The 47,560-nt window shown below is 49.1% G+C and carries 59 protein-coding genes and 1 tRNA gene; 14 read left to right on the forward strand and 46 right to left on the reverse strand.

From position 1 onward, the window contains the following. Positions 1-246 precede the first annotated feature (246 nt). Entirely contained in the window at positions 247-1,059 is an 813-nt protein-coding gene (locus ACN0S4_RS12470) for a hypothetical protein (RefSeq protein ID WP_417657994.1), read from the forward strand. 68 nt (positions 1,060-1,127) lie between these two features. Here ACN0S4_RS12470 and rplQ read toward each other — a convergent pair whose 3' ends face one another. The 17 genes from rplQ to rplN form a co-directional block, all read right to left on the reverse strand. Next, complete coding sequence (gene rplQ, locus ACN0S4_RS12475; protein WP_169931742.1) at positions 1,128-1,529, reverse strand: 50S ribosomal protein L17; 402 nt, start codon at positions 1,527-1,529, stop codon at positions 1,128-1,130. A 38-nt stretch (positions 1,530-1,567) separates the two neighbouring features. Further along, entirely contained in the window at positions 1,568-2,557 is a 990-nt protein-coding gene (locus ACN0S4_RS12480; RefSeq protein WP_417657995.1) for a DNA-directed RNA polymerase subunit alpha, read from the reverse strand. Positions 2,558-2,581: 24 nt separating this feature from the next. Beyond that, the gene (gene rpsD / locus ACN0S4_RS12485) at positions 2,582-3,202 is read right to left on the reverse strand and encodes a 30S ribosomal protein S4 (protein WP_169931740.1); all 621 of its coding nucleotides are present in this window, start codon (positions 3,200-3,202) and stop codon (positions 2,582-2,584) included. A 30-nt stretch (positions 3,203-3,232) separates the two neighbouring features. After that, positions 3,233-3,622 carry a 30S ribosomal protein S11 gene (gene rpsK / locus ACN0S4_RS12490; RefSeq protein WP_026861007.1) on the reverse strand — a complete coding sequence of 130 codons (390 nt, stop codon included), beginning with the start codon at positions 3,620-3,622 and terminating at the stop codon, positions 3,233-3,235. Positions 3,623-3,633: 11 nt separating this feature from the next. After that, positions 3,634-3,990 carry a 30S ribosomal protein S13 gene (gene rpsM, locus ACN0S4_RS12495; RefSeq protein ID WP_169931739.1) on the reverse strand — a complete coding sequence of 119 codons (357 nt, stop codon included), beginning with the start codon at positions 3,988-3,990 and terminating at the stop codon, positions 3,634-3,636. A gap of 130 nt (positions 3,991-4,120) precedes the next feature. Next, complete coding sequence (gene rpmJ, locus ACN0S4_RS12500) at positions 4,121-4,234, reverse strand: 50S ribosomal protein L36 (protein ID WP_055439830.1); 114 nt, start codon at positions 4,232-4,234, stop codon at positions 4,121-4,123. 25 nt (positions 4,235-4,259) lie between these two features. Continuing rightward, the gene (gene secY, locus ACN0S4_RS12505; RefSeq protein WP_169931738.1) at positions 4,260-5,588 is read right to left on the reverse strand and encodes a preprotein translocase subunit SecY; all 1,329 of its coding nucleotides are present in this window, start codon (positions 5,586-5,588) and stop codon (positions 4,260-4,262) included. Positions 5,589-5,593: 5 nt separating this feature from the next. Beyond that, on the reverse strand, positions 5,594-6,028 hold the full coding sequence (gene rplO / locus ACN0S4_RS12510; RefSeq protein ID WP_417657996.1) for a 50S ribosomal protein L15: 435 nt from the start codon (positions 6,026-6,028) through the stop codon (positions 5,594-5,596). 3 nt (positions 6,029-6,031) lie between these two features. Then, entirely contained in the window at positions 6,032-6,214 is a 183-nt protein-coding gene (gene rpmD / locus ACN0S4_RS12515; RefSeq protein ID WP_169931736.1) for a 50S ribosomal protein L30, read from the reverse strand. A gap of 6 nt (positions 6,215-6,220) precedes the next feature. Further along, a complete protein-coding gene (gene rpsE, locus ACN0S4_RS12520) occupies positions 6,221-6,727 on the reverse strand; it encodes a 30S ribosomal protein S5 (RefSeq protein WP_169931735.1) in 507 nt (168 codons plus the stop codon). Positions 6,728-6,736: 9 nt separating this feature from the next. Continuing rightward, positions 6,737-7,090: a 50S ribosomal protein L18 gene (gene rplR / locus ACN0S4_RS12525; RefSeq protein ID WP_417657997.1), complete on the reverse strand. Its 354-nt coding sequence runs from the start codon at positions 7,088-7,090 to the stop codon at positions 6,737-6,739. Between the two features lie 9 nt (positions 7,091-7,099). Next, positions 7,100-7,633 carry a 50S ribosomal protein L6 gene (rplF, locus tag ACN0S4_RS12530; RefSeq protein ID WP_169931733.1) on the reverse strand — a complete coding sequence of 178 codons (534 nt, stop codon included), beginning with the start codon at positions 7,631-7,633 and terminating at the stop codon, positions 7,100-7,102. Positions 7,634-7,647: 14 nt separating this feature from the next. Continuing rightward, positions 7,648-8,040, reverse strand: a complete 393-nt coding sequence (gene rpsH / locus ACN0S4_RS12535; protein WP_169931732.1) for a 30S ribosomal protein S8 — start codon at positions 8,038-8,040, stop codon at positions 7,648-7,650. A 26-nt stretch (positions 8,041-8,066) separates the two neighbouring features. Continuing rightward, entirely contained in the window at positions 8,067-8,372 is a 306-nt protein-coding gene (gene rpsN, locus ACN0S4_RS12540; protein ID WP_417657998.1) for a 30S ribosomal protein S14, read from the reverse strand. Positions 8,373-8,383: 11 nt separating this feature from the next. Continuing rightward, positions 8,384-8,923: a 50S ribosomal protein L5 gene (gene rplE, locus ACN0S4_RS12545; RefSeq protein WP_169931730.1), complete on the reverse strand. Its 540-nt coding sequence runs from the start codon at positions 8,921-8,923 to the stop codon at positions 8,384-8,386. A 20-nt stretch (positions 8,924-8,943) separates the two neighbouring features. After that, on the reverse strand, positions 8,944-9,258 hold the full coding sequence (rplX, locus tag ACN0S4_RS12550) for a 50S ribosomal protein L24 (protein ID WP_169931729.1): 315 nt from the start codon (positions 9,256-9,258) through the stop codon (positions 8,944-8,946). A 10-nt stretch (positions 9,259-9,268) separates the two neighbouring features. Further along, entirely contained in the window at positions 9,269-9,637 is a 369-nt protein-coding gene (gene rplN, locus ACN0S4_RS12555; RefSeq protein ID WP_169931728.1) for a 50S ribosomal protein L14, read from the reverse strand. Positions 9,638-10,034: 397 nt separating this feature from the next. Between rplN and ACN0S4_RS12560 the strand changes: the two genes are divergently transcribed. Genes ACN0S4_RS12560 through ACN0S4_RS12585 form a run of 6 tightly spaced genes read left to right on the forward strand, consistent with a single transcriptional unit; the run spans position 10,035 to position 15,841 of the window. Further along, positions 10,035-12,824, forward strand: a complete 2,790-nt coding sequence (locus ACN0S4_RS12560) for a monovalent cation/H+ antiporter subunit A (RefSeq protein ID WP_417657999.1) — start codon at positions 10,035-10,037, stop codon at positions 12,822-12,824. Then, positions 12,824-13,168 (forward strand): Na+/H+ antiporter subunit C, encoded by a 345-nt coding sequence (locus tag ACN0S4_RS12565; protein ID WP_169931726.1) that lies wholly within the window; start codon positions 12,824-12,826, stop codon positions 13,166-13,168. The genes ACN0S4_RS12560 and ACN0S4_RS12565 overlap by 1 nt, the downstream gene beginning before the upstream one ends. Next, on the forward strand, positions 13,168-14,688 hold the full coding sequence (locus tag ACN0S4_RS12570; protein ID WP_417658000.1) for a monovalent cation/H+ antiporter subunit D: 1,521 nt from the start codon (positions 13,168-13,170) through the stop codon (positions 14,686-14,688). Before ACN0S4_RS12565 ends, ACN0S4_RS12570 begins: the two co-directional genes overlap by 1 nt. Then, positions 14,681-15,169 carry a Na+/H+ antiporter subunit E gene (locus ACN0S4_RS12575; RefSeq protein WP_417658001.1) on the forward strand — a complete coding sequence of 163 codons (489 nt, stop codon included), beginning with the start codon at positions 14,681-14,683 and terminating at the stop codon, positions 15,167-15,169. Before ACN0S4_RS12570 ends, ACN0S4_RS12575 begins: the two co-directional genes overlap by 8 nt. Further along, entirely contained in the window at positions 15,163-15,432 is a 270-nt protein-coding gene (locus tag ACN0S4_RS12580; protein ID WP_417658002.1) for a K+/H+ antiporter subunit F, read from the forward strand. Before ACN0S4_RS12575 ends, ACN0S4_RS12580 begins: the two co-directional genes overlap by 7 nt. Positions 15,433-15,442: 10 nt before the next feature. After that, positions 15,443-15,841 (forward strand): Na+/H+ antiporter subunit G, encoded by a 399-nt coding sequence (locus ACN0S4_RS12585; protein WP_417658003.1) that lies wholly within the window; start codon positions 15,443-15,445, stop codon positions 15,839-15,841. 14 nt (positions 15,842-15,855) lie between these two features. Here the strand turns inward: ACN0S4_RS12585 and ACN0S4_RS12590 are convergent, their stop codons facing one another. From ACN0S4_RS12590 to queE, 14 genes are all read right to left on the reverse strand, one after another. Further along, positions 15,856-16,563 carry a hypothetical protein gene (locus tag ACN0S4_RS12590; protein WP_417658004.1) on the reverse strand — a complete coding sequence of 236 codons (708 nt, stop codon included), beginning with the start codon at positions 16,561-16,563 and terminating at the stop codon, positions 15,856-15,858. A 9-nt stretch (positions 16,564-16,572) separates the two neighbouring features. Then, positions 16,573-17,022 carry a hypothetical protein gene (locus tag ACN0S4_RS12595; RefSeq protein WP_417658005.1) on the reverse strand — a complete coding sequence of 150 codons (450 nt, stop codon included), beginning with the start codon at positions 17,020-17,022 and terminating at the stop codon, positions 16,573-16,575. Continuing rightward, on the reverse strand, positions 17,015-17,410 hold the full coding sequence (locus tag ACN0S4_RS12600) for a DUF192 domain-containing protein (protein ID WP_417658006.1): 396 nt from the start codon (positions 17,408-17,410) through the stop codon (positions 17,015-17,017). Before ACN0S4_RS12600 ends, ACN0S4_RS12595 begins: the two co-directional genes overlap by 8 nt. Before the next feature lie 2 nt (positions 17,411-17,412). Further along, entirely contained in the window at positions 17,413-18,228 is an 816-nt protein-coding gene (locus ACN0S4_RS12605) for a type II secretion system F family protein (protein ID WP_417658007.1), read from the reverse strand. Beyond that, a complete protein-coding gene (locus tag ACN0S4_RS12610) occupies positions 18,221-19,078 on the reverse strand; it encodes a type II secretion system F family protein (RefSeq protein ID WP_417658008.1) in 858 nt (285 codons plus the stop codon). The genes ACN0S4_RS12605 and ACN0S4_RS12610 overlap by 8 nt, the downstream gene beginning before the upstream one ends. Next, a complete protein-coding gene (locus ACN0S4_RS12615) occupies positions 19,075-20,262 on the reverse strand; it encodes a CpaF family protein (RefSeq protein WP_417658009.1) in 1,188 nt (395 codons plus the stop codon). Before ACN0S4_RS12615 ends, ACN0S4_RS12610 begins: the two co-directional genes overlap by 4 nt. Further along, on the reverse strand, positions 20,252-21,493 hold the full coding sequence (locus ACN0S4_RS12620) for a type II and III secretion system protein family protein (RefSeq protein ID WP_417658010.1): 1,242 nt from the start codon (positions 21,491-21,493) through the stop codon (positions 20,252-20,254). The genes ACN0S4_RS12615 and ACN0S4_RS12620 overlap by 11 nt, the downstream gene beginning before the upstream one ends. Next, a complete protein-coding gene (gene cpaB / locus ACN0S4_RS12625) occupies positions 21,490-22,233 on the reverse strand; it encodes a Flp pilus assembly protein CpaB (RefSeq protein ID WP_417658011.1) in 744 nt (247 codons plus the stop codon). The genes ACN0S4_RS12620 and cpaB overlap by 4 nt, the downstream gene beginning before the upstream one ends. Continuing rightward, positions 22,230-22,421 (reverse strand): hypothetical protein, encoded by a 192-nt coding sequence (locus tag ACN0S4_RS12630; RefSeq protein WP_417658012.1) that lies wholly within the window; start codon positions 22,419-22,421, stop codon positions 22,230-22,232. Before ACN0S4_RS12630 ends, cpaB begins: the two co-directional genes overlap by 4 nt. Next, on the reverse strand, positions 22,411-22,899 hold the full coding sequence (locus ACN0S4_RS12635) for a hypothetical protein (RefSeq protein ID WP_417658013.1): 489 nt from the start codon (positions 22,897-22,899) through the stop codon (positions 22,411-22,413). The genes ACN0S4_RS12630 and ACN0S4_RS12635 overlap by 11 nt, the downstream gene beginning before the upstream one ends. Beyond that, entirely contained in the window at positions 22,892-23,440 is a 549-nt protein-coding gene (locus tag ACN0S4_RS12640) for a hypothetical protein (RefSeq protein ID WP_417658014.1), read from the reverse strand. Before ACN0S4_RS12640 ends, ACN0S4_RS12635 begins: the two co-directional genes overlap by 8 nt. Next, positions 23,437-24,639: a hypothetical protein gene (locus tag ACN0S4_RS12645; protein WP_417658015.1), complete on the reverse strand. Its 1,203-nt coding sequence runs from the start codon at positions 24,637-24,639 to the stop codon at positions 23,437-23,439. The genes ACN0S4_RS12640 and ACN0S4_RS12645 overlap by 4 nt, the downstream gene beginning before the upstream one ends. Beyond that, positions 24,639-24,923: a Flp family type IVb pilin gene (locus tag ACN0S4_RS12650; RefSeq protein ID WP_417658016.1), complete on the reverse strand. Its 285-nt coding sequence runs from the start codon at positions 24,921-24,923 to the stop codon at positions 24,639-24,641. Before ACN0S4_RS12650 ends, ACN0S4_RS12645 begins: the two co-directional genes overlap by 1 nt. Positions 24,924-24,999: 76 nt before the next feature. Continuing rightward, on the reverse strand, positions 25,000-25,671 hold the full coding sequence (queE, locus tag ACN0S4_RS12655) for a 7-carboxy-7-deazaguanine synthase QueE (protein WP_417658038.1): 672 nt from the start codon (positions 25,669-25,671) through the stop codon (positions 25,000-25,002). 83 nt (positions 25,672-25,754) lie between these two features. Here queE and queC point away from each other — a divergent pair, with 83 nt between their 5' ends. Then, positions 25,755-26,411 carry a 7-cyano-7-deazaguanine synthase QueC gene (gene queC, locus ACN0S4_RS12660; RefSeq protein ID WP_417658017.1) on the forward strand — a complete coding sequence of 219 codons (657 nt, stop codon included), beginning with the start codon at positions 25,755-25,757 and terminating at the stop codon, positions 26,409-26,411. Positions 26,412-26,414: 3 nt separating this feature from the next. Here the strand turns inward: queC and nagZ are convergent, their stop codons facing one another. After that, complete coding sequence (gene nagZ / locus ACN0S4_RS12665; protein ID WP_417658018.1) at positions 26,415-27,428, reverse strand: beta-N-acetylhexosaminidase; 1,014 nt, start codon at positions 27,426-27,428, stop codon at positions 26,415-26,417. A gap of 150 nt (positions 27,429-27,578) precedes the next feature. Between nagZ and ACN0S4_RS12670 the strand changes: the two genes are divergently transcribed. Continuing rightward, entirely contained in the window at positions 27,579-28,901 is a 1,323-nt protein-coding gene (locus ACN0S4_RS12670; protein ID WP_417658019.1) for a S41 family peptidase, read from the forward strand. Here ACN0S4_RS12670 and ACN0S4_RS12675 read toward each other — a convergent pair. From ACN0S4_RS12675 to serB, 5 genes are read right to left on the reverse strand one after another with little or no spacing between them, the layout of a single operon-like run. After that, on the reverse strand, positions 28,898-29,650 hold the full coding sequence (locus tag ACN0S4_RS12675) for an ABC transporter ATP-binding protein (protein ID WP_417658020.1): 753 nt from the start codon (positions 29,648-29,650) through the stop codon (positions 28,898-28,900). The two genes, ACN0S4_RS12670 and ACN0S4_RS12675, sit on opposite strands and share 4 nt — an antisense overlap. Continuing rightward, positions 29,643-30,647: a FecCD family ABC transporter permease gene (locus tag ACN0S4_RS12680; RefSeq protein WP_417658021.1), complete on the reverse strand. Its 1,005-nt coding sequence runs from the start codon at positions 30,645-30,647 to the stop codon at positions 29,643-29,645. The genes ACN0S4_RS12675 and ACN0S4_RS12680 overlap by 8 nt, the downstream gene beginning before the upstream one ends. Further along, positions 30,640-31,407 (reverse strand): ABC transporter substrate-binding protein, encoded by a 768-nt coding sequence (locus tag ACN0S4_RS12685; protein ID WP_417658022.1) that lies wholly within the window; start codon positions 31,405-31,407, stop codon positions 30,640-30,642. The genes ACN0S4_RS12680 and ACN0S4_RS12685 overlap by 8 nt, the downstream gene beginning before the upstream one ends. Then, entirely contained in the window at positions 31,407-32,786 is a 1,380-nt protein-coding gene (radA, locus tag ACN0S4_RS12690) for a DNA repair protein RadA (RefSeq protein ID WP_417658023.1), read from the reverse strand. Before radA ends, ACN0S4_RS12685 begins: the two co-directional genes overlap by 1 nt. Next, the gene (serB, locus tag ACN0S4_RS12695; RefSeq protein ID WP_417658024.1) at positions 32,779-33,441 is read right to left on the reverse strand and encodes a phosphoserine phosphatase SerB; all 663 of its coding nucleotides are present in this window, start codon (positions 33,439-33,441) and stop codon (positions 32,779-32,781) included. Before serB ends, radA begins: the two co-directional genes overlap by 8 nt. Positions 33,442-33,494: 53 nt before the next feature. On the opposite strand from serB, the gene ACN0S4_RS12700 reads away from it, so the two are divergent. Further along, a complete protein-coding gene (locus ACN0S4_RS12700; protein WP_417658025.1) occupies positions 33,495-34,085 on the forward strand; it encodes an AhpA/YtjB family protein in 591 nt (196 codons plus the stop codon). Here ACN0S4_RS12700 and ACN0S4_RS12705 read toward each other — a convergent pair. Genes ACN0S4_RS12705 through ACN0S4_RS12730 form a run of 6 tightly spaced genes read right to left on the reverse strand, consistent with a single transcriptional unit; the run spans position 34,027 to position 40,243 of the window. Then, a complete protein-coding gene (locus tag ACN0S4_RS12705; RefSeq protein ID WP_417658026.1) occupies positions 34,027-34,797 on the reverse strand; it encodes a TatD family hydrolase in 771 nt (256 codons plus the stop codon). The genes ACN0S4_RS12700 and ACN0S4_RS12705 overlap by 59 nt on opposite strands. Positions 34,798-34,800: 3 nt before the next feature. Then, positions 34,801-36,390: a peptide chain release factor 3 gene (prfC, locus tag ACN0S4_RS12710; RefSeq protein ID WP_417658027.1), complete on the reverse strand. Its 1,590-nt coding sequence runs from the start codon at positions 36,388-36,390 to the stop codon at positions 34,801-34,803. 58 nt (positions 36,391-36,448) lie between these two features. Continuing rightward, complete coding sequence (locus tag ACN0S4_RS12715) at positions 36,449-37,672, reverse strand: phosphopentomutase (RefSeq protein ID WP_417658028.1); 1,224 nt, start codon at positions 37,670-37,672, stop codon at positions 36,449-36,451. Between the two features lie 8 nt (positions 37,673-37,680). Further along, positions 37,681-39,000 carry a thymidine phosphorylase gene (gene deoA, locus ACN0S4_RS12720; RefSeq protein ID WP_417658029.1) on the reverse strand — a complete coding sequence of 440 codons (1,320 nt, stop codon included), beginning with the start codon at positions 38,998-39,000 and terminating at the stop codon, positions 37,681-37,683. Then, positions 39,000-39,791 carry a deoxyribose-phosphate aldolase gene (deoC, locus tag ACN0S4_RS12725; RefSeq protein ID WP_417658030.1) on the reverse strand — a complete coding sequence of 264 codons (792 nt, stop codon included), beginning with the start codon at positions 39,789-39,791 and terminating at the stop codon, positions 39,000-39,002. Before deoC ends, deoA begins: the two co-directional genes overlap by 1 nt. A 5-nt stretch (positions 39,792-39,796) precedes the next feature. After that, positions 39,797-40,243, reverse strand: a complete 447-nt coding sequence (locus ACN0S4_RS12730; RefSeq protein ID WP_417658031.1) for a cytidine deaminase — start codon at positions 40,241-40,243, stop codon at positions 39,797-39,799. Positions 40,244-40,419: 176 nt separating this feature from the next. Here ACN0S4_RS12730 and ACN0S4_RS12735 point away from each other — a divergent pair, with 176 nt between their 5' ends. After that, positions 40,420-40,635: a DUF2892 domain-containing protein gene (locus ACN0S4_RS12735; RefSeq protein ID WP_417658032.1), complete on the forward strand. Its 216-nt coding sequence runs from the start codon at positions 40,420-40,422 to the stop codon at positions 40,633-40,635. Positions 40,636-40,649: 14 nt separating this feature from the next. Beyond that, positions 40,650-40,964, forward strand: a complete 315-nt coding sequence (locus ACN0S4_RS12740; protein WP_417658033.1) for an ArsR/SmtB family transcription factor — start codon at positions 40,650-40,652, stop codon at positions 40,962-40,964. A gap of 10 nt (positions 40,965-40,974) precedes the next feature. Here the strand turns inward: ACN0S4_RS12740 and rimI are convergent, their stop codons facing one another. From rimI to ACN0S4_RS12755, 3 genes are all read right to left on the reverse strand, one after another. Further along, positions 40,975-41,418 carry a ribosomal protein S18-alanine N-acetyltransferase gene (gene rimI, locus ACN0S4_RS12745; RefSeq protein WP_417658034.1) on the reverse strand — a complete coding sequence of 148 codons (444 nt, stop codon included), beginning with the start codon at positions 41,416-41,418 and terminating at the stop codon, positions 40,975-40,977. After that, positions 41,403-41,777 carry a hypothetical protein gene (locus ACN0S4_RS12750; RefSeq protein WP_417658035.1) on the reverse strand — a complete coding sequence of 125 codons (375 nt, stop codon included), beginning with the start codon at positions 41,775-41,777 and terminating at the stop codon, positions 41,403-41,405. The genes rimI and ACN0S4_RS12750 overlap by 16 nt, the downstream gene beginning before the upstream one ends. Before the next feature lie 53 nt (positions 41,778-41,830). Further along, positions 41,831-41,907, reverse strand: a tRNA-Trp gene (locus tag ACN0S4_RS12755). 165 nt (positions 41,908-42,072) lie between these two features. Here ACN0S4_RS12755 and ACN0S4_RS12760 point away from each other — a divergent pair. Together ACN0S4_RS12760 and ACN0S4_RS12765 are read left to right on the forward strand one after the other, a co-directional pair. After that, on the forward strand, positions 42,073-43,869 hold the full coding sequence (locus ACN0S4_RS12760) for an autotransporter assembly complex protein TamA (protein ID WP_417658036.1): 1,797 nt from the start codon (positions 42,073-42,075) through the stop codon (positions 43,867-43,869). Further along, a complete protein-coding gene (locus tag ACN0S4_RS12765) occupies positions 43,866-47,330 on the forward strand; it encodes a translocation/assembly module TamB domain-containing protein (RefSeq protein ID WP_417658037.1) in 3,465 nt (1,154 codons plus the stop codon). Before ACN0S4_RS12760 ends, ACN0S4_RS12765 begins: the two co-directional genes overlap by 4 nt. Positions 47,331-47,560: the final 230 nt, after the last annotated feature.

Raw genomic sequence — 47,560 nt, forward strand, 5'->3', positions numbered from 1 at the left:
TTTTCACTAACTTTTTCTCGTCGTGAACCTTGCAACCGCTGTAATTGAAATCAGGTCTCAACCACAACGGCCGCGAATTATAGAGCCTCTCACTTTCAGCGCAAGATCTTTTTGCGATGAAAGCGATCGTTTGCCTATTTTTTGTGCGAATTGAACGATCTTTATCTACCCATTGTCTATAAACGTTGTTAATGTACATTTCTTAGTCACTTAGAACGAAAATAAAGACAAATAAAAGGTAGGCCGATGAAGTTACTATCCCGAGCTATCATTCTTAGCTTGTTGATCAGCCCCGTTAGTCTGGCTGCACAGCAAACGCTAGTCGAACCGACAGATCCTGAGCTCTATCAACCGAGCGCTGAGATTATAAGGTTAGCGAAGACCTATGATCGGATGCTCGGTTATTACGCTAAGCGAAATTTTTCATCGACACGCAGTGTCAGAGTTCTCCTCAGTAACTACCCACAACATGTTGAACCTATTCTTTACGCCGCTTTTGAACGCGAACCTCATCTTTATAGACATATCATCCGAGCTGCGATTCACGCAGAGCCAGGCTTTACTCGTGACATTATGACAATGGCATTGAATATGGATATGGCTGATCCAGCCGAGATAGTGAAAATTGCTGTAGAAGCCGAGCCAAGTTATGCCGACGATATCGTATCGACCGCTGGCAAGAGTCATCCAGAGGAACTCGAAGATATCGTACGGGTTGCCGTGCAGATAGAGCCTCAGATGGCCGACAGCATCATGCGCTCAGCTAGCGATCAACAACCGGGTAAATTAGAGTCTATCGTTGCCGCTACATTGGAAGCAGTTCCCGCATTTGGTAACTACTTAGCGACATCATTAATGGATTTGATAGGTTTTGCTGGCACAGATGACGTGACTGATACCTCTCGCAGCGCTGAACAAATTCACCAACGAGAACGTGCAATGCAGGTTCTGCGCGGTGCGCGCCGGGCTGGCGTAGGTAACGACCAATTGCAAATTATTGCCGATAACTATGGCATTCAATTAAGTGAACTGAATTCTGTAGAACCAGCTAGCAACTAACAGCTACTCTACGCGCACAAAAAAAGGCCGGCTAATAGCCGGCCTTTTTCATTCTCGCGAACGAGAACTTATTCTTCTACTGTTACTTCTTCAGCTTCAGTAGCTTCAACTTCTGGACGGTCAACTAATTCAACGTATGCCATAGGCGCGTTATCACCCGCACGGAAGCCACACTTCAAAATACGAGTGTAACCACCAGCACGTTCTTGATAACGTGGACCTAAGGTGCTGAACAATTTACCAACCACTTCTTGGTCACGTGTACGAGCAAACGCCAAACGACGATTTGCTACGCTATCTTGCTTCGCTAAAGTGATGAGCGGCTCGATTACACGGCGCAGCTCTTTTGCTTTTGGCAATGTGGTTTTGATCACTTCGTGACGAACCAACGAGCTAGCCATGTTGCTGAACATCGCTTTACGGTGACTGCTGTTACGGTTGAGTTGACGACCACTCTTACGATGGCGCATACCTATACCCTTCTCAGTAATTCTCTGTAAAAGATAACTTAGTCCCGATCAACCAAGCTTGACGGTGGCCAGTTCTCGAGACGCATGCCTAATGACAAGCCACGAGACGCCAAAACGTCCTTGATTTCGGTGAGCGATTTTTTACCCAAGTTAGGAGTCTTCAATAACTCCACTTCGGTACGCTGCACTAAGTCACCAATGTACTGAATAGCTTCTGCTTTCAAACAGTTTGCAGAACGCACAGTTAATTCCAAATCGTCTACTGGACGCAGAAGGATCGGATCGAACTCCGGCTTCTCTTCTTTTGCTTCTGGCTCGCTCATGTCGCGTAATTCAACAAACGCTTCTAGCTGTTCAGCCAAAATAGTTGCTGCGCGGCGAATAGCTTCTTCAGGATCTAAAGTGCCATTCGTTTCCATGTCAATAATCAGCTTATCCAAGTCAGTACGTTGCTCAACACGCGCAGAATCTACGCTGTAAGCAATTCGCTCAACTGGGCTGAAAGAAGCATCGACCAATAATCGACCGATTGGACGCTCTTCATCGTCAGCGGACTGACGCGCCGAGGCTGGTACGTAACCGCGACCACGTTCTACACGAATCGACATTTCGATTTCCGTGTCACCTGTTAAGGTACAGATCATGTGATCAGGATTAACGATTTCAACATCACCGTCATGAATGATGTCGCCAGCCAAGACAGGGCCCGCTCCAGATTTCTTCAAGGTCAGAACAGATGCATCTTTGCCTTCCATGCGCACTGCTAAACCTTTCAGGTTCAACAGAATTTCGATGATATCTTCCTGAACACCCTCTTTACTGCTGTACTCATGCTGTACGCCAGTAATTTCGACTTCCGTCACTGCACAACCTGGCATCGACGATAGCAAAATACGACGTAGCGCATTGCCCAGCGTGTGACCAAAGCCACGCTCAAGAGGCTCCAACGTCACCTTTGCGTGAGTCGGGCTGATTTGTTCAATGTCGACTAACCTCGGTTTTAGGAATTCGGTAACAGAACCCTGCATTGTGTCCTCTCTTATGCTTAAGCTTTACTTAGAGTAAAGCTCTACGATCAACTGTTCGTTAATTTCCGCAGACAAATCTGAACGCTCTGGAAGACGTTTGAACTGACCTTCCAATTTGCTGTTGTCTACTTCCAACCACACTGGTTTTTCACGCTGGTCTGCGAGTTCCAATGCAGCTGCGATACGTGCTTGCTTTTTCGCTTTTTCGCGAACAGACACGACATCTTCTGGACGAACCTTGAACGATGGGATGTTAACAACAGTACCGTTAACAACAACACCTTTATGGCTCACCAGCTGACGCGCTTCCGCACGAGTAGACGCGAAGCCCATACGGTACACCACGTTGTCCAAGCGCGACTCAAGCAGTTGCAACAGGTTTTCACCGGTGTTGCCTTTTATACGAGCAGCTTCTTTATAGTAGTTACGGAATTGACGCTCCAAGATGCCGTACATACGACGAACTTTTTGCTTTTCACGTAACTGTAAACCGTAATCAGACAGACGGCCACGACGGGCGCCATGCTGACCAGGTGCGCTTTCGAGTTTACATTTCGTATCGATTGCGCGGACGCCGCTTTTCAGGAACAAATCTGTTCCTTCGCGACGACTCAGTTTGAGTTTAGGACCCAAATATCTTGCCATGATCTTTCTCCAACTATCGTATGGCGCCTATTAAACGCGACGTTTCTTAGGCGGACGACATCCGTTGTGAGGAATCGGTGTCACATCGGTAATGTTCGTGATGCGATAACCTACCGCGTTCAGTGCACGAATCGATGACTCGCGACCAGGACCTGGGCCCTTTACGAACACTTCAAGGTTTTTCAAACCGTATTCCTTTGCCATTTCACCAGCGCGCTCTGCTGCAACCTGTGCTGCGAACGGGGTTGATTTACGTGAACCACGGAAACCAGACCCACCTGCTGTCGCCCATGACAGGGCATTACCCTGACGATCGGTGATAGTCACAATGGTGTTATTAAAAGATGCATGGATATGAGCCATGCCGTCAGCGACTTGCTTTTTAACGCGCTTACGAGTACGAGTTGGTTGCTTAGCCATTTCTCAACTCCCTACTTCTTGATTGGTTTACGCGGACCTTTACGGGTGCGCGCATTAGTTTTAGTGCGCTGTCCACGTAGAGGCAAGCCACGACGATGACGGAGACCACGGAAACAACCGAGATCCATCAGACGTTTGATATTCATTGAAACTTCGCGACGAAGATCACCTTCAACAGCAAATTTACCTACTGCTTCACGAAGCAAGTCCAGTTTTTCTTCTGACAATGAGCCGATCTTTGTGTCCTCGGCGATACCGACTGCTTCTAAGATGTGCTTAGAGCGAGTACGGCCGATTCCGTAGATCGCAGTCAAGGCAATGACTGCATGCTTGTTGTCAGGAACGTTAATGCCAGCGATACGGGCCACTAACACGTCTCCTATAATTAATGGGTGACCAGTTGAAAAGCCCGTTAGGATACTCAACCGGTCGCCAGATTGCAAACATATCAAAAGCCGCAGCCAAAACTAATTCTTGGCCGCGGTCTTCTTCTTCGAATTAACCTTGCCGTTGCTTATGCTTTGGATCACTACAAATGACGCGCACAACACCGTTGCGCTTGATCACTTTGCAGTTACGGCAGATTTTCTTCACGGAAGCACGAACTTTCATTGCTACACTCCGTAATTATCCAATCTTAACGGCCGAAGCCCTTGAGATTAGCTTTCTTCAGGACCGAATCATACTGATGAGACATCAGATGGGTTTGGACCTGTGCCATAAAGTCCATGATGACCACAACGATAATCAGGAGTGACGTTCCACCGAAGTAGAATTGCACGTTCCAAATAATCATCATGAACTCAGGAACCAGACAGACTAAAGTAATGTATAAGGCGCCTGCAAGCGTCAAACGGGTCATTACTTTATCGATGTAACGCGAGGTTTGCTCACCTGGGCGAATACCCGGAATGAACGCACCTGACTTCTTCAAGTTATCCGCAGTCTCGCGTGGATTGAATACCAACGCGGTATAGAAGAAACAGAAGAAGATGATCGCGGCTGCATACAGCATGACATACAAAGGCTGACCCGGTGACAACGTCAACGACAGCTCTTGTAGGAAGTTTGCTACCATACCCTCACCTTGGCCGAACCAAGTTGCGATAGTGCCTGGGAACAAAATAATGCTCGATGCAAAGATTGGCGGAATAACACCAGCCATATTAACTTTCAATGGCAAGTGAGTGCTTTGCGCAGCGAAGACCTTACGGCCCTGCTGACGTTTTGCATAGTTCACCACAATACGACGTTGGCCGCGTTCTACGAACACAACAAACGCTGTTACCGCGATGACAATAACGCCAATCAATAACAACACCAACAAATGTAAATCACCTTGACGAGCTTGCTCTGCTGTCTGCCCAATGGCAGACGGGAGGCCCGCTACAATACCGGTGAATATAAGAATAGAGATACCGTTACCAATACCACGTTCGGTAATTTGCTCACCTAACCACATTAAGAACATGGTGCCGGTGACCAAACTTACGATAGCTGTGAAATAGAACGCTGGACCTGGGTCAATGACCAAGCCCGGCATCATATTTGGTAAGCCAGTCGCGATACCAATGGATTGGAACGTTGCGAGTATCAATGTACCCCAACGCGTGTATTGACTGATCTTACGTCGTCCAGACTCGCCTTCTTTCTTTAACTCAGCTAAGCGTGGGTGAACCACCGACGCTAGCTGCATAATGATTGAGGCGGAAATGTACGGCATAATTCCCAGTGCAAAAATTGATGCGCGTTCCAGAGCACCACCGCTGAACATGTTAAACATGGCAACGATAGTGTCTTTCTGCTGATCAAACAATTGCGCCAATACAGCGGCATCTATACCAGGAATCGGCACAAAGGAGCCCGCACGGAACACGATTAACGCGCCGAGTACAAACAGCAGTCGACGTCTTAGTTCCGAGGTGCCGCCTTGAGCTCTGTTAGATTCCAATCCTGGTTTAGCCATTTGCCCTATCCTTCGATTTTGCCGCCAGCAGCTTCAATAGCTTCTTTGGCGCCTTTAGTGACCTTGATGCCTTGCACAGTAACGGCACGCTTAATTTCGCCAGACTTGATGACTTTTACGTTCAACACGTCTTTACGAACCAAGCCTGCATCTTTCAATGCAGCTAACGTTACGGTGTCACCAGCAAGCTTTGCAATCTCAGCTAGGTTAACTTCAGCAGTGGTCATAGCCTTGCGTGAAGTAAAACCAAACTTAGGCAAGCGACGCTGAATTGGCATTTGACCGCCTTCAAATCCTGGCTTAACAGTACCACCAGAACGCGAAGTTTGACCTTTATGGCCACGACCAGCTGTTTTACCCAATCCTGAACCGATTCCTCGGCCCACACGTTTTTTACTAGTTTTAGCACCAGGTGCAGGGGAGATAGTATTTAGAAACATGTCTTAGTCCTCCACCTTTACCATGTAATAGACTTGGTTAACCATACCGCGCACAGCTGGGGTATCTTCCAGCTCTACCGTGTGATTAATACGGCGTAGACCAAGACCACGAAGGGTAGCTTTGTGTTTCGGCAAGCGACCGATTGAGCTACGCGTTTGTGTAACTTTGATTGTCTTATTCGCCATTGTTCACTACCCCAAAATCTCGTCAACGCGCAATCCACGCTTCGCCGCTACTTGCTCTGGCGATTTCATGTCATTAAGTGCCTTAATAGTGGCACGAACAACGTTGATTGGATTGGTTGAACCATATGCTTTTGACAGCACGTTGTGTACACCTGCGACTTCAAGTACTGCACGCATCGCACCACCGGCGATGATACCTGTACCTTCAGAAGCTGGCTGCATAAATACCTGTGAACCTGAATGACGGCCTTTAACAGGATGCTGTAGGGTGTCGCCTTTCAGCTGCACGGTTACCATGTTGCGACGCGCTTTTTCCATTGCTTTTTGAATAGCAGCTGGAACTTCGCGTGCTTTACCATAACCGAAACCCACTTTACCCTGACCATCACCAACCACAGTCAGTGCAGTGAAGCTAAAGATGCGACCACCTTTAACAACCTTCGCTACACGGTTTACTGTGATCAGCTTTTCTTGCAGGTCACTTTGTTGAGCTTCTACATTTGCATTTGCCATGTTCGTCTCCTAGAACTGAAGTCCGGCTTCACGAGCTGCGTCAGCCAAAGCTGCCACACGACCGTGATAACGGAAACCACTGCGATCGAAAGCGACGCTTTTCACGCCTTTTTCCATCGCCCGTTCTGCAATCAGTTTTCCAACCGCTTTTGCCGCATCGATGTTGCCAGTCACTTTGACTTGCTCACGAATTGACTTTTCTGCAGTTGAAGCTGCTGCCAATACTTCAGAACCGTTCGGTGCAATTAGCTGAGCGTAAATGTGCCGTGGTGTACGGTGAACGACCAGGCGGTTAGCACCCAACTCTTGCATTTTCTTACGAGCGCGAGTGGCGCGGCGTAAGCGAGCTGATTTCTTGTCCATCGTTTTACCTTACTTTTTCTTGGCTTCTTTACGGCGCACTTGCTCATCGGCATAACGTACACCTTTGCCTTTATAAGGCTCAGGCTTACGGTAAGCACGAATATTAGCGGCAACTTGGCCGACTAATTGCTTGTCAACACCTTTAACGACAACTTCAGTTTGTGTTGGGACTTCGATAGTGATTCCTTGCGGAATATCGAACTCAACAGGGTGAGAGAAGCCCAAGGTCAGGTTCAGTTTTGAACCGGCAGTATTTGCCCGGTAACCGACACCAACCAATTGCAACTTGCGCTCATACCCTTGCGCAACACCAACCACCATATTTTGCAGTAACGCGCGTGCGGTACCCGCTTGAGCAGTTGCATTCGCAACGCCTTCACGAGCAACGGTACGTAAAACTTTGTCTTCTTGCACAAGTTCTACAGCGTCATTAACTACACGGCTCAATGAGCCTTTGGCACCTTTAATTGTGACTTCCTGACCGTTCAGCGTAACTTCAACGCCAGCAGGAATGGCAATAGGTGCTTTAGCAACACGTGACATTTCCTAACTCCTCGTTACGCAACGTAGCCGATAACTTCGCCGCCTAAACCCGCTTTACGAGCGGCACGGTCGGTCATCAGACCCTTGGAAGTTGAGACTACGGCGACACCCAAACCACCCATTACTTTAGGTAGTTCATTACGTTTCTTATAGATACGTAAACCTGGGCGACTAACGCGCTCAATTGATTCGATAACAGGGCTACCTTCAAAGTATTTCAATGTCACTTCAAGTTCTGCTTTCACATCACCTGAAACACTGAAATCCGCGATATAACCTTCTTCTTTCAGAACTTGGGCAATAGCCACTTTCTGTTTAGAAGCAGGCATGCGCACGGCAACTTTGTTAGCACCCTGAGCGTTGCGGATGCGAGTGAACATATCCGCAATTGGATCTTGCATGCTCATATTTGCTTTCTCCCGTGACTCGTGGCTTACCAGCTAGCTTTTTTCAAGCCAGGAATTTCACCGCGCATCGCTTTCTCACGGACTTTAATACGGCTCATGCCGAATTTCCGTAAGAAACCGTGTGGGCGGCCCGTTACGCGACAGCGGTTACGCTGACGGCTAGGGCTTGAATCACGCGGAAGGCTTTGCAATTTAAGCACTGCTTCCCAACGCTCCTCATCCGAAGTTTTCGGATCGCTGATCACAGCTTTTAATGCGATGCGTTTCTCTGCGTATTTTTCGACAAGCTTTGAACGCTTGACTTCACGCATTTTCATTGACTCTTTTGCCATAACTCTACACCTTACTTCTTGAACGGGAAGTTGAAGGCAGCGAGCAAAGCGCGAGCTTCGTCATCAGTGCCTGCAGTAGTAGTGATAGTGATATCCAAACCACGCACCTTGTCGACTTTATCAAAGTCGATTTCGGGGAAAATGATTTGCTCACGCACACCCATACTGTAATTTCCACGTCCGTCGAAAGATTTCGGATTCAAACCACGGAAGTCGCGAATACGTGGAATTGCAATCACAATTAAGCGTTGCAAAAAGTCCCACATACGTTCGCCACGCAGAGTCACCTTACAGCCAATCGGGTAGCCTTCACGGATTTTGAAGCCAGCGACAGATTTACGAGCAACTGTGCGGATTGGACGCTGACCAGAAATTGCTTCCAGGTCTGCTGCCGCGTTGTCGAGAATCTTTTTGTCTGCCAGAGCTTCACCCACACCCATATTGAGTGTGATTTTTTCAATCCGAGGGACTTGCATGACGCTGTTGTAGCCGAACTGTTTAACAAGTTCAGGAACTACTGATTCTTTGTAAAAATCATGCAGTTTCGCCATCGTAAAACTCCAAATTTAAATTAAATGATTGCGTCGTTTGATTTGAAGAAGCGAACTTTCTTGCCATCTTCAATTCGAAAACCAACACGATCTGCTTTACCAGTCTCTGGGTTATAAACCGCAACGTTAGAAACGTCGATTGAAGCTTCTTGCTCAATCACACCGCCAGCAACGCCTAAAGCCGGATTTGGCTTTTGGTGCTTCTTAACGATGTTCACGCCTTCAACGAACACTCGGTTCTTCGTGGTATCGACTTTCAGCACTTTACCGCGCTTACCTTTGTCTTTACCCGCCAGGACTACTACTTCGTCATCACGTTTAATTTTTGCCGCCATGTCTGACTCCTTACAGTACTTCTGGTGCCAGTGAGACAATCTTCATGAATTGCTCTGAACGCAATTCACGAGTCACTGGGCCAAAGATACGCGTGCCAATCGGCTGCATATTGTTGTTTAACAAGACAGCCGCGTTGCGGTCAAAACGGATGACTGACCCGTCTTGACGACGGACGCCTTTTCTGGTGCGAACGACCACCGCATTAACAACATCACCTTTCTTCACTTTGCCGCGAGGAATCGCTTCTTTAATAGAAACTTTGATGATATCGCCAATGTTTGCGTACCGGCGGTGCGAGCCACCCAGAACCTTAATACATTGTACGCTGCGAGCGCCCGAGTTATCGGCCACGTCCAGTGTAGTTTGCATTTGGATCATTGCAGTGCTCCGCTTAAGTAATAAAACAGACCCTCTCGGGTCGAGTTTCTCTCAACTCAGAAAAAAGAGAATAAGAGACTTCCCCTTATAAAAAGGGCGGCGAATTGTAACAGATAAAAAATTCAGATGGTAGTGCGAGAGCAGATTATTTCGATTGTTTTCTGAGGACGTTCGCGGTAATTGATACCGACTTTAAAAACGAGCGACAAGTATACCCGAAATAGACCTAAAAACGCCACTTATTTATAAGTCAGCGATAGATTTAATCTGCGTTCAAGCGCCGCTCGACCACGTCGAATAAGTTGGCAAGCACTTGAGCAAAATGGTAAATTCCATCGTACTTAACGAGAGATATCAGTCCATCGAACATCGTTTTTGAATCACAAAAAGGGTTCTCATGACACTTGCAACGCTCGTGCTTTTGCCATTCGCTGGAGCGATATTACCTTTACTGATGCGACAGCACAGTCGGCTGGTGCTTACCGGCATCACCTTTGCGATTGCGGCAGTCAGCTTCATTTTAATGCTGACGTTGCTGCCACAAACCTTGGCGGGTGAAGTACCACTATCAACCTATGCATGGTTGCCCGACCTTGGTCTCAATTTATCATTCCGCTTAGACGGACTGTCGTTACTATTCGTTACTCTGATCAGCGGGATCGGTTTACTCATTATTTTCTACGCCCATTATTATTTGAGCGCAAAAGATGATGCCGGCCGCTTTTATGCCTGTCTATTACTGTTCATGGGCTCGATGCTGGGTATCGTCACAGCCAACAACATGATTCTCATGTGGCTGTTTTGGGAATTAACCAGTATTTCTTCGTTTTTGCTCATTGGTTATTGGTTCCATAAGAGCGAAGCTAGACGCGGTGCACGCATGGCATTGGCGGTTACTGGAGCGGGTGGACTCGCGTTATTAGCTGGCTTGCTATTAATCGGTAATATTGCGGGTAGCTACGAAATTGACGCGGTGTTTGCAGCTGCAGATACGATTCGAGAACACGCATTATATATTCCAGCACTCCTGTTAGTGTTACTCGGTGCCTTTACCAAGTCAGCCCAATTCCCATTCCAATTCTGGCTTCCACATGCCATGTCTGCACCAACGCCTGTGAGTGCTTACTTGCACTCGGCAACCATGGTGAAAGCAGGTATTTTCCTCCTCGCCCGCTTTTCTCCGGTGCTCGGTGGAACCAATGAGTGGTTTGTCTTGGTGACCCTGACCGGCTTAGCAACCATGCTCTTCGGTGCCTATTTCGCGCTGCTTAAAACCGATTTAAAAGGGCTGTTGGCATTCTCTACCATCAGTCATCTAGGTCTAATTACGATGCTGCTTGGCATCGGTACGCATGGCGCACAACTTGCTGCGTTATTCCATATTCTAAATCATGCGACCTTCAAAGCCGGTTTATTTATGGTTGCCGGCATTGTTGACCACGAAACAGGGAGCCGTGACATACGCAAGCTCAGCGGCTTACGCAAGGCGATGCCCTATACCATGATACTGGCTTTGATTGCCTCAGCAGCGATGGCTGGACTCCCGTTCTTGAATGGCTTCTTATCCAAGGAAATGTTTTTTGCGGAAGCTTATGAGCAGGACTTATTTGGTGGGTTGTCCTGGTTAGTACCGGTATTAGCAACCGTCGGTGCCATGCTATCCGTCGCTTACTCGATTCGGTTTGTCCAAGATGTATTCTTTGGTGCACCGAGCAAAGATTTGCCGCGGACACCACACGAAGCGCCGTTGGGCATGCGCGCGCCGGTCATTTTGTTAGCGACGCTTTGTATTGCTGTGGGTCTAGCCCCAATGTTCTTCACAGAGTCATTGCTAACTCCAGCAATCAATGTGGTAGCGGGCGTCGTTCAGCCTTTCTCCATCTACCTCTGGCACGGTTTTAATATTCCATTATTGATGAGCGCTCTCGCAGTAGCGGGTGGTGTAATCATCTACCTCAGTCGCAATGAATTGTTCACCTTTAATCGAAAATTTGACCATGGCGATGCCAAAGAAATCTTTGCCGCAATTGTGAGTAGGATTACTGCCTGGTCTGATGAAACGATGCAGAAAATCGAAACAGGATCCCTACAACGTTATATTGCTGCAGTGTTGGTACTGGTACTTATTTTTGTCATCCCTGAACTGGCACAAATAGAAGCGTTACAAGGTAATCGTGAGTTACTCCCAATCGATATGGTAAGCGTTGTCGGTGCCGTTGTATTGATACTTGCCTCGTTGGGAACTGCTATTTTGCACCGGCAACGACTGACCTCATTGATGATGCTCTCAGTGGTTGGCTTGATGGTTTCTATGGCATTTATTCACTTTTCAGCACCCGATCTGGCGATGACGCAGTTGGTTGTTGAAGTAGTCAGTATCATTTTGATGATACTCGCGCTGTTTTTTATGCCGCAACGCATTCCAAGAGCATCCAGTGGTCGCCGGGTTGCACGTGACATTTTGCTGGCAGGCTTGATTGGCGGGATAGTCGGGACGCTAAATTATGCGCTATTAACGCGCGAATTCACGAGTATCTCAGAGTTCTTTTTACTGAACTCCAAACCGGGTGGCGGTGGCACCAACGTGGTGAATGTCATTCTGGTCGACTTCCGTGGTTTTGATACCTTGGGTGAAATCACGGTCTTGGCAATCGCCGCAGCTGGAATTCACAAATTATTGAATAACCTGAGACCATTTATGCCCTCCAGTGATGTGGATGGGCGCGCTTGGCACACCATCAAGCACCCACTATTGGTTCAAGTGGTATCGCAAGCGTTGCTGCCACTTGCACTGATGGTGTCGGCCTATATCTTCCTGCGCGGTCACAATTTACCAGGCGGCGGCTTTATTGCTGGACTCATCACCGCAGCCGCAATGATTCTGCAGTACATCTCTAATGGTGTGGAATGGCTGAAAGAACGGTTTGATTACAACTATCAATCACTCACTGCCGTTGGCGTCATGATTGCGCTATTTACTGGAATCGGAAGCTGGTTCTTCGGTGCCAATTTCTTGACTTCTTCGTTCACCTACTTGGATTGGCCGTTGGTTGGTAAGTTTGAAGTTGCGACCGCCATTTTATTTGACTTAGGTGTTTACCTCACCGTTGTTGGAGCCACCTTAATGATACTGGCGAATTTTGGCCAAATGACAACGCGCCATAGACCAAGACAGGAGGGATACTAATGGAATTACTCTATGCAATTACCGTGGGTATGCTGACTGCCAGTAGCGTGTTCCTGATTCTCAGAGGACGTTCGTTCCCCATTGTCATTGGCATCACCATGCTGTCTTACGCGGTGAACTTGTTCCTCTTTTCGACGGGCCGCTTGGTCATTAATGAGGTTCCGATTATTGGTGCCAGCTCGAACCCTACTGACCCGCTGCCGCAAGCACTCGTGCTGACGGCCATCGTGATTGGGTTTGCCATGACTGCTTACTCGATTATCTTAGCGGTGCGTGTGCGCGGTGAGTTAGGCTCAGATGAAGTGAACGATCCAAACTATGAAGAAAATGAGGGGCAACGTTAATGCTGTCTCAACATTTGATTATTTTGCCCATCGTTATTTTATTGTTTGCAGCGTTGCTGCAGCTATTACCTTGGGGTGAGCAACCACAACGCGCTCGCCGCATCATTGGCTTAACGTCGTGTGTGTTGTTGATTGTCGTTGCCATTGCAATGCTCCTCTCAACTTTTGAGGCACCGAGTGTTTATGCTCTTGGCAGTTGGCAAGCACCGTTTGGTATTGTGTTGGTGGCTGACCGCTTAGCTGCAACTATGGTATTACTGACTGCGGTTTTAGCTCTGCCAGTACTTATTTTTGCAAGTCATGGTGAGGATAACCTCGGGTCACATTTCCAGTCACTGTACCAATTTCAGCTTCTTGGAATTATTGGCGCGTTCCTTACTGGTGATCTCTTTAACCTGTTTGTCTTTTTTGAAGTATTGTTGATCTCCAGCTATGCCCTATTAATGCATGGCGGTGGAAAGTTAAAGCTTCGCGCCACTCTTCATTACGTTATCTTAAATTTGACTGGCTCTGCTCTATTTCTTATCAGTCTTGGCGTAATTTACGGTACAGCAGGCACATTGAATATTGCGGACCTAGCTCAAAAGGTTGCTCTACTGACCGGTGACGATGCCTTCATAATGCGTGCTGGCGGCATGCTGTTGCTGATTGTGTTCGGTTTAAAAGCCGCACTGTTACCACTCTATTTCTGGCTACCGCAAGCCTATGCCAACACCACGGGATCGGTTGCCGCACTCTTCGCCATCATGACGAAAGTAGGCGTCTATGCCATTTTGCGGGTATTCACTATTGTGTTTGGTGAAGATGGCGGTGCTGTAGCATTGTTGGGCTATGATTGGCTGTGGTGGCTGGGTCTGTTGACTCTGGCTGCGGGTGGTATTGGAGTTCTCGGTAGCCGCGACTTGCGTTTGTTGATTGCATACCTAGTGGTCATGTCGGTGGGAACTATGCTCACAACCTTTAGCATGAATACTGAACGCGCTATTAGTGCCGTGATGTACTATTTATTACATTCAACCTTTATTACCGGCTGTCTATTCTTATTAGCCGATATTATTGCGGAGCAACGCGGAAAAACCGCCACGCGTATCGTCAAAGGTCGACAACTTGCGCAACATAGCACGCTTGGTATCTTGTTCTTTGCAGCCGCTATCGCTGTAATTGGAATGCCACCTTTATCGGGCTTTATCGGTAAGCTCTTTATACTAGAGGCAGCACGAACTGGTGCACAGGTCGCATTGCTGTGGCCCATCGTGTTGGGTACTACCTTCTTGGTCATGATTGCCCTGTCACGGGCGGGTAGTCGTATGTTCTGGCATGTGCTTGAAGGCAAACCAGGTGAGGTGAAACACCCTTGGACGCAACTAAGCGCCATCGTGTTTTTGGTGGGCTGCAGTATTGCGCTTACCTTGTTCGCGCAACCGCTAGCCGAGTTGACCGAGCAAATTGCTTATGACCTGATGAACCCAAGCTACTATATTGATGCTGTGTTAGGACAACCCGGAGGTAGTCATGAGTAGAATTCTACCGGCTCCATGGTTAAGTCTATTTCTGCTAATCGTCTGGTTACTGCTGCAAAACAGTGTATCGTTTGGACTCGTTGTTCTGGGGGCTATCCTCGCCACAGCAATTCCGTTGTACACGTTCCGTGCGCGCGACTTCCCGCTCACAATCCATCGTCCGGGTACGGCTGTTGTTTATTTCCTTGTGCTGCTGGTCGACATTGTAGTTTCCAACATCGACATTGCGAAAATTATTCTGTTACCGCGCAAGAAAATTAAGCCAGCTCTGATTGAGTATCCGCTTGATTTAACTAATCAGGTTCCGATTACCATATTAGCCTGTACGATAACACTGACACCGGGTACGGTCTCTGCGGAACTCAGTCGGGATGGCAACACCTTGCTGATCCATGCGTTGAACGTGGAAGATGTTGATGCCCTCATTGCGGATATCAAACAACGCTATGAGCGTCGATTGAAGGAGATATTCCAATGTTAGCTTTTGCTGTGCCATTTGCCTTTGTGATGTTCTCGTTAGCATTGCTGATGAACATCTATCGACTGTTTCTTGGACCCGATGCGGCTGATCGCATCTTGGCGCTCGATACCATTTATATTAATTCGTTGGCGTTGCTGATTTTACTCGGCATCTGGCATAACTCGACTGCCTATTTTGAGGCGGCTGTGCTTATCGCCATGCTCGGATTTATTGGCACCATTGCCGCAACGAAATTCTTGTTGCGCGGCGACATCATCGAATAAGGAGACTGTCATGTTAGAACTTCCAACGTGGGCCGATTATCTAGCCAGCTTCTTCATCATTATTGGTGCAAGTTTTGCTGCGGTCGGTTCTTATGGTCTGTTGCGACTCCCTGACTTTATGACTCGTCTCCATGCCCCAACAAAAAACACAACCTTAGGTGTAGGTGGCATTATTCTTGGCTCCATCGTGTACTTTTCAGTGTCTGATTCGTTGAGTCTGCATGAGCTACTGATTGCCATTTTCCTCTTTATGACAGCACCCATCAGTGCCCACTTGTTGGCAAAAGCAGGTCTGCATTTAGAGTACAAAATGATTAGCTCCACGCGAGACCTGCGCGAGCATCCTGAAGACTATAGTGACAAAAGCCAACATACTGCGAAAGAGCGCGATAGCGAGCGTTCCGACTGACATACCGGAGCCGTTCATAGGCAATAGCGCGTAACCTCGATGCAGTTTCGGATAACCGTGCTCAATGTTGCAAGTTGCTGAAAGTCTGCACTAACACCGCGCCCAGAAATAACAATATCATCGGCAGTAATGCGGTTTGAATGGAGCTCGGTAGCATTTGTTGTCGTAAGACTTCCAGCCAAACTAAATCCATTCAGAGTAACCAACAACGCTCCCTCCAATTGCCCTACTGTGGTGAAATTGTGTTGAGCAGCATCAATTGCTGTTTCTACTCGTTGTTCGGGACCATCACGCAGCAGAACATCCGGGCTCGGTACCAATAACTTCGAATCAGAAACAATCAATTCAAAGGTATCTTCTCCTACTTTATGCATACCAATGGAGTGATCTTCAGGCATTTTTTGGATGACTGATTCGTTAGTAGATTGATATTGAATTACAAAAGCACCCGAGCGTTGAAATCCCGATAAATAGCTCGGAGCCCAGGGAATAGTGTAACGAGTTTCTACTTCAGTCAGTGACAGCGGCCAGTTTCCAGAATCAATCCGAAAATAAATCGCTGCTTGCTGCCAAAATAAGATGTCGTCGAGAACCCTACTCGCCTCATGCCAATCCGACACATTATCATTGGGTCGAAACTGATTAGCCCAGGTTGCCGTTAAAATACCCGCAAACAGAACCGCGAGAGGCAAACAGTACCCTTGGTTATGCTTCGCTTTCATAACGAACTCCTAGGGTTTGACTGTCGCTCTTTGCAGCTTCAACAGATGCTCAAGCAACGCTTGATAGTCGCGCTTAAGTCGTTCGCTTTCTGGTCGGTCATCGAAATGTATAGTGCCCTCCAGTAGAGCTTCCGTAGCCTGCCGCAGGCGCACTGCCGCTAAGTTATGCCAAACCAATGGCTGCGCCGAATTGCCCTCTAAACAGCGTTGATAGCCAACCGCAGATGCGTCGTATTGATGTAGCCGGAAACGTACTTGTCCCAAAGAGCACCAGTTTGAATAGGCTCCAGGATTGGCTACCACAGCTTGCTGCCAAAGCCCCTCAGCTTGATGTAAATCACCAATATGGTAGGCCGCAGCGGCAGTCTTCTGTAGTTGCTGAACAAAAGGCTCCTCTTGCTGACTCGTGCTGGCACAACCCGCACACATCAACACCAAAAATAGACTCAGCCTATTCATACAATTCCTCCTCGGTTTCGGTCATGAGTTCAAATCGCAATTGTTCGCCGAACCAAATCTCCAGAGGTAGCTGACAGCCCGCCTCGCATTCGACAATAGAGTACGCTTCTGGACACCGAAGAAATTGACCAGGCTGGATGTTGCGATAGACACCGACAATTTTCTGCTGTCGATCCAGCGCAACCACATCAATTGCAAAGCTCATGCCCCAGGTATGAATTGAACGACAGCACGGAAACCAGTACGCAGTCTGCCGATTACACCCACGCAGTTTCAGCATGCCCATCAATCGTTGCGGGAAATAACGCATCACCTTCACGCGCTTCCATAGACATAAGTTGTACGAGTGAACATAAAACCGTCCAAACTCGAGAGTTTCCGCTGCCATGACTAACCTCCGTGTAGAAATCGCAAAACTAATGGTCCGAGTATGATCAAGAACGTCACTGGGAAAAAACAAAATAGAAGTGGAAATAAGAGTTTCACACCGACCTCTTGGGCTCGTTTTTCGGCGTCGATAATCTGCTTTTGCCGCGCCTCATCGGCTTGATTAAAGAGAGTTTCGGCAAGCTGACTACCGTAACGTAACGACTGAATCGATGCTGTGACAAAGTGCTGGATCCAGACACTCTGGTGAGACTGGCTGAGCTGATTCAGCGCCGCTTCCAAGTCGGTTCCCGTCTGAATATCTCGTTGCACACGTTGCAACAGCCACGTTGCTCTGGACGGGTTTGGAAGTGCCGCCATAGAATAAATTGCAGCGCGCTGCGAAAGTCCTGAGAGCAACAACATGGCATAGATATCTATGGTTGCTGGCCACTGCCGTTCAATTTGATCAGCCCAGAACCGACGTTGTTGCTGTCGTCTTAACAGCCAAACACCAACCACCAAAATTACTAGCAGACGCTGACTATCGGGTTGCGGAATCATCACCAGTGCGAACACAGCGAGGACCACTATGATTCTCTGTAAGAGCCACCGTGAGAGTGTCTGAACCCTATCACTGCCGGTTAAGTCATTTTGTTGAGACCGAAACCATAGCTGCTCGAGATAACTGGCAATCGAGTGTGGAAGTGCTGACTGCACTTTGATCATCATGCGGTCCACAAATTGACTCGCAATGCATTGTTCGATGAGTCGCCAGACGATGACGAGTGACACCATCAGACAACCACACGCTACCAACAGTAACAGAGCGTTAGTCATCAGGTGTCGTCCGAACCAGTTGGCGCACCACCAGATGACCAAGAAACATCAATAACGCCGCACCAAGCAACATCATTTGTCCCATTTGGGTACTCGTCAGTAACTCAGTACCGCTGGGCTGTATCCAGTTCAAAACGATATAAAGACCAACAGGTAAAAACAGCATCACTCGCCCCTGAAGACGGGCTTGTGCAGACAGACTTTTCAGCCGTTCTTCCGCGTAGATTTTTTGTCTGAGCGATTTTGCTAAGCGCTGAAGAATAGTTACTTGTTGCGAGCCGTGTTGACTCCCCAGAGTCAGCGCTAAATACAGTTGATAAACACCGCCGCGTGGAACCCGACGATAGAAATCTTGCAGGCCTGAAGCTAATGAATCACCGAACTGCAAGCGTCTGTTGAGCAGAATAAATTCCTGTTTGATGGGCTGGGGAAGCCGCGGATGTACCGCCTCAAAAGCTGGTGCAAGCGCGAGCCCAGCCGCAAGTGCGTTGGCGAGTGCCTGCACGACATCAGGCAACTGTCGGGATATTTTCGTACATCGACGACCATGCCAATAACGTCGTAACCACGGCAGAATTAAAACCGATGCTATCGTCATTATCAGCGCCCACAATAAACCGAACTGAATCAGTATGAGTAGCGCTGCAGGTCCTACGATAATGCCGATCAAGCCCCAGAATTGGAGTGCTGGAAGAAAAATCAAAAACTCAGCGAGATTGGCTTCTGTTCTAGCAAAGACCTGCTGTTGCAACGCATGTAGCCGTGATTTCTGTAGCAAGGCAAGTGTCAGTGCCATGCTCACACCTGCCGCAAGTGCAACCAGAGTACTGATAATTCCCCAATGGTTCATGGACATTCGCGATACCACTCGGAACCGATACCCGTTGCCACCAACGACTTATCGACGCGATGGAAAATTGGCGTGAGCTGAAACTGCTGCCCCTCCAGACCACTTAACTCCGTAATTGCGGTAACCTGTCGAGCGCCGCTACCACTGCGAGCTATTTGGATGATGACGTCAACCGCACTGCCAATTTGCTGACGGATTGCTGCCAGCGGCAGATCTAATCCTGCCATCAACACCATCACTTCTAACCGCTGCAGAGCATCTCGTGGCGAATTCGCGTGCAAAGTTGTCAACGAACCATCATGTCCGGTATTCATGGCCTGCAGCATATCTAAGGCTTCTGCTCCGCGGCATTCGCCAATAATAATACGGTCAGGCCGCATACGAAGCGCATTCATCAGCAACTCCCGAATACTGATGCTGCCAACACCCTCGCTGTTATTCGGCCGCGCTTCCAGCGCAACTAAATTGTCGTGTGGCAGCTTCAGTTCCGCCGCATCCTCAATAGAGACGATGCGCTGTTCTGAAGCAATTTCTGCGGAGAGGATATTTAGCAGTGTGGTCTTGCCGCTCCCGGTACCTCCGGAAATAAGCATGTTTTTACGTTGCGATATCGCGGCCTGCAAATAGTCTGCTGCAGCTGTCGATAGCGCACTCTGCTTGATCAAATCACTCAGAGTTAACAAACTAGGACTGAACTTACGAATGGTGAGACAGGCTCCCCGAATTGCCAATGGCGCTAACACAGCATTCACGCGTGAACCATCGGGTAATCGCGCATCTACCATGGGCTGCGAGCTATCTAAACGACGACCTAATGGAATCACTATTCGATCAATGACCCGCAACAGGTCAGACTCTTGCGTAAAGCTCACCAACGACTTTTCTAATTTCCCGTCACGTTCGATGAAAATAGACCGATAATCATTCACCATCACCTCGGTTATCGTTGGATCATTCAATAATCTAGCGATACAGCCAAAACCAATGCAATCCTCAACAATATCGGTTAGTTCCTCTGCCGTAGCTATCAAACTTCCACGTGATTCGTTGACTACGGACTCCAGAATAGACAGCGCAGATGCATTTAACTGTTCCGAGTGTAGAGGGCTTGATGACTGCGGGAGACGCTGTAAGCGCTGCTTCAACTCACCTGCAAGCTGTTGCCGCTGTTGATTACTGAGCATGGTGAATCTCCCGTAACCCAGTGCATCCTGCGGTTTGATAAAATTCGCGTTGTCTTTGCGCGCGTTTGGCAGCGGTTTGATCTATTTGAGAATCGTCACGGACGTGCGGAGTGACAATGACGATGAGCTCAGTGGCAGCTGACCGAAACTGTTCCGATAAAAATAAGCGCCCTAATAATGGCACTCGGTGTAGTCCTGGGAATTGATCGGTTTGCAGCGACTGTTCGTGGCTGATTAATCCTGACAGCACAATAGCCTCACCAGAACGACCCGCGATAACCGAAGAGACTTTGCGACTGAGAATTCCAGGAATGCCATTCACTGTAGTGGCAGGATCGATGGAACTAATTTCAGCCCCTACCAGCGTTTTAATCGAGCCATCGCTGAGTAGCTCTGGAGCCATAGAGAGTGCTACGCCATACTCACGAAACGTCACATCTTGTTGTCCCTGCGCCAGCACCTGTGGTATCGGAAACTCACCACCGACAAGGAATTCGGCACTGCCACCACTACGCGCGGATAATAGCGGCTCCGCAAGTAACCGAGCATGCCCTTCACGCTCTAAGAGATCGATTGCTGCTTGAATATCTACTGGCATACTGATGATTTGCGCCGCTTCGCTCGACACCAACGGCCCCGAAACTTGTTGCGGCCAGCGCACACCCAGTTGACGGGTATACTGACGCTTCACCTCAGCAATTTGGACTGCAAGTTCAATCATCGGAACCTGCTGTGCCTGGCGCCAACGAATGCGATTCATCACTTCGGGATAGTCCTGTTCCAAATGGTCGAAGTGCTCTTGCGCAGCGCTATCAAGGTCGCCGCGTAAGAGGATCACGTCCCCATCGTGTTCAACAATCAACTCTGGAAAATTCGCTTGGAGCTGTTCTAGATCTGCGTGTAAACGTCGATTTATCGGGGCTTGAATGTGAACCCGTATGGTTTGTGGAGAACGATTGGGAGCTAGTAATAGAATTTCACTATGTCCCGGCGCCAACCCGCTGATGACGAGCTGATTATTCTGAATCAATTGAGCTTGTAGCAGCTGTTCGCTACCAACCACCACATCACTGCCTTCCTCGACATGAATGAGGAACGTTTGCCCTATTTCAATTTCGTAATTTTTTGCCTGCGCTTCGGGATTGGATGGAATCTCGGCGCTAACCTTAAACGACACTGCAGTGACACTGATGAGGATGTAGATTATAAGGATTCGGGTTGGGCTTATCACTGCACGCGCTCCTGCTGAAAGAAGTGAAGTCTCGACTGCTTTGCGATGGATTGAATAGGTTTGGATTGCGGATGTCGCAACCAGACACTCAACGACTGAAAGCGATACTGCTCAAACATACTCGCTTGTGCAGTACTCATGGCTATGGTCGCAGTGGTCGGCAAAGTTAATTGATGATTTTGAGTGCTTTGAAAATGATCTAAGGCAGCAATCCGAACACCCTGTATCAGTTGCAATTGATCGCGACTGTCGCGTAGGACTAAAGTGACTCGATCACCGACACTCAGCATGCCATGATGACTTTGCTCGAGTCCAAGCGTCACCGTTACCGCTATTTCATCCAACCCGAGCTGTTGACTAAAAAATTGTGAATAATCCAGTTCTAGATCAGCCAGAGTCAGTGGTTGCCCGCGTTCAACAAATGTCGTCAAGCGTCGACCTATAATGGCACCGGCATCTGCGGGAACTAACCAACTATCATTCACATATTCTGGCGGATACATGCGCTGTTGTAGGTTATCCGCGGTGATGACCTGTTCTGCATCAAGGTCATTCGCCATCACAATGACACCCACCATTTGCTTCTGTAGTTCAGCCTGTTGTGCTGCACTGGTCGCAGAAACGTAAGCATTAATTGAGAAATAAGCAGCACTTCCCAATACGCAGGTTGCAACCAACAAGAGGACAAATCGAACTTGCCAAGACAGGCCCGCTAGAACGCCATGATCAGTCTCGGTCATCCTAATGCCCACCCCATCAGTAACAAATAGGACCAAGTCCAGTGTGCCAGTTGCTGCCATTGTTGCCACAACTGAGCCACCAACTCACCGATCGTTTGGTTATGGTCGTTCACTGGCACGGATAAGGCGAACCCGAGTGTCATCGCAACAACGAGCATTTCCGTTAAAGCATGTCCCTTAATCCGCATAGGTCACCCGCAGCACATTGGATCCCGTTGATTGCTCTTGAATAAACCAGTATTCATTGGGCTCGTGTAGTTCAACTGCCATCTGTTTGTGGCCGGTGATAGGCTGACTGAGCACGCGCTGTTGATAGCGAAATTGAATCTGCGAGAGAATTTGCCTCGCACTCCATTGCGTCTCGAAAAGCTCTAACTTTAGCGATGCTGTGTTCTCGGTGAACAGTGCATTACCCAGCCAATGCTGGGTTGATTGTGCGTGATCATTTAGACTCAGTCGCGTTAACCAATGGTGCTGCAACACATGTTGGTAAAGCCATACATAGTCAGTGTCTAAACATAACCAAAGATGCTTCTGAATGTGTTGTTGCACGCAGTCTTGGCTACTCCATTCCCGACGACTGGGCGCAGACTTCAGTTGCCACACAGCGCCCGGTGCCGAACTCACTTGAATCGCTTGCCAGTCATCCAACGGCAGATCAGTCATCACAGGACACCTCTGCACACTTTAACTCGAAGAGCGTTGCGTCAGGATTGCTCCAGCCGAATCGAAAGGACTTCTGAGCGAACTCTCGGGCAATCGGTAAAATGCCGAAGCCATGTACGATGCGATGTAGTCCAGACCGCTGTAATTGTCCGAAACTAGTTAGATTTCGTTGGCGTTCAGATAGCTCATCGAAAGAAGTTGGCGACCAACTATTCTCGAGAACCGCGAGAGCAATCGACTCGGAACTTGCCGGTAAAACCCGCAACGTTGTGTTTGGCAGGTTGATGTCGCCCCATTGCCGCAACGGGTTGAGAATTGGACTAACGGTTCTAGCGAAGTGATCCTCGTTACTAAGCTTGCCGTGGCTAGAGTCCCAGATCGGCTGCAACAACTCTGAGCGACTGTAGTTTATTTTTGTCAGTGCTTGTTCACCGGTATCCCACAGCCAAACTAACCCTGAACTGAGCAACCAAGTGAACACTGCCAAAAACAGCATCGTTTCCATTAATCCAGCACCACACTGACGTCGAAAACCAATCATCGCTGGTTGTCCTCCAGCGCATCCTGCCGCAGCAACAGTTGTCGGTCCAACTGTGTCAACGACTGCAGTTGCCCCTCCCAGAACGGATTGAATAAGTTTGCTTTTTCCAATCGATTATCGCTGCGAGCAAATAATGACTGCGGTCGATAAAATCTAATGCCTGCTTTGGCAACTGCACTGCCACTGCGAACAAAGACACTCGGTGCTTTCTCGGTCGCCAGTTGCGGCCGATCAAAGTAGTAAATTCGCTGTCCCGATTGAATCGTCCGTTGCGTGCTTAGCGCCCAACTCACCGCTCGCGGATTGTAGTGCCGACTCTTCCCAAACGCATCGCGCTCAACCTTATCTATTCGCTGCTGTTGCCGCGCACCCTCGCCCCACGGTAACTCCTGCCATGACCAGAATGCTCGTAGATGCAACGACAAGGTATCCAAGCCCTGCCAATGCCAACGTCCACGCTTATCGACCGTCACCTCAGTTCCACCGGTTTTGATTATTTTTAATGCAAAGAAATCAAACCAAGAATAAGTTCGATGCTGACTGAATGGATCCATGCTTGCTTGCATCCGCGTCAGCAGTGCGCTGTCATCATTGCCGGTGTGGCGTGGTCGAATGAAGCTCCACCACAAGAGCGGGAACGGCAGCAATGTCGGGCTATGAAGGATGTCAAATTCGAATGGCTCTGATGTGTGCAACTTGGCAATATCGGTGAGCGTTGCCGGAATCATGACAGCAAAAGAGGCGCGAACTAAGGTTTGCATAGAACTCAACGCCGTCGTGATGGCCTTTTGCATGATGATGCCAGCCCGAACCAATTGTTCGACGGGTTGCTGAGATTGCCGCACGATAAGCGCGATTTGGCGAGTAACAGCGTTTAAACCTGGCACCCAAGCACTGATGGTTGCGGTGCGCGTTGTACTGGTTCGCAACATTTCGAACCAGCTAGCGATACCGATCAACTGACTCACTACGAGTTGATTGGCCAATAATGCACGGTTGGTCATGGCCAAAATATTCATTTCGCGCGCGAGCAGAACACCCGCTGACAGTGCCAAGTGATCAACAGTGATCTGACGTGTCCAAGATTGGCGTTGCATCTGACCATGCTGTAACACACCAACCAGCATGATCAACAAGGCGAGCATGAGCGGAACTAACCAAATGCTGAGCGAGCCGCGTTGCGCGTATTGAAACGACATCAGTTAGCACTATCGCTTTCGGTACTTTCATCATAATTGCCGAGCGAAATATCTTGTTTGGCAACGGTTTCTGATCGCCGAGCAGCGGCTCGAGCAGTGTTGATGGTGCTGCCCGCACTTTGACCTGATATTTCTTGAGCAATACCAGAGACCTGACTACGAACGGTCTTACCGAGTAATGAATAAACCCCAATGGCGGCCACAGCGATCAGGGCCACAATAATGATGTATTCGGTCATTCCCTGACCAAGCTGTACTCGACGGTTACCTTGACGATATGACATGACGCACCTCCCTGAGCTGAAACTGGAGTCAGTATAGGTGCGTTGCGGAGGCCTTTAACAAATAGCCTCTTTTGGCTTACTCGATATGAAGATACTTATGAAGCTGCACAGATAACCGCCAGTTGCGTTCAATGCAGGTTTGGATGGCGAGTTCAGTCGCGCGCGGGCGCTGGGAAATAGGCTGCAGGGAAATCACCGCATCGGAACGCGGCGGACATTGCTGTAAGAGAAGATCAAGTGCATCAATATGCTTTTGCATTGCCACTGGATACTTGATTTCGTCGGCACGTTTCATACAGTCAGGGCGCACCAAAAAACCACCGGGCATATCCAGTTTCGGTGACACGGTCACCCACATTTGCTCCGACACTTGGAGAGCAAAGGTACCACTGGTCTCAATCTGCAAACGATATCCGGCTTGCTCGAGCACTTCAGCCAACGGCCGTAGATCGTACATCGCAGGTTCACCGCCAGTAATGACCACATGGCGGGCAGTAAATTTGCGTTCTTGAAAGAACTGCAAAATAGCGTTCGCCGATAATTCAGCCCACTCTGCAGTCGGACCGGTTTTGCTGGCCAACTGCTCGGCGCTGACTTTTAGCTCTGGTTTCATATCCCACGTATGCTGAGTGTCGCACCACGGACAACCCACCGGACACCCTTGTAATCGAACAAAAATGGCAGGAACACCGGTGAACATACCTTCACCCTGTATTGTTTCGAAAATTTCATTAATCGGGTACGTCAAATGGCTCACCGTTATCGGTTCTTTCAGCTACTGGAATAATTAGGTAAAATTGTACCTTAAATTCGCTGTATTGAGGATGTTTCGTGGCAAAAGTAGTTGTTATCTATTCAGGTGGGATGGATTCGTATACCGTTCTGCACCGCGCGCTGCGAGACGGACACGATGTTTACGCATTGTCTTTCCACTATGGGCAGAGACATGCGAAAGAATTGGATTACGCCGCACGGGTTTGCAACAAACTCGCGATTCCTCTCAAAGTGGTCGACATTCGTGCGATCAATCAACTCCTTGCTGGCAGTTCATTAACCGACAATATCGACATTCCGCAAGGTCACTACGAAGAAGCGTCGATGAAGTCTACGGTCGTTCCCAATCGAAATATGATTCTCTTGTCATTGGCCATAGGTTACGCGGTTTCGATAGAAGCCGAGGCAGTGTATTACGGCGCTCACTCTGGTGATCATGCTATCTATCCGGACTGTCGGCCGGAATTCGTTCGTAAAATGAATGACGTGAGTTTAATCGCCAACTATGAGCCCGTGCGTATCGAGGTACCGTATTTGGACGTCGACAAAATCGCGATTCTTGCCGACGGACTCCGCATGGGACTGGATTATGCGGACACCTGGACTTGCTATGAAGGTCGCGAGTTAGCCTGCGGAAAATGTGGTGCTTGTGTCGAGCGACTGGAAGCTTTTACCAAGAACCAAGTCGCCGACCCAATACCCTATCAGTCGTAACCGTTAACTGAACTGATTCAATAACTGTTGCGCTTGGTGCCACCGTGGATGATTTTGCAAGGTCTGCATGCTCAACGATGCAGGCTTCGCAAGTAATTCATAGCACCGCGCTGATTGTCGACCTTTCTCACTCATTCGTCCGGCAACCGCTTCAATAACTGCAATGGCGCCAGCACGATCATTACACGCTAGCACCATGTCACATCCTGCATCTAATGCAGCATGGGCGCGATCGGCCATTGAACCAGCAACGGTTGCACCAGCCATAGCCAGATCATCACTAAAAATGACACCGGTGAAATGAAGTTGTGCACGCAGAATTTCTTTCAACCAACGCTGCGAAAATCCTGCTGGATGTTCGCACACATCAGGATAAATGACGTGTGCTGGCATAATTGCATCCAAACACGTCGCCAGCTCGATAAACGGTGGCAAATCTACTGCAACGATCTCATCCCATGGCCGTTCATCAATAGGAATCGCAATATGAGAATCTGCGGCAACCGAACCGTGTCCAGGAAAGTGTTTCCCCGTAGCTTTCATACCGGCTTGATGCATACCTTTGATGAAGGATCGGGCAACTGGAATAATGGCATCGGCCTGCTCGGCGAAGGCGCGATCACCGATAACCTCACTGATACCGCGAACATCTAATACCGGCGCGAAGCTTAAGTCGATATCCATAGCCAATACTTCTGCCGCCATCAGCCAAGCTAATTCTTGAGCAGCTTGTTGTGCTTGCGCGAGCGTCGTTGCACGCTCTAATAAACTCGCCATCGGCGGGATAGCGGAAAAGCCCTGGCGAAAACGCTGGACCCGACCACCTTCATGATCAACAGCCAACACCAATGGATTACGAGCCGCAGCACGAGTTTGACGAACCAGTTCTTGTAACTGCTCTTGATCGTGAAAATTACGCGTAAAATAAATGACACCGCCAACCGCAGGGTGTTGGAGTAGCTCACGGTCTTCAGCTGTTAGCTCGTAGCCGTCAAAATCAATCATTACAGCAGTCATACATGAATCCTTCGTTACAACGAGAGCGCAGTGTGCCAAAAATGTCGGTGAGCGTCACTAGTGAAAATCACCTAGACTTCTAAAATGCATCTATTTATAAATTGAAATCGTATGTATAAATAGTACTCAAAGTAGGTATGAGGTGTTGTGATGAACAAATTAATGACTGTCTGCGCATCTGCGCTGCTGGTAGCAAGCTGCGGCGGCGGAAGTAGTAGCAATGACAATGGGAACTCGGGCGGCGATGGTGGCTTCGGTGCACAATGTTCCGTGAACGATCAAAAACAACGTTTCTTGGACTACATGCGCGATGACTATTTTTGGGTTGAAGATATTCCATCCAATGTAAACTTGGCAAGCTATGCCGATATCTATGCAGTTCTCGAGGGCATTCGCAGTAGCGATGATCGCTTTAGTTTCGTGTTGACGGAACAAGAATATCAAGACCGTTATGTCAACGCTCAGTACGCCGGCTTCGGTTTTAGTGCTCGGGTCGTGAATAATTCGCGCGTGTTCGTGAATTACACATTTGACGATTCCCCAGCGGCAAACGCCGGTATCAGTCGAGCCGATGAAATCACAGCAATTGATGGCGTCAGTGTCGCCACCCTGCTCGCAAATGGCACGTACAATGATGCGCTGGGTGGTCCTGAAGTAGGTATCGCACGCGAGTTGACCTGGCGGAAGCCAAGTGGTGATGAATTCACCGATGTATTGACCAAAGTCGAGGTGGAAACCAACACCGTGCTCGCGAGGGACGTGCTCACCGTCGACAACAAGCAAGTGGGTTATTACGTCCTCAATAGCTTTATTAATCGAACCGGAAACGACCTCAACTCTGCTTACAATCAATTTACCGGCGTCGATGAACTGGTGATTGATGTTCGCTATAACGGTGGCGGGTTAACGCGTTACGCGAATCAGGCGGGTGCTCAAGCTGCGGGCAATAATGTTATTGGCGAAACCTTTGTTCGCTACCTATTCAACAGCCAGAATCAGAATCAAAACAATACCGAACTGTTTCAACTCTATGATGGGGTTCGGCAACTCAATTTAGATCGTGTCTATGTGTTGACCACGGCTGCCAGTTGCTCGTCATCTGAGCTCATCATTAATTCATTGAAGCCGTTTGTGGATGTGGTGGTGATTGGTTCGAGAACATGCGGGAAGCCTGTGGGTCAGATCCCAGAGCAAATTTGCGATAAGCGCACCTTCGTCGTGAATTTTGAGACGGTGAATGCGAACAACGAGGGACGCTATTTTGATGGCCTGCCCGTGAATTGTGCAGCAACTGACACTTTGGTCGGTGACTGGGGAGATCCCGCCGATCCACTATTGGCAACAGCCAGCTTCCACATCAGTAATGGCGCTTGTCCCGCAAATCTTGCTTCTAGCCAACAAGCGCAGGCGCAAGAGCAAGCATTAGAAGCGCGTGGCCCACGCATTATTGACCAGTGGCGACAAGAGTTCTAAGGCTTCTCGATAATGCGGTGTGGTCGCATAGCCACGCCGCGCTCATCACAGAACCAATCGACTTGAACACGGTAAATTTGTTCCAAGTGAGTAGCGGTTAGCACTTCATTCGGAGTGCCGATTTGTATTAATTGACCACGGTCCAGTAACGCCAAGCGGTCGCAGAACATACTTGCATGAGACAAATCATGCAATGCAACCATGACCAATGCGCCTGCGCGTGCGCGCTTCACCAATAACTCCAACAACATCAGTTGATGATACAGATCGAGCCCGGCAGTTGGCTCATCGGCAATCACCAATGGCCCCTGATTCAATAGTGCGCAGGCACAGTGAACTCGACGTTGTTCGCCTCCAGACAAACGTAAAATCGACCGCGAGGCAAACGGTTGCAAATCGAACTCTTGCAGCAACTTTGCAATATTGTCGTGTTGCTGAGCACGTGACCAGCCTAAATTGACGGTTGCTTCATAGAGCAACTCAGTCACTGTTATATCTGCGAATACTGAAGACTGCTGTGGAATATAGGAAACGAGTTGGCGCCGCCGCATGGGCCTTGCATCGATGAGGTTTTCCTCACCCCATAGCACTTGCCCGGTGTGTGGAATCACGCTGCCGACCAATACTTCTAACAAGCTACTTTTACCTGCACCATTCGGGCCGATGATGCCAATCACCTCACCTTCCGCAGCTGTAAATGAAACTGGGTCGAGTCGTTGCGCTACCGCAACCTGGTGAACATTAAGCATGACCAGCCTCACGTGCAGCGAATCGATGCAGTAAGTAGAGGAGGACCGGAGCTCCGAGCAGCGCCGTGATAACACCCAATGGCAGTTCCTGACGAGTAGGAAGCCACATCACTAGGGTATCGACTGCTATTAAACAACTACCGCCCACTGCAGCGCTCCACCACAGCAACGCTCGAGGCCGATGGATACCGACCAAGCGCACTAAGTGCGGCGCAATTAAGCCAATAAATCCGATCATACCGGCACTGACGACTGAAGCTCCAACTAACAGTGTTAAGCCAAAGAGCACGGCAACTTGCGCGCGCTGATAATGGAAGCCAAGCACAGCAAACTGTGACGAAGCGAACACATGCGCACCAATAAAATGCCGTTGCCAGAACAGAATAATCATGGCAATACAGGTGCTGGGCAGCATCAGCAGCACATGTTCCCAACCGCGATTCGCGACCGAGCCCATCAGCCACAGCGTCCATTCTTGGAATGCGAATGGATTTGGCGCCAGACTGAGGATCAATGCCAATAACGCACCACCCAAAGCTGCGATAGCAACACCTGCCAGTAATAGCCGAATGGTTTGCAATGACCGTCCTGCTAACACCCACAACAAACCGAATGCGCCTAAAGCGCCGGCCATCCCCAGCAAGGGCAAAGACCATGCGGTAGGGAGAATCCAGCCAAAGTACAGAGCACTCACAACAACTAGCGCCGCGCCACTGGAAATGCCAATAATTCCGGGCTCAGCTAACGGGTTACGAAAGATCGTTTGAATCACCGCGCCAGCAAGACCCAGCGCAATGCCGTTTAAACACACCAACAGCAATCGCGGCCAGCGAATATCCACCAGTATTTGTGCATCGAGCGCGGTGGTGGGCCACAGCCACCAAGTGGCATCACCTGATCCGAGGTGAAGAATGGCAAAGCTACTAGTCAACAGAATGAACAGTATCACCCACCACCACGGCTGCATGGCAGCCTTATTTGCATGCGGTTTAGTCACTCTGTATGGCCTCTAAATAGTCAATGGCTTGGGTAGCAGGGCAACCAGCAATCTCACCTGCAATCGAAGTCGTTTGTCTCTCTGACGACCACTGTCGCAATGCTCGATGGTGTAACCAATCTTGGCCACGTGAGTAATGTTCAGAGAATCCCTCCAATACGAGGTATTCGGTTTCAAGACGCAACACACCAGCGAGCTCAACTTGTCCTAACTGACCAGTTTGTATGGGAGTGATGAGTTCAACACCCACCTGCGCGAGCAAATCGGCGGTCCAACTGTCTGCCGCCCACATAAAATAATTCGGCATCAAAATAGCGACTGTTCGAGGTAGTTCATTTCCGGTTTCAGTCAGTTGTTCTTGCTGCAGAGCAAACCATTGCTTTACCGTCGCTTCGCGCTGCAATGCTGGACCGATAGCTTTGCCTTGCTCTTGCCATTCCTGCCAAGATTGTGGGTGTTGCACAGCCACTAGACGAAATCCATAATCCGTTGCAGCGCGCTGCAACGCTTGCAGCAGCACCCCCGAGATAAAACTATTGTGGACCACCACATCAGGTTGAGCCCGAATGATAGATTCCAACCGATTACCGTGCTCAGACGTCGGAATCACCGTATCCTCGGTCTCTAACACCTGCGGTAACCAGCTATCATAACAAGAGTTTAGCGAGAGGACGCGAAGTGGTTCTGCTGCATTGAGGGTGCCTGCTGGCCAATACAGAATGGCTGTTATCCATGCGACTCTGATTAGCCAAAGGGTCATTACAACGCATCCAAAGCTTCTTGCAGATTTTTCACTGCCGTAACTCGCATACCTGGAATAGCTTTTTGGGGTTTATTCCCTGCTGGGACTATGGCGCGAGTAAAACCATGTTTAACCGCTTCATTTAATCGTGCTTGCCCATTTTGTACGGGCCGAATTTCGCCAGCTAAACCAACCTCACCAAATACCACAAGATCGCGCGGTAAGGGTTGCTCTTTGAAGCTGGAAACGATCGCCAACAACAACGCTAAATCTGCGCCAGTCTCTAACACTTTGACGCCACCCACGATATTTACAAACACATCTTGATCAGACATGTGCAGCCCACCATGACGGTGCAATACTGCCAACAACAGCGCTAGTCGCGACGTGTCCAAACCAACCGCAACTCGCCGCGGATTCGCCAACTGACTGCCATCGACCAATGCTTGTAACTCTACCAGTAGCGGGCGCGTTCCTTCCCAAATGACAATAACCACCGACCCGCTACCGTGTTCTTCGCCCCGTTGTAGGAAAATCGCCGATGGGTTTGTGACTTCTCGAAGACCTTGCCCAGTCATCGCAAAAACTCCGAGCTCATTCGCTGGACCAAATCGATTTTTGTGGCCACGTAGCGTCCGAAACCGAGAATCCGCCGAACCTTCCAAGAGAATCGAGCAATCGATGCAGTGCTCCAGCACTTTCGGGCCCGCTAAGCTGCCATCTTTGGTGACATGGCCAACCATAAATATGGCCACCCCATTCTGTTTGGCATACCGGGTCAATACCGCCGCAGACTCTCGTACTTGCGAGACACTACCGGGCGCTGACGCGACATCATCCAAGTGCATGACTTGAATCGAATCAATTACCATCACCCGCGGTTTTTCTACATCGGCCAACTGACAAATGGTCTCCACCGATGTCTCTGCGAGCATACGCAATTGATCTGTCGGCAAGCCCAATCGTTGCGCTCGTAAGGCAACCTGCTGCAATGATTCCTCACCGGTCACATACAATGTCTTCATGCTCTCCGCGAGCTTGCACATGGTCTGTAGCAGCAATGTACTTTTGCCAGCGCCAGGCGAACCACCAATTAGAATGGCAGAACCCGGCACAATACCGCCGCCCAACACACGATCAAACTCCGCGTAGCTGCTGCTGAATCTGGGCAGATCTTCTAAACTCACATCTTGCAGGGTTTGTACTTGTGCCTGAATAGCACCTGCAAAACCAGACCGACTGGCTTGTCCTCGTGCACTACTTCCTGAGCGCTGAGGTGCACTCAAACGCACTTCAGTAATGGTATTCCATGCTTTGCATTCCGTGCACTGCCCTAACCAGCGTGCATAATCTGCGCCGCAATCGTTGCAAACGTAGGCGGTTTTAGTTTTAGCCATGTGCCGCTGTTCCTGTCTGTAAAACTTCAATGAGTAGTGCTAAATCGGGCTCATCAACAACGATGTCTGCTGACGCCTTTAAACTGGATTTCGCGCAGAATGCGACACCGCATGCTGCCGCTTCTAACATCAACCGATCGTTCGCACCATCGCCAACAGCCAACGTATTTGTGAGGGGTATTTCCCACTTTGCTGCGTAGTCCACCAATGCGTCAGCTTTGCGTTGTGCATCGACAATAGATTCACGTACTCGGCCAGTTAATCGCCCCTGCTGCCATTCCAATTCATTTGCGCATATGGCATCAACGCTTAAGTGATCTCGGAGACGCTCGGCGAACCATGTAAAGCCGCCGGAAGCGATGAGAATTCGCCAATTTTGCTGCTGTAACCATTGGCAAAGTTCGCGCGCTCCGCGGGTGAGTGGAATCGGATCAAAGAGCTGATTAAACTGACCTTCTTCAATATCGGTCAACACTGCAACTCGCTGGCGTAAACTCGCTGCAAAATCTAACTCACCACGCATAGCCGCTTCAGTAATTGCAGCGACCTCGGCTTTGCGCCCCACTAGCGCTGCTATTTCATCGATACACTCTATGGTAATCAACGTCGAGTCCATATCAAATACAGCCAATCCTGGCTGACTAAAATCAAGCATGGTTACAGTTTCCTTATTTACAGCAGGAGCGCCAGCAGCGTATATTTGCCAGTATGACGACGCGCACACAACATGTTATCAGCATCACACAACTTGTCTATCGACGCTTGCGTCGCTTCGGCTTTGCAATTGTGCTTATTATCTTGATTGAGCAACTTTGGGGATCTATGCAAGCGACCAGTATGGTCGACTTTCAAAAGCACAGTGAACAGCTGATGCAGGTAGCGGTTGAACAGACGGCTTTTGCAGCTACGCAATCGATCGTTATCCCCGAACCAGAGCGTTTGCAAAGCCTTGCTGAGCAATTACAGCAACAGTCTTTAATCATTTCCGCTGCTATTTATAATCGTTTCGGCGAGCAACTTGCCTTTGCGACTAGTCTTGAAGAGTCCGACCAAGCGAATGAAACTATGGTTTTAGTCGAGGAAATTAGTGAAGGCAATCAAGTTCTCGGTTATGTCCAAGCGGTAATTGATCGGCAAGCCCTGTTGGCGCAGCCGGAAAAAACCCATGCCTACTTAACCTATTACGGACAATTCTTGCTGGTATTGGCAATTTTTGCGGGAATTTTCGTTACATCCACATTTAATCGTTGGCGCTACCGAAAAGCTGACAACTCGACTGCCACAACTGCCGACGAATAATCGCTTCATCTTCCTCTCGTAAATCCAATAGACTTTGCAATACGGTTACGACTTGTGCTGGTTCATTCCGCTGACCTTGCTGGCCGGCAACCGGCATATCCGGCGCATCGGTTTCCAATACCAATGCATCCAACGCGATGCTGCCGATTGCCGCTCGAGTTTTCTGTGCACGAGAATAGGTGATGGTGCCGCCAACGCCCAGTTTGAAACCCAACTCATACCATTGTTTGGCTTGTTCGTAGGATCCACTGAACGCATGCAGCACACCGCCGCAATCCGGGAGTTGATCGCGCACCTGTTTGATGCGCATAAGTAAGTCCGGTTGGGTTTTTCGATGGTGCAAAATTACGCAGCGCTGGTAGCGTGCTGCGAGCGCCAAATGTGCCTCGAACAACTTACACTGAAGGTCATAATCAGAACAGGTCGCGTCCAGACCAATTTCACCAACCGGAGCAGTTGGATGTTGATCTAATTGCGCTTCTAGCCAGTCTATATGGGACTGCTGATGGGCTTCGATAAAATAGGGATGAAGACCGAAGCTTCGCTGCACACGAATAGTATTCGATTCTATTTTAAGTGCAGAATGAGCATGCGTTCCTGGAACCATGATCCGAGTAATACCTGCAGCTTCTGCACGCTCCAGCACCGCTACTCGATCTGCCGCAAAATCATCGAAATCAAGATGACAATGGGTATCGAATAGCGGGGTCATGGTTTAATGCTCGCGAGTGTGCTGGAACTGGATGTCTGGATACCGCTCAGTAGCGAGGCTCAGATTCACCATAGTCGGCGCAATATAGGTCAGATTGTCACCACCATCTAACGCCAAGTTGCTCTCCGCTTTGCGACGGAATTCATCTAACTTCTTCGCATCTTTGCAGGACACCCACCGCGCTGTCGAAACGTTGATATTTTCGTAGATAGCGTCGACGTTGTATTCGGATTTTAATCGATGCACGACCACATCAAACTGCAACACGCCCACTGCACCCACTATCAAATCATTGTTGCTCAGCGGCCGAAACACCTGCACCGCGCCCTCTTCTGAGAGCTGTACCAAGCCTTTCAGCAATTGCTTTTGCTTCAGCGGATCTTTCAGTCGAATACGCCGGAATAGCTCCGGCGCAAAATTCGGGATCCCGCTGAACTTGAACGACTCTCCACCGGTAAAGGTATCGCCGATTTGAATCGTGCCGTGATTATGCAACCCGATAATATCGCCGGGATAAGCTTCCTCAACGTGTTCACGGTCACCAGCCAAAAAGGTCAATGCATCGGCAATGCGGACTTCCTTGCCCAAACGCACTTGATGCATTTTCATACCTTGCTGGTATTTCCCGGAAACAATTCGCATGAAAGCAACACGGTCACGATGGCGTGGATCCATGTTCGCTTGAATCTTAAAAATAAAACCTGAGAACGCCGGGTCAGTCGCGGTAATTTCTCGGCCTTCATCTGTTGCGCGCCCGAGCGGGGTTGGCGCCCATTCCACCAGGCCATCAAGCATATGGTCAACACCAAAATTACCCAATGCGGTTCCGAAATACACTGGCGTCAGTTCGCCTGCTAAAAACAATTCTTCGTCAAACTCATTGGATGCGCCCTTCACCAGCTCAATTTGCTCGCGCAGGTCTTTTGCATAGTCGCCCAAGCGCTTGTCGAGTTCTGGATTATCGAGGCCCTCAATGAAGTCGACCTCTTGAATGCGATGGCCCTGCCCCGTTTTGTAGAATATGACCCGATCTTCAACCAGGTGATACACGCCTTTGAAGTTCTTACCGGAACCAATTGGCCAAGTAATAGGTGCGCACATAATCTTGAGAACATTCTCAACTTCGTCGAGCAATTCCAGTGGGTCACGAATATCGCGATCCAACTTGTTCATGAAGGTAATGATAGGAGTATCACGAAGACGCGTAACCTCCATCAGTTTAATCGTTCGATCCTCGACGCCTTTCGCGCCATCAATCACCATCAAACAGGAGTCAACCGCAGTCAGCGTCCGGTAGGTATCCTCAGAAAAATCTTCGTGCCCTGGGGTATCCAACAAATTCACTAAAGCAGAGCGATACGGAAACTGCATCACCGAGGTGGTTACCGAGATACCACGCTCTTTTTCCATTTCCATCCAATCGGATTTGGCATGTTGCCCCGATTTTTTCCCTTTCACCGTTCCAGCTTTCTGCAGCTTTTGACCATGCAGCAAAACTTTTTCAGTGATCGTGGTTTTACCCGCATCGGGGTGTGAAATGATGGCAAAAGTTCGACGCTTAGCGACTTCTTTAGCGATAGCGGTTGCTGACATGAAAACCTTCCTTAATTACAGACGCGCGCATTGTCGCTGATCTGACCCTCAGACTCAATTAATTGTCTGCTAAGAAGCTTGCGCCATAGTCCATGGCGTCGATATCCAGCCAGCTAGCAACGGACTGCGCAATATCAGCAAACGTCTCACGTCGCCCAATAGAGCCAGCAACGATGCTCGGACCATAGGCCAGCACGGGGATATATTCTCGCGTGTGGTCAGTGCCAGGCCAAGTTGGGTCACAACCGTGGTCTGCGGTCAGAATGAGTAGATCATCTGGCCGCAAGGCCCTCATGATGCTTGGTAACATGCCATCGAACTGCTCAAGGGCTTTTGCATAACCACACACATCACGCCGATGCCCGTAGTCGGAGTCAAAGTCGACAAGATTAGTAAAGATAATACTCTGATCGGGTGCATCTTTGATTTGTTCGAGCGTGGTCTCAACCAAAGCCTGTAATCCGGTAGCCTTCAGTTTTTTCGAGATACCTTGATGAGCAAAAATATCCGCGATTTTGCCAATGCTAATGACCTCACCACCCTGCGCCACCAGCTTATCCAGAATAGTTGGAGCCGGCGGTGGTACAGCGAAATCTTGACGATTCCCAGTACGTCGATAGTTGGCTGCTTCGGTACCCGTAAATGGACGCGCAATCACTCGGCCAATATTATAAGGATCCACCAATTTTCGTGCAGTTCTGCACAGGTCATTCAGGGCTTCTAGACCAAAAGTTTCCTCATGCGCTGCAATTTGCAAAACGGAATCTGCAGAGGTGTAAACAATAGGTTTACCCGAGCGGCAGTGCTCGTCGCCGAGCTCTTGGATGATGGTGGTACCCGAGGCATGACAGTTCCCTAAAATACCGGGCAAATCAGCTTCTTGAATGAGCGCGTCAAGGAGTGGCTGCGGGAACGACTGCTCTTTGTCGAGAAAATAGCCCCAATCAGTGAGCACCGGGACACCAGCCATCTCCCAATGTCCGGAAGGTGTATCCTTACCTGACGAGAGTTCTTGAGCCCAGCCATGCAAACCAAGTGTTTGGCTCGGTAACTCACAACCAACAGGGATGGTTCCCGTGGCCCCTTGCGCCGCATGAAACAGTCCTAATGCGGCCAAGTTTGGCAATTGTAGTGGACCACTACGCCCTGTTTCACAGCGCCCCTCAGCACACCATTGTGCTATATGACCTAAGGTATCCGCGCCAACATCGCCAAAACGTTCGGCATCGGCTGCTGCGCCAATACCAAACGAATCGAGAACCACTATAATTGCACGTGCCATGCGTTTACCTATTCAATACGTTGATAGATGAGCGGCGTTTCCGAACTCTGCTTCTCTGCAATAGTGACTGCGCGACGTAAGCGCGCGGCAGCTGCATCCCAGTCGTCCTGAGTACGAGCATAGATCATCGCCAGCGGGGTGTCCGCGGTTACCGCTGTTCCAACAGTCACTATTTGGTCTAAACCCACGCCATAATCGAGTTTGTCATCGCTATGTTGACGACCACCACCTAATGCGACCACAGCCATACCAACCTGCCGAGTATCTAAGCCTGCAAGAAAACCAGATTGCTCGGCTAATAAAGGCTTAGCAATAGGTGCCAATGGCAATAACGACTCGAAGTCTTCAAGAATTGTTGCCGGTCCGTTCAAGGTCCGCACCATTTTTGCAAACCGTTCTGCCGCAGCACCGCTATCCAGCGAACGTTGTGCTTGTTCACGGCCGTCTTCAAGCGACTTCGCTAGTCCTGTAATACGCAGCATTTCAGCAGCGAGCTCAATCGTCACTTCATGCAGTCGTGGAGCTCGGTAATCACCACGCAAATAGCGAATGGCCTCATAGACTTCAATGGAATTCCCGGCTGAACGTGCCAAGGGCTGATTCATATCAGTAATAATAGCACTGGTCGCTAAACCAGCACCTTGCGCTACAGTGACCAAACTTTGTGCTAACTCAACCGCACGTTCATGCTGATTCATCACGGCACCATTGCCCGTTTTGACGTCAAGCACTAGGCCATTCAATCCTGCCGCTAACTTCTTCGACAAAATAGAAGCCGTAATCAGCGGAATGGACTCAACCGTTGCGGTGATATCACGCGTCGCATAGAAACGTTTGTCTGCTGGAGCTAGTTCGCCCGTTTGACCAATAATCGCGACCCCAACTTCTTTGACCACTTTTTGCAGCGTGGCCAAATCAGGCGTGGTTTGATAGCCAGGTATCGCATCAAATTTATCGAAAGTGCCACCGGTATGCCCGAGTCCTCGGCCTGAAATCATCGGGACATAACCGCCGCATGCGGCAATGATCGGTCCTAGCATCAAACTAACCACGTCACCGACACCGCCAGTGGAATGCTTGTCGACCACCGGCCCATCGAGATCCCATGTCGACCAGTCGAGAACCGTTCCTGAGTCACGCATAGCGAGAGTCAGTGCGACTCGCTCTGCAGCCGTCATGCCTTGAAAGAAAATAGCCATTGCTAACGCTGAAATCTGACTCTCAGAGATCGTGTCGGTTTTAATGCCGTTCACAAAATAGCGAATTTGCTCTTCATTCAACTCGTGCCCATCGCGCTTATCGCGAATCACTTCTTGTGGTAAATACATCAATACAATCCTTTTTTGTCGTCTGCTACGGGCTCAGCTTGATCGTTTTCATTGACCAATACCCGCATGATATCCTCTAACAACGAACTCGCACCGATCCTAAATCGTTGTGGAGTAATCCAATCGTCGCCCATCAGCGCTCGTGCGAGTTTAAAATAATCCTCAGCCTCAGCCACCGTGCGAATTCCGCCGGCTGCCTTAAAACCAATATCGCGACCACTCTCTCGAATGGTAGTTAACATGATCTCAGCGGCTTCAAGTGTGGCATTGACCGCCACTTTTCCGGTCGAGGTCTTGATAAAGTCGGCACCGATTTCTATAGCTAAATTACTTGCTGCACGAATTGCGGTTGCCGATGCTAACTCACCACTTTCGATGATTACTTTGAGCACGGCTCGATCGGCCGTTGCAGTTCGCACGGCCGAGAGCAATTGTCGACAATGCTCGACATCACCAGCTTGAAAGCGTTGGTATGGCATCACCACATCAATTTCACTGGCGCCAACCGCCAGTGCTCGCTCGGTTGCTGCAACGACGCATCCCACCGAATCCTCGCCTAATGGAAAATTTACGACAGTCGCGACTTGAACCTGCTGTAAATGAAGCAAATCGAGATGTTGTCGCGCTGTAGCTATTAATTCTGGATAAACGCACACTGCTGCGGGACTGCCACATTCCGACGCAGCTTTATCACACAGTGCAGTGACCTGCGCAGGCGTATCACTGTTCTGCAACGAGGTCAGATCCATACACTGTAATGCTAAGAGCGCTGTTGCCTGTGGTGAGTGCATAGAAACTAGCTACTGATCTGGTCAGCGGTGGCTTCGAAGGTCGAAAAAGCGGATGGAAGTAGCTCACCTAATGTCCATGTTTTCTCGCCAACATCACAAGTCGAGATAAAGGGGGTATCCAGACTGAAAAATTCAGCGAGTACCTGGCGGCATGCACCACAAGGTGAATAAACCGTCTTACCCGGTGTGTAAATGACAATATTCTCAACATCTGCCAGCGACTTCCCTTGCGCCAATGCGCTATAGACCGCCGTACGTTCCGCACAATTCGTTAAACCATAGGACGCATTTTCGACATTACAGCCGAGTACGAGGTCACCTGTTGAGAATTGTAAAACCGCGCCTACTGGAAACTTACTGTATGGCGCGTGAGCGCGCGCTGCGGCCTGTCTAGCCTGACCGTGAGCTTGTTCTAGTGCGGCTTGAGATACCGCGGAGGACTGCTTACTCATAGTTGTTTTCTGCCTAATTTATGGGCGAACAGCTTAGCGCTTTTTGGGGCCAAATGCCATGCTCAAACATATTTCGCATTTTTACGAAATAAAGTGCGAAATAAAGATTGAGCAAGGTCTTAAAATCATCTATATTTCGTATTATTCTAAATTAGCTATTACGGAAGGATAAAATCATGAGTGTTGAACGAGCTTTAACTGCCTTTGCCGGATTTATGGTGCTATTATCTGTAGCCTTAACCTATTGGGTTCATCCAAATTTCATTTGGCTAACCGTGTTTGTTGGCGCTAATCTATTCCAACAATCTTTTACTGGGTTTTGTCCGGCAACCTTGTTTATGAAACGAGTGCTTGGCATGAAAACAGAATGTGAATTAGCCTCTAAACAGTAAGTTCGAGCGATAGCATGACAGAAGCACCTGAAATTACGGAATTACTCCAAGAAGAAGCCGCAGCCGCAGCTATCTTTTTGCGTTCACTGGCCAACGAGCACCGCCTCCAAATACTTTGTCATTTGGCCGCTGGTGAGAAGAGTGTTGGTGACTTGAATCAGTATTTTCCACTGAGTGCTTCTGCGTTTTCACAACACCTGTCAGTGCTGCGTCAACAAGGTCTGGTGAAGTTCCGCAAAGAGGCCCAAACCATTTATTACTCGATTCAAGATCCGGATACGATGCGCTTCATGCAGTTATTAAAAGCGAAGTTCTGTCCGCAGTTTTAATCGCAGTTGGTTAATGTTCAGCAGTCCATTGCATGATAATGGCCGTTTCTGAACCATCCGTAGTTTGATAATAATTCGGACGCTGCCCCACTACGCTAAAACCCATGGCCTGATATAACGCTTGGGCGACAGTATTACTGGCGCGAACCTCTAACCAGAGACTTTGTTGCTGCTGTTGAGCAACCGCTTGTACGGTACTCACCAACTGACGTCCAAAACCTTTGCCGCGCTCAAGCGGGTCAACCACAATATTCATAATCGTGCGTTCATCAAGAATGCTATGCGTGATCACAAAGCCACAGAGCTGTGGTGCGTAGATTCCCCAACTCTCATAGTGCATGTCATCAAAGCAACTTTGGAGCACGGCTTCGGTCCAGGGGTAATCCTGACCTTGCTGTTCTAATTCGACAATCGCTTGCTGCCACTCAAGAGGCTTGATTAGCGCGGCTGACACAATTGCTTCCACCACGCTCGTTTTAGATCGTGCGCGGGTATCGATGGGAGTGGTTCTTGGAACTCAATCAGTTGCTCTCGCTTCCAGTTCTGAGCAATCGAGGCACTCACTTCGACTGGAGCAGAATTGACCCCTTCGGTTTGCATCTGTGCAAGCGCTTGGCACAAATCATTAAACCATGCAGGACTTGGGATCGGGAACTCCGGCGCGGCAATCATCCATTGCCCAATCCGCAAATAGCTCATAGCAGTCTCGGTAGGCGCCGGTGCACTTGTACGAGCACGCCATTCGGGAATACCAATAGCGCCCAGAAGTTGGCGTTGCGCGTTTGTTAATTGATGATGTGGTTTCGAGTTCATAGGCTCAAGCTTACTTGAAACATCCTGAACAGAGAAGGACTTCAGAAAGGTCGTGGCAGGGGTGGAGGGATTCGAACCCCCAACCGTCGGTTTTGGAGACCGCTGTTCTACCAATTGGAACTACACCCCTGCAAACGAGAACGGAATTATACTGGCTCGCTAATGCGTGGCAAGCAATTTATGCTTAATGCGCAATCAGTTGCTCCTTTTTTCACCGCTGAACCTTTCTGTCGATGTTATACTCAAAGTCTCTGCACATATACGAGATCGCTTGTTCTCAGAAAGGAAGAGATTGTTGTCACGATTATCCGTTACATTTTACCGTTTTTCGCTCGCCTTGATGGTTCTCCTTGCGAGCTCAATGGCCTCTGCTCAATCCAGTGAATCGTCCGATTCTGACGACGACGCACAGGTCGTGCGCGTCAATCTCACAGGTTTGAGCGATGAATTAGAGCGTAATGTGCGGGTACGCACCACTTTGTTTAGCTTGGATGGCGAGCCTGCGCCGGCATCATTCAGATTGCGCTTTTTGCAGCGTCGAGCCGAAGCTGAAATTCGCGAAGCGCTCATGCCGTTCGGTTACTATCAACCCACCATCGACAGCACATTAGAGGAAACACCGTCAGCATGGACCATACAATTTGATGTCGATGCGGGCCAGCCGGTTATGGTCGAAACGATAGATATTACCATTACCGGAATAGCGCAAACGGATGAAAAATTTATCGAGTTACAACAGAAATTGCCGATACGACAGGGTACGGTGTTTCGTCATCAAGACTACGAGCGCGCTAAAGGTTTATTGCGAAATCTTGCTGCCGAGCGCGGCTACTACGATGCGAAACTACTCACTAATAAAGTGGCGGTTGAACTTGCTGATCAAACTGCCCATGTTGAGTTAGTTCTCGATTCTGGTCCTCGTTATCACTACGGTGATATTGAGTTTTGTTGTGCCCACATTGGTGATGAACTATTGCAGCGCTACGTTCAATTTGAATCTGGCGATCCGTTCTCAACCAGTGAACTGCTGAATCTGCAATTAGGCCTTTCCAGCAGCAATTATTTTGAAACGATTGAAATTGCACCGAACTGGTCGGAACGCAAAGATGCGATGGTGCCAGTTGCAGTGACGTTGACTCCTAATCAACGCGACTATTATCAAACCGGTCTCGGTTATGGTACCGATACCGGCGCCCGCGTCACGCTTGGATTTGATCGGCGTTGGGTAAATGACAGAGGACATCGTATCAACTCAATCCTGCGTCTTTCGGAAGTTCAGAATACGGGTTCAGTGAGTTACATTATCCCAGGATTTTATCCGCCCACTGATCAGTATGATATTACCGGTGAAGTGACCGACCGCTCTTATCTGGAACAACGCTCAACGCTGTACAAACTTGCAGCTCGTGATATCCGGCATTTTGATGACTGGCAACGCACCTGGCAACTCAGCTGGCAACGGGAAAGTTTTGCTTTTGGTGACCAGCCGCGACGCTCATCCCAATTCCTGATCCCCGCGGCGGAGTTCAGCCTCATTCGCAGCACCAATAATGGCAACAATCGTAATCTAATCGACGACGGATATCGGGTATCCCTGTCACTACAAGGCGCAAGTGCGGATATTCTTGCAGATACCACGTTTTTTTCGGCAAAGCTGTCGGCCAAGTGGGTGCACCGTCTCAATGAGCAATGGCGTATTCTTACGCGTGGCGAAATCGGAGCCATAGAAACCGACGACTTTGAGTTACTGTCGCCGACTTTGCGATTTTTTGCCGGTGGTGATTACAGTGTTCGCGGGTATGCATTCCAAGACTTAGGCCCTCGCAATGAAGAAGATGTAGTGGTTGGTGGGCGTTATCTAGTCACATCGAGCTTAGAAGTCGACTATCAAATTAATGATGCTTGGCGAGTTGCGGCTTTTACCGACATCGGTAACGCGATGATGGAATGGGACACCGCCTTGAAACAAAGCGTGGGCGTGGGTATTCGCTGGCTATCACCAATTGGGCCAGTCCGTTTTGATGTTGCTCAGGCCATTGATGAGCCCGGCAATCCTTGGCGCATTCACTTCACGTTGGGGCCAGACTTATGAGATTCATCAAATGGCTCGCATGGCTCATCGTCGCCTTATTCATCTTGCTACCTAGCACTGCTGGATTCTTGATCTATACCGAGACGGGCAGCCGTTGGCTTGTTCAGCGAGGCTTGGACTACGTTGATGCACCGGTCACGTTCGAAACAATCGAGGGCAATCTAGCTAGTGGGCTATCATTCACGCATCTCAAAGTCAGCACCGAAACGCAGCAGGTACGTATTGCTAAGGTGACCTTCGCATGGCAGCCGTGGGATCTTTTCGAGAATAAGTTAACCGTCAATACATTGACTGCCAGCGGTGTAGATATCGACAGTCAGTCACGCACCACCGTCGATTCTAATGCCAACGAACCTATTGTCATACCAACCATCGATATGCCGATAGCCCTTAGCATTCAGCAGTTTCGAGTTGATGATATCGCTATCCGCAATCCGAGCGTGACTGTGAACCGGGTGGCTGGGCAAATCAACTGGCAAGGAACTGACTTAGCTGTGCGGCAGCTCGAAGTTGTCGTGCCACAAGGTCGGGTGACTGGACAAGCCACACTAACCACCACCGCAGCGCTCCAACACCAAGTCAATTTAGACTGGGCTGTCACAGCGGAGCAAGTGCGCCCCGAACTGGCCTCTTACGGTGAAATAGCCGGCACTGCCGAAGCACAAGGCAATATAGATACGACTCAAGTAGCTGGGCACTTTGTCACTGCCGCCGAAGAACCCGAACAGAAGTTTAATCTCGAACTCAATAATCTGCTCAGTGAACTGACTTGGTCAGCGCGGCTGAGTCTCGATGCATTTCGAACTTCACCTATCCTCGCATTTGTTCCCGACGCTAATCGAGAGCAAGCCAACTATTACTTGGGTCAGTCTCGGCTCAGTGGTGTTCTCGAAACCTATGCCAATGGCATTCGGTTACAAGACGGAGAACTCACAGATATTTCGCCAACGCAAGGTACCTTGCGGTTGAATGCCCGTATCGACTCACTTTTTGACACCGACTCATCTTCATTAAAGCCATTTTCAGTCACTCTCACGGGTCGCGACATCACGATTGCGAACGAACAGTTCGCTGATCCGCAATTAGCCCAGCTCACAGGGACTGTGGAAGGTCAGTTTGATACGGCTACTGGCAGTGAACAAACCAACTACCAGTTTGATGTTTCATCGACGCTGACGGGTATTAATAATGAGTCCGCGCAGATTGTCCTCATTGGTGAGGGCAATGTAGCCAGTGCCAATTTGGAAATATTCACAATCGATCACCCACAACTCTTGGCTCAAGGTTCGAGTGCAGTTGCTTGGTCGCCAGAATTTCGTGTCGAAGCTGAACTCACTCAGCTGAAGGGGTCATTACAACAACAAGATGTGGACGCCAATGGCTATTTATTCTTTGATGGCGACACCATAGAGATCCGTGACACTCGTGGAACTTGGGCTGGTATCGAGTTCAATGCAAATGGCAAAGTGCCCCTCTCTACAGAGGCAACGCCGATCAGTTCGCCACTCCAGTTAGAGCTTCGCATTGCCGATTTCACTCGAGTTCAAAACGTATTGCAACCGGAGTCGACAATACCAGTTGAAGGCTCCCTAGAGCTTACTGTTGGCGTTCAACAACCTCGAGATGGCCGTGTTCCCGTAGTTATTCGCACCTTTAAATTTGATAATCCTGATATTGGTGAATGGCTTCTCACTAAGGAAGCCGAGTTCGCCGTTGAGCTTGATAGCTATATACTTTCGACGAGCGGCCCCATCTGCTTAAATCGCACGAACCCGCGTCGTCGAGTCGATAGTGAACCTGCCAGCTTGTGTACCGAACTCAAGGTTAGCGATGATAACTATCAGCTCAGTGTGAATGCCCGTGACTTACCCCTGTTCTTGCTCAACCGTCTGCGTGAGCAAGATGTCAGTGAGAGAATTGTCGGACGCGCAAATGTCGAAGCAAACTTTGAGTTAGCGACCGACAATTTTAAGATCATCCAAACATCAGGGTCTATCTATAGTGATTCAACCTTCTTTGTAGCCCTAGACGACGAACTCACCACTCGACTGGAAATATGGGACGTAGACTGGGAAGGTTCGGCGACTGAAATTCGCACTGACTACATTATCAAATTAGAAGATGATCTCGGCCAACTTATTGGTGACTTATCCATTAGCGACATTGTCGATGACCCACAACTCTCCGGCTCCGTTGATATGTCACTCCGAGATCTGTCGTTGCTACAATGGTGGCTCCCTGATTTACGTTATCGTGAACCCTTCGCGCTAGGCAGTATCGCAATTTCAGGTTCAGCAACAGCTCCAAAAGTTGAGGGCTCATTAGAGATCGCTGCTAAAGAGATAGGTTTCGCGGAGAGTGGACTTGTCTTAACCAATGTCAAAGTACTCGTGGCCGATGACGGTACAGGTCAAAGTAATTTGGAGCTTAATGGACAAGCGGAATCAGGGCAAGGCTGGATAGCCATCGGTGGCACTATGAATCCGCTAGACAAAGTCCTGAACATGACGATTAAGGGTGATGACTTTAGAGTCGTACAGCTACCGCATGCCACAGTTGATATTGATCCAGATTTGACGATTCAAGCGGCTGATTCCAGCATTCGAATCACTGGTAGTGTGAATATTCCATATGCCTACTTAGAAGAAACTGATATTAGCACTTCGGTTTCGCCATCGCGTGACGTGGTGTTGTATCAAGATGGCGAACAAGTGGAAAGTATAGAAGAACAACTGTATCAAGTATTTGCTGACGTCCGAGTTACCCTAGGTGACAATGTCAAAGTCAGTGCTTTTGGCTTTGAAGGTCGACTCGATGGAAATCTGCGACTCATCGAAGAACCCGGAAGAGCACTGACGGCCTCAGGAACTATTCAGGTGCCACAAGGACAATATGTCCTCTATGGGCAGGAACTCGACATACAGCGCGGTCGTCTCATCTATAACGGTGGGCCCATTGATAATCCGGGGCTCGACCTGCGGGTCGTGCGCACCTCTGCTAGCATGACACCTGGCGAAGAAGTAACAGTTGGCGCACAAGTTGGTGGAACGTTAATACAACCTGATTTTCGTCTGTTTTCCAATCCCGCAATGCCTGAGAGCTCAATACTGTCCTATTTAGTTCTTGGCCGCGGACCAGGAGCAGGTAGCGGTAACGAAAACATGCAACTACAAGCGCTCTTGCTTTTGGGCTCGCAAGGTACGGATGCAATTGGCTCACAACTTCAGAATGTATTCGGTTTTGACGAGTTTGGACTTGACTCGAGCAGCGATCCAACTGAAACATCTTTTTATATAGGCAAGTACCTATCACCGCGGTTGTACGTCAAGTATGGTGTGGGGCTATTCGAGAATACGAATACCTTCTTTGTACGCTACAAACTCACTGAGCGGCTACTGCTAGAATCAACAGCAAGCAGCATCGCTCAAGGCGGGGATATCTTTTACACCTTCGAGAAATAGGGAACGGTGAATAGGGAACAGGGAACAGACAGAGCCAAAACCAAAGACAAAACCCAAAAAGTGTGCTCTTTTAAGTGTTTAGGTTTGCTGTTCCCAGTTCACTTTTTACTTTTCACTGTGCGCGCGCAGCGCAAATAAAAAAACCCCAGCCCATTGGGCTGAGGTTTGTTTATTTGAAGCCTGGCGGTTTGCCAGGGACTCGCAGAGCTCGCCCCGCTGCGCAGGCGAAA

Source organism: Pseudidiomarina aestuarii, assembly GCF_048263735.1.
GTDB lineage: Bacteria > Pseudomonadota > Gammaproteobacteria > Enterobacterales > Alteromonadaceae > Pseudidiomarina > Pseudidiomarina aestuarii_B.

Coding starts and splice junctions, on each gene's coding strand:
- ACN0S4_RS12470 (WP_417657994.1), top strand. CDS start 247: ATGAAGTTACTATCCCGAGCTATCATTCTTAGCTTGTTGATCAGCCCC.
- rplQ (WP_169931742.1), bottom strand. CDS start 1,529: ATGCGCCATCGTAAGAGTGGTCGTCAACTCAACCGTAACAGCAGTCAC.
- ACN0S4_RS12480 (WP_417657995.1), bottom strand. CDS start 2,557: ATGCAGGGTTCTGTTACCGAATTCCTAAAACCGAGGTTAGTCGACATT.
- rpsD (WP_169931740.1), bottom strand. CDS start 3,202: ATGGCAAGATATTTGGGTCCTAAACTCAAACTGAGTCGTCGCGAAGGA.
- rpsK (WP_026861007.1), bottom strand. CDS start 3,622: ATGGCTAAGCAACCAACTCGTACTCGTAAGCGCGTTAAAAAGCAAGTC.
- rpmJ (WP_055439830.1), bottom strand. CDS start 4,234: ATGAAAGTTCGTGCTTCCGTGAAGAAAATCTGCCGTAACTGCAAAGTG.
- secY (WP_169931738.1), bottom strand. CDS start 5,588: ATGGCTAAACCAGGATTGGAATCTAACAGAGCTCAAGGCGGCACCTCG.
- rplO (WP_417657996.1), bottom strand. CDS start 6,028: ATGTTTCTAAATACTATCTCCCCTGCACCTGGTGCTAAAACTAGTAAA.
- rpmD (WP_169931736.1), bottom strand. CDS start 6,214: ATGGCGAATAAGACAATCAAAGTTACACAAACGCGTAGCTCAATCGGT.
- rpsE (WP_169931735.1), bottom strand. CDS start 6,727: ATGGCAAATGCAAATGTAGAAGCTCAACAAAGTGACCTGCAAGAAAAG.
- rplR (WP_417657997.1), bottom strand. CDS start 7,090: ATGGACAAGAAATCAGCTCGCTTACGCCGCGCCACTCGCGCTCGTAAG.
- rplF (WP_169931733.1), bottom strand. CDS start 7,633: ATGTCACGTGTTGCTAAAGCACCTATTGCCATTCCTGCTGGCGTTGAA.
- rpsH (WP_169931732.1), bottom strand. CDS start 8,040: ATGAGCATGCAAGATCCAATTGCGGATATGTTCACTCGCATCCGCAAC.
- rpsN (WP_417657998.1), bottom strand. CDS start 8,372: ATGGCAAAAGAGTCAATGAAAATGCGTGAAGTCAAGCGTTCAAAGCTT.
- rplE (WP_169931730.1), bottom strand. CDS start 8,923: ATGGCGAAACTGCATGATTTTTACAAAGAATCAGTAGTTCCTGAACTT.
- rplX (WP_169931729.1), bottom strand. CDS start 9,258: ATGGCGGCAAAAATTAAACGTGATGACGAAGTAGTAGTCCTGGCGGGT.
- rplN (WP_169931728.1), bottom strand. CDS start 9,637: ATGATCCAAATGCAAACTACACTGGACGTGGCCGATAACTCGGGCGCT.
- ACN0S4_RS12560 (WP_417657999.1), top strand. CDS start 10,035: ATGACACTTGCAACGCTCGTGCTTTTGCCATTCGCTGGAGCGATATTA.
- ACN0S4_RS12565 (WP_169931726.1), top strand. CDS start 12,824: ATGGAATTACTCTATGCAATTACCGTGGGTATGCTGACTGCCAGTAGC.
- ACN0S4_RS12570 (WP_417658000.1), top strand. CDS start 13,168: ATGCTGTCTCAACATTTGATTATTTTGCCCATCGTTATTTTATTGTTT.
- ACN0S4_RS12575 (WP_417658001.1), top strand. CDS start 14,681: ATGAGTAGAATTCTACCGGCTCCATGGTTAAGTCTATTTCTGCTAATC.
- ACN0S4_RS12580 (WP_417658002.1), top strand. CDS start 15,163: ATGTTAGCTTTTGCTGTGCCATTTGCCTTTGTGATGTTCTCGTTAGCA.
- ACN0S4_RS12585 (WP_417658003.1), top strand. CDS start 15,443: ATGTTAGAACTTCCAACGTGGGCCGATTATCTAGCCAGCTTCTTCATC.
- ACN0S4_RS12590 (WP_417658004.1), bottom strand. CDS start 16,563: ATGAAAGCGAAGCATAACCAAGGGTACTGTTTGCCTCTCGCGGTTCTG.
- ACN0S4_RS12595 (WP_417658005.1), bottom strand. CDS start 17,022: ATGAATAGGCTGAGTCTATTTTTGGTGTTGATGTGTGCGGGTTGTGCC.
- ACN0S4_RS12600 (WP_417658006.1), bottom strand. CDS start 17,410: ATGGCAGCGGAAACTCTCGAGTTTGGACGGTTTTATGTTCACTCGTAC.
- ACN0S4_RS12605 (WP_417658007.1), bottom strand. CDS start 18,228: ATGACTAACGCTCTGTTACTGTTGGTAGCGTGTGGTTGTCTGATGGTG.
- ACN0S4_RS12610 (WP_417658008.1), bottom strand. CDS start 19,078: ATGAACCATTGGGGAATTATCAGTACTCTGGTTGCACTTGCGGCAGGT.
- ACN0S4_RS12615 (WP_417658009.1), bottom strand. CDS start 20,262: ATGCTCAGTAATCAACAGCGGCAACAGCTTGCAGGTGAGTTGAAGCAG.
- cpaB (WP_417658011.1), bottom strand. CDS start 22,233: ATGACCGAGACTGATCATGGCGTTCTAGCGGGCCTGTCTTGGCAAGTT.
- ACN0S4_RS12630 (WP_417658012.1), bottom strand. CDS start 22,421: ATGCGGATTAAGGGACATGCTTTAACGGAAATGCTCGTTGTTGCGATG.
- ACN0S4_RS12635 (WP_417658013.1), bottom strand. CDS start 22,899: ATGACTGATCTGCCGTTGGATGACTGGCAAGCGATTCAAGTGAGTTCG.
- ACN0S4_RS12640 (WP_417658014.1), bottom strand. CDS start 23,440: ATGATTGGTTTTCGACGTCAGTGTGGTGCTGGATTAATGGAAACGATG.
- ACN0S4_RS12645 (WP_417658015.1), bottom strand. CDS start 24,639: ATGTCGTTTCAATACGCGCAACGCGGCTCGCTCAGCATTTGGTTAGTT.
- ACN0S4_RS12650 (WP_417658016.1), bottom strand. CDS start 24,923: ATGTCATATCGTCAAGGTAACCGTCGAGTACAGCTTGGTCAGGGAATG.
- nagZ (WP_417658018.1), bottom strand. CDS start 27,428: ATGACTGCTGTAATGATTGATTTTGACGGCTACGAGCTAACAGCTGAA.
- ACN0S4_RS12670 (WP_417658019.1), top strand. CDS start 27,579: ATGAACAAATTAATGACTGTCTGCGCATCTGCGCTGCTGGTAGCAAGC.
- ACN0S4_RS12675 (WP_417658020.1), bottom strand. CDS start 29,650: ATGCTTAATGTTCACCAGGTTGCGGTAGCGCAACGACTCGACCCAGTT.
- ACN0S4_RS12685 (WP_417658022.1), bottom strand. CDS start 31,407: ATGACCCTTTGGCTAATCAGAGTCGCATGGATAACAGCCATTCTGTAT.
- radA (WP_417658023.1), bottom strand. CDS start 32,786: ATGGCTAAAACTAAAACCGCCTACGTTTGCAACGATTGCGGCGCAGAT.
- serB (WP_417658024.1), bottom strand. CDS start 33,441: ATGCTTGATTTTAGTCAGCCAGGATTGGCTGTATTTGATATGGACTCG.
- ACN0S4_RS12700 (WP_417658025.1), top strand. CDS start 33,495: ATGACGACGCGCACACAACATGTTATCAGCATCACACAACTTGTCTAT.
- ACN0S4_RS12705 (WP_417658026.1), bottom strand. CDS start 34,797: ATGACCCCGCTATTCGATACCCATTGTCATCTTGATTTCGATGATTTT.
- prfC (WP_417658027.1), bottom strand. CDS start 36,390: ATGTCAGCAACCGCTATCGCTAAAGAAGTCGCTAAGCGTCGAACTTTT.
- ACN0S4_RS12715 (WP_417658028.1), bottom strand. CDS start 37,672: ATGGCACGTGCAATTATAGTGGTTCTCGATTCGTTTGGTATTGGCGCA.
- deoA (WP_417658029.1), bottom strand. CDS start 39,000: ATGTATTTACCACAAGAAGTGATTCGCGATAAGCGCGATGGGCACGAG.
- deoC (WP_417658030.1), bottom strand. CDS start 39,791: ATGCACTCACCACAGGCAACAGCGCTCTTAGCATTACAGTGTATGGAT.
- ACN0S4_RS12730 (WP_417658031.1), bottom strand. CDS start 40,243: ATGAGTAAGCAGTCCTCCGCGGTATCTCAAGCCGCACTAGAACAAGCT.
- ACN0S4_RS12735 (WP_417658032.1), top strand. CDS start 40,420: ATGAGTGTTGAACGAGCTTTAACTGCCTTTGCCGGATTTATGGTGCTA.
- ACN0S4_RS12740 (WP_417658033.1), top strand. CDS start 40,650: ATGACAGAAGCACCTGAAATTACGGAATTACTCCAAGAAGAAGCCGCA.
- ACN0S4_RS12750 (WP_417658035.1), bottom strand. CDS start 41,777: ATGAACTCGAAACCACATCATCAATTAACAAACGCGCAACGCCAACTT.
- ACN0S4_RS12765 (WP_417658037.1), top strand. CDS start 43,866: ATGAGATTCATCAAATGGCTCGCATGGCTCATCGTCGCCTTATTCATC.